The following is a 55,116-nucleotide window of genomic DNA, read 5'->3' as shown; positions in this document are numbered from 1 at the left end:
AAGACGAGACCGAGCGCCACGGCGAGGGAGGCGCAGAGGGCTACCTGGGCCGAGTCCCACGCCCACTCGGAGCCGCCGAGCGCGAGCACGAGCAGGAGGGCCGTCGTGGTCGAGGTGAGCAGGACGGCGCCCGCATAGTCGATGCGCCGCGTGCGTAGCGGCGGCGAGTGGCGCAGCGCGCGGCCGATCACGTAAAGCGCGACGGCGCCGATCGGCAGGTTCGCGTAGAAGATCCAGTGCCACGAAAGCAGGTCGGTGATGATGCCGCCCGCGAGCGGTCCCACGACGCTGCAGACGGCATAGACCGCGCTGATCGAGCCCTGGCGGCGGCCGCGTTTTGCGGGCGGCACGAGGTCGCCGACGATGGTTTGCGTGAGCGGCAGCAGGCCGCCCGCGCCCAGACCCTGCACCGCGCGAAAGGCGATGAGCTGCGGCAGGCTGCGGGACAGGCCGCTCAACGCGGAGCCGAACAAGAAAAGCAGGATGGCCGCGTAGAGCACGGGCTTGCGTCCGTACTGGTCGCTCAGCTTGCCATAGAGCGGCATGGTGGCCGTCGAGGCGAGCACATAGGCCGAGACGACCCACGACAAATGCGTGACGCCGCCGAACTCCGCGATGATGCGCGGCAACGCCGTGGCGACGATGCTCTGGTCGAGCGCGCCGAGACCCATCACGATCATCAAGCCGGTCAGCACGGAGCGGATTTCGCGCCGCTTGGGTGCGTCGCCGGCGGAGGGTGCGGCTGGCGCCGCCTGCGCGCGCCCGCTGTCCGCGTTCATGCCACGACCCGGCCGAGCGGTTCGACGGCCTCCCGGATGGCCCGGCGATCGGCCGGCGAAAGCGCGGCGAGCTGGCGCGCCAGCCAGTCCGTGCGGTTGCGCTTGATCGCCTTGATCGCGTCGCGTCCCTTCTTCGTGGCGACGAGGCCCACGCGCCTGCGGTCGTCGGGATCGTTCGCCTCGCGCTCGACTAGGCCTGCGCTCTCCATCGCCTTGGCATGCCCGCTGATGGTCGGCCCACGCACGTTCTCGAGCGCGGCGAGGTCGGTCACGCCGATGCCGGGATGCTTGACGATGGAGGCGAGCAGCAGCGCCTGGAGCGGCGAGACCTCGGGATGCTGGCTTTCGCGCCGCAGCTCGCGCAGCAGGCGATGCAGCACCGGGCGCAGTGCCTCGGCGATTTCAAGGGCGGAAGCGAGAGCGTCGGGTGGGGCGGGCTGATTCATGGGGCCGGCGGCGCGCAGCGGCGAATCTGGATTGATAGGCTACCTATGTTATTCGGCGTGCGCAGGAATGTCACCTGGGGTAAGCGTGCAGGGCGATCGGAGGGCCTTCGAAGGGGGATGAACGGGATTGCCGGGAGTGCGATCGCCGCGGATCGTTCCGGCCGTCCGCGGCGATTGACGGCGTCACGTCGTGGTTAGTGCTGCGGCGCGCCTTGCCAGGCCGGCAGCGTCGCGCCGTGGTAGACGGCGAGGATCTCGTGTGCCACGTTGGGCTGCTGATAGCTTTCCACGAGTGCTCTGACCCACGGAGCGTTTTCATCTTTCGCGTTGACCGCGATGAAATTGCGGTACGGATTGCCGCCCACGGCTTCCTGCGCAATGCGCTGGTCGGGAATGCGGATGCCGGACTTGATGGCCCAGTCGGTATTGATCACGGCGGCGTCGAGGTCGCGGATCGCGCGCCCGACGATGCCGGCGTCGAGCTCCTTGATCTTGATGTCCTTCGGATTTTTCTCGATGTCGCGAGCCGTGGGCAGGAGGCCCAGGTCGCCGCGCAGCGTGATGAGCCCCTGCGCCTGCAGCAGCAACAGCGCGCGGCCTTCGTTGCTGGGATCGTTGGGCACGCCGATGACGGCGCCTTGCGGCAGGTCGGCCACCGACTTCACTTTGACCGAATAGAGCCCGATCGGTTGAACGTAGGTGTAGCCCATGGGCACGATGGCATAGTTGTGGGCCTTGATCTGTGCATCCAGATACGGCTTGTGCTGGAATGAATTGGCGTCGAGGTCGCGTTCGGACAGCGCTTCGTTCGACTGCGTGTAGTCGTTGAACGTCGTCACCTTCACGGCCAGCCCGTGTTTCGCGGCATTGGCCGCCACGACGCGCCACACATCTTCGTCTTCGCCGGACATGATGCCCACGCGCACCGTCTGGTCTGCCGCGAGCGCCACGTGCGCGCCGCCAGCCCCCGCGGCGAGCACGCCCGATGCGACCAGGCTTGCGAGCCATTTTCTATTGTTGCGATTCATTCGATACGCCCTACGACGGGTTGAAGATCGGGAAATGCTAGCGAGTGGCCGCATCTCGCGACAACCAATTTTGTGCGCTTTATATATGCCCGCGGCGTTGATATGCACTGCGCTCGCGCGTAGAAGCACCGCGCGGCGCGGCGGAGAAAATGCTTGTTCCTGAAACTGATAAAGCGCCGGATCTGTGCATAGGCACATAACGAGTGGGGATTCTGCGCAGTTCGGAGAACCGGCGTATGGTAGGGCCTTCCATTTCGAACGGCCGGAACCGTACCATGACCCGCACCCGTCAGTTGCACCTTGGCGCGTTCATGCGCCCCGTTAGCCTGCATACCGGGGCGTGGCGCTATCCCGGTGCCTGGCCGGACGCGAATTTCAATTTCGCTCATCTCAAGCGCCTCGCGCAGACGCTGGAAGCGGCGCGTTTCGACGCGTTCTTCATGGCCGATCACCTCGCCGTGCTGAACATGCCCATTCAGGCGCTGCGCCGCAGCCACACCGCGACGTCGTTCGAACCCTTCACGCTGCTTTCCGCGCTCGCGGCCGTGACGGAGAAGATCGGCCTCGTCGCGACCGCGTCAACCACGTTCGACGCGCCGTATCACGTCGCGCGCCGCTTTGCGTCGCTCGATCATCTGAGCGGCGGACGCGCGGGCTGGAATCTCGTGACCACCTCGAACCCGGATGCCGCGCTGAATTTCGGTCTGGAAGATCATGTGGAGCACGACGAGCGCTACCGGCGCGCCCGCGAATTCTTCGACGTGGTGACGGGCCTGTGGGATAGCTGGGACGACGACGCCTTCGTCCGCGACGTCGAGAGCGGGGACTATTTCGATCCCGCGAAGCTTCACGTGCTCGCGCATCGCGGCGAGCATCTTTCGGTGCGCGGACCGCTGAATATCGCGCGGCCGCCGCAAGGCTGGCCCGTGGTGGTGCAGGCGGGTTCCTCGGAGGCCGGGCGGCAACTCGCGGCCGAAACGGCCGAGGCCGTGTTCACGGCGCAGCCTAGTCTCGCGGCGGGCAAGCGCTTTTATGCGGACGTCAAGGCACGTCTAGAACCGTTGGGCCGCGCGCGCGATCACCTCAAGATCCTGCCCGGCGTATTCGTCGTGCTGGGCGAGTCGGTCGAGGAAGCGCGCGAAAAACGCGCGCTATTGGATACGTTCGTGCACTACGACAGCGGCATCGCTTCGCTGTCGATCGCGCTGGGCCATGACGTCTCGGGCTTCGATCCCGACGGGCCGCTGCCCGACATTCCCGAGACCAATGCGAGTCGTTCGGCGCGGCAGCGCATCGTGGACTGGGCGCGCGAAGACGGTCTCACGATCCGTCAACTCGCACAGCGTGTAGGCGGCTATTCAGGACTGGAAATGGTGGGCACGGCGAAGTCGATCGCGGACGAAATGGAGCGGTGGCTCGTGGAGGAGGGCAGCGACGGCTTCAATGTCATGTTCCCGTTTCTGCCGCAGGGCCTCGACGATTTCACTTCGCGGGTCGTGCCGGAATTGCAGCGGCGCGGCATTTTTCGCCGCGAATACACCGGTTCCACCTTGCGCGAGCATCTTGGCTTGCCACGGCCGGAAAACCGGTTTTTCCGCAAGGAGGCGCCGCCACGCAGCGCGTGACGGCGGCTCGAGCCGTTTGGCTCTCCGGCCGATCAGGTTCCCAGCATGTCGGGCGTGATCGCCACCGTCCCGCCGGTTTGCGCCGAGCGCGTTGCCGCTTCTGCGCAGGCAAGGGCGGCAACGCCATCAGCGATACCCACGGGCACGCAGGTTCCGGTCTTGATGGCCTCGACGAAAGCGCTCCACTCCGCCTCGTAGGCGCGCATGTAACGCTCGAGGAAGAAGTAGACGGGCTTGGCCGAGCGCGCGCCTGTGCTCGTGATGCTTTCGACCGTGTTTTCGAGCACGTTCTTCGCAGCGAGCAGACCACCGGAGCCGAGCAGTTCGATGCGCTGATCGTAGCCGTAGCCGGCGCGCCGCGAGTTCTTGATGACGGCGATGCGGCCATCGTGCCAGGTCAGCGTCACGACGGCCGTATCGATGTCGCCGGCCCTGCCGATCTCGGGGTCGACGATCGAGGAGCCTGCCGCAGTGACCTTCGCGGGCGCGCCGCCCATGATCCAGCAAGCGATGTCGAAGTCGTGAATCGTCATGTCGCGGAACAGCCCGCCCGATACCTTGATATAGGAAACGGGGGGCGGGGCCGGGTCGAAGGAGGTGATGGACAGCAACTCGGCGCGGCCGATGTCTCCGGCGTCGGCGGCTGCCTTGAGGGCGGCGAAGTTCGGGTCGAAGCGGCGGTTGAAGCCGATCATGACCGGCTTGCCTGTTTCGTTGACCCTCGCCTGGCATTTCAGCGCGCGCTCCAGTGTCAGGTCCACCGGTTTTTCGCAGAGCACGGCTTTGCCGGCTTGCGTGGCGCGTTCTATCAGGTCGGCGTGGGTGTCGGTGGACGTGGCGATCAGCACGGCGTCGATGGTGGAGTCGGCGAGAATCTCGCTGACGGAGCGTACCTCGGCGCCATGCTGGGCGGCGAGCTTCGAGGCGGCATCCGCCGCGACGTCCGCGACGGCGGCGAGCTTGCAGTCCGGATTGGCACGGATCGATCGGGCGTGGACCTGGCCGATCCGGCCAGCACCTAGCAGGGCAATATTCAGCATTTGAGCTTTTTTCCGTTTCAGGTTGTTCGAAATCAGGGGCATGCCCGTGTTTCGATGAAATTGTTTCGTACTGCGATTCGTTGAGGATAAAAACCTCGAATACCCGCCTCGCGCTGCTTGCCGCGAGCTAGACGGCGAACGCATCCCGGAACTGCTGCAACGCCGCTTCGTCGTCGCCGCTCGCCCATGCTTCAAGGCCGATCGTGCCGCGGTAGCCAGCTTGCGCCAGGGCCCGGGCGATGGCCGGGTAATGGATCTCTCCGGTACCGGGCTGGCAGCGCCCCGGAACATCGGCAACCTGAATTTCCCCGATCCAGGGCAGCGCCCGGCGGACCAGCTCGATCAGATTGCCCTCGCCGATCTGTGCGTGGTACAGATCGAGATTGAGGCGCAGATGCGGACTGTCCACGGCCTTCACGAGTGCGAGCGTATCCGCGGCGCGCGCGAAGGGCACGCCGGGGTGATCCACTTCCGTGTTGAGATTTTCGAGGCAGAAGACCACGCTGGCGCGCCGTCCGAGTTCCGCCACTTGCGCCAGCGTATGCCGTGCTGCGAGCCACATCGCGCCCGTGACGACGGGCGTGGGTTGGACCGGCATGCCGTTGCCGTCGAGCCCCGTGCCGTGCAGATTCAGGCGCGGGCAATGGAGTCGTTTTGCGGCCTCGATGGATTGTTCGGCGGTTTGCAGAAGCGACCTGGCGCCGCTTTCGGTGATCAGGTCTCCTTCGATATACCCTGTCATCGAGGAAAACGAGGTGCCGCTGGCCGCGAGTTCGGCGATATCGTGCTTCGTCCAGTCCCAGATTTCCACGTGGAATCCGAGATCGGCGATTCGTTTGACGCGCTCGATGAACGGAAGCTGGCGAAAGACCATTTCCGCGCATACCGCAAGTTGAAACATGATGGATCCTCTATCGGGAAGGAACGTAAATTTCAGGAGTGCATGGTAGTGAAGACGGGTATCAGCGATACTGGCCCGCGTACTTTTCGACGAGCGCGACGTTGCTGCGCGTCACGAAGCCGGGCCCGGTGTCGATGCCGTTGGCCGAGAAGCGCGGCGCGAGACCGTAAGTGCGAACGCGTTGCTGAAACTGCGGATTGGCCTGCAGGGCCGCGATGGCCTTGCCGATATCGTGGGTATGGTTCTGTTTCATGATGGCGAGCAGCGCGACCGGAATGTAGCCCTGCAGGTAGGGCTGCTGATCGATCGCGAACTCCACGGTGCCCGCCTCGATGCCCTTGTCGATTTCCGGCGTGAGGTCGAACGTGGCGAAGTAAATCTTCGACGACAATCCGAGCTTGCTGACGGCCCGAAGAGCGGGGACGGCCGAGGTCGGGCCGAGTGCGAGCACGGCCTGGGTGTCGGGCCGCTTGTGCAGCGCTGCAAAGACCTTGTTCTGCACTTCGTTGGGATCGTTGCCGCTATCGAGCGTGGACGTCTTGAAGTCGGCGCCGATCGCTTCGGCGAAGCCGCGGCAGCGTTCGAACGACTCGGGATTGGTCACATTGTTGTTCACGCAGAGAAAGCTTTTGACGCCGGCGGCTTTCGCGCGTTCACCCGCTTCCTTGCCTGCTTCGTACTCCGGTTGGCCTACGTGAAGCAGGGCGCCGAGTTCCGCGTTTTGCTTTGCGGTCCCGGAGTTGAACGTGATCACCGGAATGCCCTTCGAAATAATGGTCTTGACCGGGCCGCTCACGACATCGTAGTCGGCGATCGTCGTCGCCACGCCGTCGTAGTTGCGGGCGGCGGCCTGCTCCAGCAGATGAACCATGTCGGCGAGATCGCCATTGGGCGGGTTGCGATAGTCGACCGTGACGCCGAAGTCCTTCGACGCATCGGCGATGCCGTTCTTGACGACGTTCCAGAACGGATCGGCGTCGGGCGCATGCGAGATCACGGCGAATCTCGCGCCCTCCGCCGTGGCGCTTAGGCTGAACACCGCCATGGCCAGTGCCGCGATCAGGCGTGCTGCTCTCTTCATGCTCGTCTCCTGGTTGATCTTGTCGACGCCCCGTCGTGCGGGTGGCGTATGGCTGCATCCTATGACGCGGTGACCGGCACGCCCGCGGGAGAAATGTCCATTCTGGTTATTTCTCGTCGTATCATAGGCTTACCTTACTTATGGCAACACGGCGTCAGCGCTTTTCGGCGTCGTTTCTCCCCGGGAGACTCATGCACGCACGCGACCGGTTGGCCGCCATCGCCGTCATCGACCGGCTGGCCGAAATACTGCGCGCCGAACTTGGCGACGACGCGCAGGCGATCTGGCCAGTCCTTGGCGCGCTCTTGCAGAATCATCTGAACGACCGGCCCACGACCATCACAGCGCTCGCCGATCTCTCCGGGTTGCCGCGCACGACCGCGCGCCGGGTGGTGTTCGCGCTGAAGGCCGGCGGCCTGCTGGAGTTCCGCTCCGTGTCGGGTTCGGGCAGCCGCGCCATCGTGCGTCCCTCCGCTTCGCTACTCGACCGCGTGGACAGGATTACCGAACAGACGGTCAGGCTGATCGTGGGAGCCAGCGACACCGACTCCTTCGATCGTTTCCAGGCCGAAGGTTTGACGGGGACGCCAGGCATTGCATGGCCACGGCCCGCGCCGGACGGTTTCAACGGCGCGATCGAGTTGACGCTCGTGGCCTACGAAGACCCCGTATTCGACATACTCAAGCGCAACCGCTCCGACATCGAGCGCTTCGTGGGCCATCGCTTGAGGATCCTGACCTGGCCTCAGGACACCTACCGGGATGCGCTCGACAAGGCGCTCGATGACGCATCGCGCGCGGGAGCCGCGGCGCCGGTGCTGGTGGCGATTCCCTTCCCGTGGCTCGCAGAACTCGCCGAAGACGGGCATTTGCTCGAGTTGCAGGCCTTGCAGGCTGCCAGCAGTTTTTCCGGCGCGGACTTTTACGATGCGGCATGGCAGGCCGGCTGGCACGGCAAAGCACTCTACGCCATTCCCGTGCAGCCGACGGTGGACTTCCTGTGGTATCGGCAGGATCTGTTCGAGGCCGAGGGGCTCGATCCGCCTTCGAGTTTCGAAGACGTGATTCGCTGCGCCTCCCGATTGCACCGGCCGAGGCAGGATCGGGCGGGCATCACCTGGAACGCGGCACCGGGTCTGCCGCTTGCCGAATCGTTCCTGCAGATGCTGGGCGCGCAGGGCGGCGTGAGGTTCGACGACGGCGTCCTGCAGGTCGATACCGAACGCGGCAGACAGGTGATCGAGTATCTTCGCGCGCTGCTTCCGTGGTCGTCCACGCAGTTGCGCAGCGCGCACTGGACGCGCAATGCCCAGATTTTCGGCTCGGGGAAATCGGCCATGTGCTATCACTGGTCGAACCGTTACGGCATGCTGGACAGCCATGCGCTGCTGCAGAAAGGCGGTCGCATCGGGCTGCAGTTGCATCCCACGTTCGAGCGGGGCGTGACGCCGATCTCACCTCTCGGCGGCGCGCTGCTGGCGATACCCTCGGGTAATGGTACGGAGGCGGCGCAATGGGCGTGGCGGACGATCGAGACGCTGACCTCGCCGGAACTGATGAAATACTTCGTACTCCATGGGGCGGCAGGCAGCGCCCGCCATTCCGTCGCCGAAGACCGCTACGTGCTGCAACGCAATCGCGTCATCGCCGTCATGGATCAACTGGCGAAAAACCGGCAGATCAGCGCGTTTCCGTTTCCGGCCGTCGCGGGCTATCGCCGCCTGACCCAGACGTTGAGCGATCATCTCGAGTCGCTATTGTTCGACGGCGCGCAGGACGTTCGCAAGGGGCTCGGCAAGCTTCAGGGCGCTCTGGCGCGGGCGCGGCGCGCGCCGGGACCCGCTACCCGGCGAGGCCGGCGCGGGTGATCGGCGACCGGGAGCCCCGCACAGGAGCTTCGCTCCTCGTCACTTCTGCGTATCGAGCGCCGAAAGAATTGCATACGCTGCCGCCACGCGATCTTCGATCGGGTAGTTCTTGTTGGCGAGCAGGACGATACCCAGATGCCGCTGCGGAATGAACGCGATATAGGTCGCGAAACCGTTGGTCGAGCCGGTCTTGTTGATCCACACGTCGTCGCGCGGTGGCTCGGGCGGCGTGATGCGCGTGGCCGGCGTCGCGTCGAGGATCATCGCAGACGAGTTGCCGGCCTGCAGCGTCTTCAAATCGACGGGCCAGGGGTACTGTTCCCAGATCAGATCCTGCGTGAGCGGGCCCGAACGGAAGTAGCCCGTATGCGTCGCCGTGATCGCCTGCTGCAGCTTCGGGGCCAGCCGCACTTCGCCCATGTTGGCTTCGATAAAGCGCGTCATGTCGGCGGCGTTCGAGCGGATGCCGTACGCTTCCTCGCCAAGGACGCCCGGTTTCATGCGCACGGGCTGGTTCTGCTTCGTGTAGCCCTGAGCGTAATCGGCCGCCCTGCCTGACGGTACGTCGAGATACGAGCTGGAGAGGCCGAGGGCGGGCAAGAGATGCCGCGTCATCGCGGCGTCGAAGCTCTGGCCCATGCGCTTTGCCGTGACGAACCCGAGCATGCCGATGCCCATGTTCGAGTACGTGCGGTAGGTGCCGGGGGCGTAGAGCGGCTTCCACGCGCGGAAATACTGCATGAGTCGGGCTTCGTCGGTAACGTCGTCGGGGACCTGCAAGGGCAGGCCGCCGGGCGTATGCGTGCCCAGTTCCAGCAGGCTTACCTTGCCGAACGGGCTCGACTGCAACGCGGGCACATACTGGCCGGCGGGCGCGGCGAGCGAGAGTTCACCGTTGACGGCGGCATACGAGGCGAGCGTGGCCGTCAACGTTTTGGATACCGAACCAAGTTCGAACAGCGTGTTGCGTGTGACAGGCTGGCGGCCCTCTTTCGACGCCACGCCGTAATCGAACACCCAGGGCCGGCCGTCCACCGTGACGCCGACAGCCATGCCCGGTACGTCGTCTTTCGCCATCAGCGGCACGATAGCGGCATCCACGGCCTGTTTGATCCGGGTCTGCTGGTCGTCTGCCGCATGGGCGGCCGTGGCGCCCGCGCAAAGGGCGAGGCAGACCGAGGCGAGCAGAAGGCGCTGCGTTTCCAGTTTCATCCGTATTCGATCGTGCCGTTCAGAGAGAGGCTTTGGGCAGCACGTTCCAGTGCCGTATCGCGCGGAACTCGCGATCGAAGCCGAGAACGCTGATGGAGGCCGTGTCGAGATAGAAGTGTGCGCCAAGGGCGGCGCCGCCGATCCAGCAGCCTGCCAGCGCGCGTAGAAAATGGGCGTGCGAGAAGACCGCCACGCGTCCGCTCGACGCGAGCAGGCGCGCCACCACGCTTTCGGCGCGGGCCTGTACCTGCGCGAGGTTCTCGCCTTCCGGAACCGGCGAGTGCCACACACTCCAGTCCGGCGCGCTCGCGCGGATGTCGGGCGTGGTGCGCCCTTCGTAGATACCGTAGTCCCATTCGTGCAACTCGGGCACGATGACGCGTCTGGCACCCAGGCCCGCCAGTTCGCACGTTTCGATGGCTCGTGCCTTCGGGCTCGACCAGACCGCGTCGAAGGTCTGCGCGGCCAGCCGCGGCGCCAGCGCGCGGGCCTGATCGCGGCCGCGCTCCGTGAGCGGAATATCGGTGCGGCCCGTATGCTGACCCGAACGGCTCCACTCGGTCTCGCCGTGGCGGATCAGCCAGACTTCATGCAGCGCGCCGGGCGCGTTTGCGGGGATCGATGACATGAGGGGACTCCGGAAGACGGGACCCCGCTTACGCTGGCGGCGTATCGAGCAGCGATCCGAAGCGGCTCAAGCGCGGCGCGTAGTAGTGGTCGGGGTCGAGCGAGAAAGCCACGCGGCGCGCGCGGCCCATGATCTCGTTACGCGGGAAGAAACCGAAATAGCGCGAGTCCGCGCTGTCGTCGCGATTGTCGCCGAGCATCAGGTATTCGCCGCGCGGCACGACGACAGGGCCGAACGAACTGCGCGGGCTGGGCGCATAGGGCGAGAAGCGCACGGTGTGCGTCACGCCGTCGAAGCGTTCCGCGAAATAATCGCCGGGTTCGCTGGCGTCGCTCGCGAGCAGATTCATGCCTTCGGGCCGGTAGGTCGCGCGTACGCCGTTCACATAGAGCACGTTGTCGCGCAGGGCGATGCGGTCGCCGGGCACGCCGATCACGCGCTTGACGAGCAGTTCGTGCGCGGAGGACGAATCGATGGTCACGATGTCGCCGCGCTGCGGGTCGGCCAGGTGCGCAATGCGGATGTGCGTGAGCGGCACGCGCAGATCGTAGGCCAGCTTGTCGACGAGAATGCGGTCGCCGATGCAGATGGTGGGCAGCATCGAGCCGCTCGGCACGACGTTCCAGTCCGCGACGGCGCTACGGAAGACCGTCATGAGCAGCAGGAATGCGATAAGGCCTTTGTTCTCTTTCCAGAGCCGGGTGATCATCTTCATTCGGTCAGTCAGTCGCTTGGAATGGCAGACTATAACCCCAAGGCGGCCCGTTTGCGCAAAGGCGGCGAAGAGAAATAAAAAAAGCACCTCGTGCCGCCCGTTGCCGGACGAAAGCGAGGTGCCGTTTGCGCGGCGTGGCCGCTTAGAAAGCGTGACGCATGCCCACGGTGACTGCCACTTGCGTATCGGTCGCCGACGGCGAGAGCGTGTTGATCATCGCGTGCGAGAGCACCGAGTCGGCCGGCGCGCCATGCACGTTCTGATACACGCCTTCGAGGTAGAAGTCCGTGCGCTTGCTGACCGCGTAGTCCGTCTGCAGCATCGCCGTGTTCCAGCCCGGCGCCGAGCCGTTGTACGCGCCATGCGTGTACGTATAGGCGCCCGAAACGGTCAAGGCCTGCGTCAGCGCGTACTTGACGTTCACCTCGTAGTTGTCGAGTCGCAGCGAGCCGGTGAGCGAGCCGGCCGAAGCGTCGTTCGAGCCGAGGTACGTGCCCGTGCCGAACGAGTACACGCCGCCGACGTTGTCGAGCTGCGTGTGGCTCCAGACGAGACCGACCGTGGCCGGGCCGAACGTGTAGTTGCCGCCGAGCGACCAGACGCGCTGACGCTCCGCGAGGAAGTTCGCGCTGGTGTCGCTCGTGGTGACGGCGCCGCTGCCGCTGCCGGCGTTGTTGAGCTGCAGGTAGCCGGCCGCGAGGTTGAGCGGGCCTTGCGTGTAGGCAAGCGCGAAGCCGTACGAACGGTTGTTCGCGAATTCGCTGCTGTTGCTGAACGAGTACATCGTTTCGCCCGTGATGCCGTGCCAGGTCGGGCTTGTGTACTTGACCGAGTTGTTGATGACGACCGAATCGGCGGCGAGATTGTCGTTCTCGAACGGGTGGGCGGCCATGTTGCCGCCCCAGGTGTTCGATTCCGCCGTGAGCGGGCCGACCAGGTCGTTCATCACGTCGAACTGGCGGCCGAACGTGAGCGTGCCGTACTGGTCGCTTTGCAGGCCGACCCAGGCTTGCGAGCCGAAGATGTCGCCGGAGAACGCTTCGGCGCCGTTATTGAGCACGAAACCCTGTTCCAGCTTGAAGACCGCATGCAGGCCGCCGCCGAGGTCTTCCGTGCCTTTCAGGCCGAACACCGTGTTCTGCGTCGAGCTGCTGTTCAGTTGCCAGTTGCTGTGGCCGCCCTGGTTGTTCGTGTAGACGAGGCCCGTGTCGATCAGGCCGTAGAGGGTGACGCTGCTTTGTGCATGTGCGGAAATTGCGAAGACACTACCGAGTGCGAGGGCGACAAGACTTTTTTTCATGCTTTTCTCCGAGTACAGCTATGGATTGGCGTTAATGGCTAATTCGTCCTTCTATTTTCTGCAATAAAGAAGGCGTAATCAGGCCGAAAGATTTTTATGTAACCTTCAATAATGAAAGTTAATCCCTTTTGATTATTGCTGGCGCCGCAAGCTCCGCCGCTTTTGGGCGGCGATTATTGCGAAGCGGCCGCATGGACAGGTCGTGTCCGGAGCAGCGAAATACGACGGGCCATCATAGGACGGCGAAAATAAAAATCGCGTTGAAATTGGCCGCGGCGTGGTGTCAAAAAAACACTTGTTTTCGGGTACTCGACTAACGCCAGGGATTGTGCATTGCAGCGTGAACGTGGAGTTTTTCCGTCTCCGAAGGGCTCCCTGACTGACAGGAGGCAGGGGCCGCTGCGTTACGCTACAACTATCGGTGTGAGCGATATTTCTGCTTTATACCTGTGGCTGATATTGTCAAACTATCACCGACAGGCATAAAATTGCTTTATGCGTGACAGGAATATCTCATGAAGATCATCGTCCATACGCCGGCTGCACTCGGCGAGATTCTGCAGTCGGCCAGAAAGGCCCGGGGGATGACCCAGGCGCAGGCGGCCGCGCGTATCGGCATTGGTCAGCCGCGGCTTTCCGCGCTTGAGACCACGGGTACGGCCAGCCTCTCGTTCGACCAGATGATGGCGCTTTTCGCGCTTTACGGTCTTGAGCTGTGCGTGCAGTCGCGCGATACCGGGGCGCCCGGCGCCGCTGGCCAGCCGGAGTGGTGAGCGATGGGCCGCAAATCGCATTCGCGCGCGCTCTCCGTATGGGCCAATGGTGAACGGGTAGGCATCTGGGCCGCGCTGCCCGGCGGCGATATGGAGTTGCACTACGAACCGGCCTGGAAGCTTTCGGCCGTGGGGCGGCCGCTCTCGCTCTCGTTGCCGTTCGGCGTTGGCGAACGGCCGCTGCGCGGCGAGCGCGTTCATAACTACTTCGACAACCTGCTGCCGGACAGTCCGCAGATCCGCCGGCGCATCGCGGCCCGCTTCAGCACCGAAACGGTTGAAGCATTCGATTTGCTGAAAGCGGTCGGACGCGATTGCGTGGGCGCGGTGCAATTGCTGGGCGAGGACGAGGAGCCCGAGGACGTCGAGTCGATCGACGGTACGCCGCTCTCCGAAGCCGCGATCGAGCGGTTGCTGCTCGAAACCGCGGGCGCGCTGCCGGGCGAGGGCGCGGGGGACGAAATGGGCAGCGAGCTGCGCATCTCGCTCGCAGGCGCGCAGGAAAAGACGGCGCTGTTGCATCACGACGGCCAGTGGTATTTGCCGCGCGGCGCCACACCCACCACGCACATCCTCAAGCTGCCGCTCGGCCTGATCGGCCATCGCAAGGTGGACTTCCAGACCTCCGTCGAAAACGAGTGGCTCTGCCTCGCCGTGCTGAAAGCGTACGGGTTACCCGTTGCCGGTGCGCGCATCGAAACCTTCGGCTCGCAGAAGGTGTTGTGCGTGGAGCGCTTCGACCGGGCCTGGTCGCAGGGCGGCGCGTTGCTGCGTCTACCCCAGGAGGATTTTTGCCAGGCGCTGGGCATGCCGCCGCATCGCAAGTACGAATCGCAGGGTGGCCCAGGCGTGCGCGAAATCGCCGACATCCTGCGGCAGTCGCGGCGCGCAGAGGACGACCTCGAAACATTGCTTGGCGCGCAGATCGCGTTCTGGTTGCTCGCGGCGCCCGACGGCCATGCGAAGAACTTCAGCATTCGCCTGCTGCCGGGCGGCCGTTTTCAGTTGGCGCCGCTTTACGATGTGATGTCGATCTGGCCGGTTGAAGGCGACGGCGGCAATCAATGGTCGTGGCACAAGGCGACGCTTGCGATGGCCATGTGGGGCAAGGGGCGCCACTACCGCATGCGCGACGTGAAGCGCGCCCATTTCGATGCCACCGCGCAGCTTTGCCACTACGGGGGCGATGCGGAGGCGCTTGTGGCTCGCTTCGTCGAGCGCACCCCCGCGGTGATCGAGCAGGTGGCGGCGGCGCTGCCCGCAGGTTTTCCCGAGCGTGTTGCGGCGCGGTTGTTCTATGGGTTGAAGTGGTCGGCGGAGCGGCTCGAGGCCGCTGTCTGAGGGGACGGGGGACGGGGGACGCGCTCGCCTTGGGTGTCGACCGGAAAAAACGGTTCTCCGCAGATTTCCGGGCTTTATCAACGCAGACGACAGTCGTCTAACGAAGAAGCAACCCGGTATCGTCATGTCGGCTGAATGCCAAGCAGCTTTTCGCTGAGCGTCCATAGCCCATCGGCATTCGTGTGATCGACGGCATACGGCGCCACGCCGACGAGCCGCATGGCATCGGCCATATCGGCGATTTCGGGCTGCGCCGCCATCAGCGGAGCCACGTCGACGTTTTCGCAGTACACGCCGCCCCGGCCATCGAGCTGAGGGCTCGTCGCGCACCAGACCTGGGTGGCCGCACCTTGCCCAATCGTTTTGAGCTGCCGCGCCGGATCGCGTATCGGCTTGCCTTGTTCGTCGAGAACGCCCGCGGAGATCAACTGCTCGCGCGTCACGTATTTCCCCAGACCCGTATCGACGATGGCACCCGGATGCAGCGAAAACGCGCGGATGCCGTGGCGCTTCTCCCGTTCGTCGAGCGCGACGGCAAAGAGAATGTTGGCCGTCTTCGACTGCCCATATCCGGTCCAGGGGTCGTACGGGCGCCGGTCGTAATGCGGGTCGTCGAGAAACACCGGCGAATAACGATGACCGACCGACGAAACCGAGACCACGCGCGCGCCGTTCGCCCGGCGCAGCGCGGGCAAGAGTCGCAGCACAAGTTGAAAGTGGCCGAGGTGGTTCGTTGCAAACTGGGACTCATAGCCGCGCGCGTCCCGCGTCAATTCTGGCAGGGCCATGATGGCAGCGTTGTCGACCAGTATGTGCAACGCACGCGTCGATTCGAGAAACGACGCCGCAAAGGCATCGATCGAAGCGGGATCGAGCAAGTCCATCGGGGCAATTTCCACATCGATGCCAGTCAATGCCGCACTCGCCCGATTCATGTCGCGCGCGGGGACGACGACACGAGCGCCGGCGGCGCGCAGCACGCGCGCAGTCTCGCGCCCGAGGCCCGAATAGCCGCCGGTCACGATCGCGACCTTGCCGGAAAGGTCGATGCCGGCAATGGCTTCGTCGGCGGTGGTGGCGGCTCCGAAATTCGAACCGATTGGTTTTTGCAGCGTCTGCATGAAGTCCTCCTGGGCGAACAATGTTGGGTACAGTGTGAGCCCGACTTCCGGTACGATGAATAATCAAAAAGCCGGAATACTGTCGCATGAGTTCAGAAATGGAAGGTGACCCCCTATCAGACATGCTTCGGCTGCTCGACGCGCAACCGGTCGTGGCCGGCGGCTTCTCCGCGGGCGGCAGGTGGGCGATCCGCTTTCCGCAGCCGAACAAGATCAAGTTCTTCGCGCTGGTGAAGGGCAGTTGCTGGCTTGGCTTCGGGCCTCGGAGCGAACCGGTCGCTGTCGGCGAAGGCGACGTTTTTTTGTTGAATGGCGAACGCTCATTCATTCTCGCAAGCGACCCGGACACCGAACCCGTCGAGGCGACGAGCCTGTTCTCCGGCAGTGGGAGGCGGGCCGTGCAGATCGGCGACGGCAGCGGCTGCACGCAGATCGGCGGGCACGTGAGACTCGCACCATCCAACGATGCGCTGCTAACCGACGTTTTGCCGCCGCTCATTCATATCCGCGCAAACTGCGAGCAGGCGGGTGTTCTGCAGTGGCTGCTCGCACGGCTAGTGAAGGAGTTCGAGGCCGAGAGGCCAGGCGCCAGTCTGGCTTCGGCCTACCTCGTGCAATTGATGTTTGTCGAGATGCTACGCGTTCATCTCGACACGGGCGCGGACGTCCCCAGAGGATGGTTGCGTGTCATCGGCGACCCGCGGCTTGGTCCTGCGTTGCGGTTGATGCACGGCGACCCAGGCAGGTCGTGGCGGCTCGACGAGCTTGCAGCGGCGGCGGCGATGTCGCGCACTGCGTTTGCCACCCGTTTCAAGTCGGCCGCAGGCATGGCACCGCTTACGTGGTTGACGCACTGGCGCATGCGTATGGCAAGGCGCGCACTGATCCAGGAGGCAACGCCGATTGCCGTCCTCGCGGCCAGGCTGGGATATGCGTCGGAAAGCGCGTTCAGCAGCGCGTTCAAGCGCGTGTGCGGCGTGGCGCCGAGGGACTATCGGCGTACGGGCGTTGGATCTTGATGCGGAGTTGGATGTTTGAGCGTCCCGTCATAATAACGCTCATGGAGAATTACGCAGCATATCCGGCTACCGGCGGATGCGGTGGGCCGTAGCCGACCCGGAGCGGACTTTCATTTTTTCCAGGAGCGGCCATTCAATCGACGATTGATTTTCTTTTACGAGGCGTACAGTTTTCCACCCTCGCCGACCCAAATGACACCTGGGATCATGAAAAAATAGACTATTAGTTCTGGATCGTTTGCATCAGACACGTGCATTGGCCATTGGGCGGCGAGCTGGCGAACAATTTCTTCGGGCGTCTCATGCCACTGGGCATCTCGATCGTAAATAGTGTATCGAGGATGAGGATTTTCCGGAGATGTATAGCAGTCAGCTCCCGGTGCGATGAACATGATCTTGCCGTCATCCAGCAATTGCCTTACGACGTCAAAGAACGCAGCCTTATATTCATCCAATGAGAAGGTCGGATTCCAGCGCCTAATCGAATCAAAGAGACCCGTGATCCAAAGACCGAACGAATATCGAATGATCTCTTCCATGTGCTCTATTTGCGCCATAGCCGAAGACCAACCTCCACAAAATTGAACTGCTAGATATCTGCCGTCCGCTCGCGGCCGCACTGCGTCCGACTCTAGTCGTGCATGTGTTTGGCGATTCGTGCGCGGTAAGCGGCGCCCCCTCAATATCTGGCTCCGCAGCTAAGACGAACATCAGGATCTAAGTCGGCGCAATCGTCTCCCCGAGGTCCCGACATACTGGTCTGCCGTCTTCTTTCCCTCTATATTTTCGACCGTGACCGAAAAGTGTCGACCGTATACCTGATCCGTTCCATATCGAGCGGTCAGCGTTTTGATGGTTGAAAACGCGATGCGATGCTTGTCACAAAGAGTCGGGAGCGCATCACGATAAAGATGAATTGCGCGCTGCAACGTCACAGAAATCGGACCACCAGACGTCGTTCCGTCAAGAAAGTTGACGGTGATAAAACCTTGGGCGCTTGCTGAAGCCTCTGCAAATATATCGAAGTCGTACATGCCAATCATTAAGCCGATTCCGCTAGCCAGCGAATCGGCGATATTGTGGCCAAGCGACCTCAGCTCACCGGGTTTCATTGGGCTCTTCCATGATTCTGAGAAAACGGTCGACCTCGACAGATTGTCGCCGATTGGTGGGGGTAGTCGAACGGTAGCTCATGGTCGAACTCACCCTTTCTCACGCCTCGGCGGTTCCGGCTCTTGCTCGTCTTGGGAGAGAAGATCCGATAGTTCAGACGGGGAGAGGCGCTTCATTTTTTTTTCGAGCTTGCGATCGTACTGCCTGTCGTTGGGCTCTGATGCTTGAACCTTCCGGGCGTACTGTTGCACGAAGCGACTAAGCTCGCCAGCTAGCCGAGTTTTTGTACGGTTCGTCGTCATGTGTCGATCTTGCGCTAATCCAAGTCACGCCCAGAGTCAGCCTGTGCTGATTGTCAACGAATCAGATGCTGACGTCGAGTGACCGTTCATGGCCGACTACCGCCCGACGCCCGAGCGCGAAGATCGCCTCGGGCGTTCTTCCCATGCAACGAACATAAACGACCCGTTGGCGTCGTTCGACGAAGCGTGACGTCTTCGGCAGCTTCAGGGTGTAGCGGCCATCGCTTTCTTCGAGCCCGTTGCTAGTCAGACCAGCACGCCACCGCCATCCACAATTATGGTCTGTCCCGTAGCATAGCGATTGGTCATCAAATAGACGTACGTTTGCGCGAGGTCCTCCGCCTCGCCGGCACGACCGACTGGCAATGCCACGCCACTCGCGGCGTAGAGCGCTTCGCGCTCAAATTCGGGCAAGTTATCCCACAGCGGCGTGCGCACCAAACCGGGACTCACGAGGTTGACGCGAATGGGCGCCAACTCCACCGCGAGTGCCCGTGTTAAACCTTCCATCGCGCTGCAGACGCCGGCGAGCGCCGCCCAACCCGTTTGTGGCCGCAAGCTCGCAATACCGCCGGTCAACACCACCGAGCCGCCGGGACGGAGATACGGTGCCGCATATTTGACAGCGGCAATTGCGCCGAAGACTCGCACTTCGAAAATCTGGCGGACCGTAGCGAGGTCCATGTCGGCGAGCGCTCCGGTTCGCAACGAATCCCCCGCGCTGTAGACCAGATGGTCGAAGGCGCCGACTTGCCCGAACAGTGCACGCACGGCGGACTCGTGACTCAGATCGACCGTGTACCCCTTGACCCGGTCGCCGAGTCTCGCGACGGCTTCGGCGACTCGCTCACTGCGGGATGAAACAACGCTCACTGAGGCGCCGGCTGCCAGCGCGGCCTGCGCCGTGGCAAGGCCGATTCCGGAGGTGCCGCCCAGCAGGACGACGTGTTGATGCCGAAGGTTCGTGCTTGCAATAGTCATGGTGAGTCCTCGCTGTGGATTGTGAGTGAAGCCATGACCCGAGTATTATTCTTTAGCCAGACTTGATAAACCCAGTATCTCTTCGAACACTCCTTAATAAGACTTGCGAATGGATCGATTCAACAGCATGGCGATATTTGCACGCGTGGTCGAGCGCGGCAGCTTTACCGCCGCGGCCGAAGGCAGCGGTATGACGCCCACGATGGTCGGCAACCATATCCGCGAGTTGGAGCGACGGCTCGAAGGCCGGCTGCTGAATCGCACCACGCGGCGTCAAAGCCTGACCGAACTCGGCAAGCGCTATCACTCGCGATGCCTCGAAATTCTGGCGCTGGTGGACTCCGCCGAACTGGACGCGCGAGAAATGCAGAGCAACCCGCGTGGCCGATTGCGGGTGAGTTGCCCGGTTATCTATGGCACGCGTGTGCTCGTACCGGCGCTTGCCGCGTACCTCGACCGCTACCCCGAGGTTCAGGTCGAGCTGTCCCTTAACGATCGTTTCGTCGATCTGGCGGAAGAAGGTTTCGACGCTGCGATCCGAACAGGGGTACTGCCGGACTCGGGCTTGATTGCGCGGCCGTTGACCCATTCGCCGCGTATTGCCTGCGCATCACCGGCCTATCTGGCGCGCCACGGGCAGCCTCAGGTGCCCGCCGATCTGGCGCAGCACAACTGCCTCGCTTTTATAGTCGCGACCGGACCCGAACGTGAATGGCGTTTCCCACGTCCCGGCGGCAATGGCGTGGAGCGCATCGCGGTGCGTGGCCGTCTCGATGTCAATGGCGGCCTCGCGCTTCGCGAAGCTGCGCTCGCGGGACTGGGGGTGATTTTTCAACCTCAGGTAATGCTGCAGGAAGATCTGGATGCGGGTCGGCTCGTTCGTCTTTTTCCCGACTGGCCGGCGCAGACGTGGCCAATCCATGTGGTGCATTTGCCCGATGCGCGTATGCCACGGAAGCTGGCAAGTTTTATCGCCTTCCTCCAGGAAACGTTGGGGCACGACAGCGAACGGTAGACTGGCCGTGTTGTGGGAAAGCGGCCTGTAGCGACTCAGCAGTGAGTTTCTGTGACGGTGTTCATGGCGGTCACCCATGCGATGTTTCAGTATGACCGCTTTGGGCCGTCACTACGGACGTTCATTGCCGGTTTATCTGCATCGCCTCGAACGTGAATGATTGGTCGCTGGCCCAAAGCGTTTAACTGTTACGTCCGGTCTTAAGCCGTGGATTTGTATAGCGCGCAATAGAGTTGGGTGCAGCGCTTGGACCCATTGCGGCCAGGTCCATATTAGTCAGCTGTCAGCGCCGTACGCGCGGCGTTTTCCAGTTCGACTCGCGCGCGAACTCGACGAATGAATTCAGGTAATCGACGACGGCATCGTCCTCGCGCGTGCCCAGAAAAATCTGCTTGGCGATGCCCTGTTTGCCGAGCTTGACGATGGCGAGCGGCATGCGGTCAGCGTATTCTTCCGCGAGCCATTTGGGCAGCGCCGCCACGCCACGGTGGCTCGCGACCATCTGCAGCATGATGTCCGTCGTTTCGATCGTTTTGTGCCGCCGCGGAATGATGCCGGCGGGGCGCAGAAACTGGTTGTAGATGTCGAGCCGGTCGGTTTCCACGGGATAGGTAATGAGCGTTTCGTCGACCAGTTGTTCCGGTTTCACATAACGCTCGCCTGTCAGCCGATGATTTTCCGCGACCACCAGCACCTGCTCGTAGTCGAACACCGGTTCGAAGCGCAGGCCGGGGCGGTTGAGCGGATCGGGCGTCACCAGCACGTCGATGTCGTAGCCGATCAGCGCGCCGATCCCGCCAAACTGGAAGCGCTGCTTCACATCCACGTCCACATCGGGAAATCGCGCGAGATACGGTGAAACGACCTTGAGCAGCCACTGATAGCACGGCGCGCATTCCATGCCGATGCGCAGGGTCCCGCGCTCGCCCGCTGCGTACTGCTTCATGCGCTCCTCGGCTAGCTCGAACTGGGGCAGAAGCCGCTCGGCGAGCGAGAGTAGATACTGGCCGGCCTGCGTAGGGCGCAGGCTGCGTCCCTCCCGGTGCCAGATCGGGGTGCCGAGTTGCTGTTCGATCTTCTTGACCGTGTGGCTCAACGCCGATTGCGTGAGGAAAAGCGATTCCGCGGCTGCGGTGAGTGAGCCCTGTCGGGCCACTTCACGAACGATGACGAGATGAACGCGCTCGAGCATGGAAATGGACAACCAAAAAATGAAGAAATCTAATGGATGGATGAAATAATGCCATTTTTCTTCATCGAAGATAAGCCCTCTACGTACCCGCAATTTCTTTATGCCGCCCGATCCTTAACGTACGCGAACGCAGTGTGAGGCCAGCGACCGGATTTTCGGATGAACGAAACTAATGGATGTATGAAGAATAATCCATGGTCGAATACAAGGCGGTCCAGGATAATTACGGGCTACCCCGGCAATCTTGGCGTTTCCCGCTTTAAAGCATGACTTTTCGGATCGACGAGGCCGCTAGTGATGCACCGCTGGAACAACTGGCGTTCTAGCCAAAGCGCGGCTTCGCGAGCACTGTCCACGCAATGATTTTGCGTAGCGGCGCAACGCGACAAGCTCAAACTCGTACTCGATACACCACGTGAAATCTGGCGCGAGGCTTGAAGATAACCGTCGCTGCGTAAGCATGCCGGTCTTGTATCAGCCTGCGTGACGTTTCAGCGAAAGGAGATGTTATGACATCAACCCATGACCGTAAGCCTCTCCCACTGCCCGGCGGCCAGAGCAAGGTGCTGCTGCATTCGTGCTGCGCGCCGTGTTCCGGGGAAGTCATGGAAGCCATGGTAGCGTCGGGCATCGACTTCACGATCTTTTTCTATAACCCGAATATTCATCCGCGCAAGGAATACGATCTCCGCAAAGACGAGAACATTCGCTTTGCCGAAAAGTTTGGCATTCCCTTCGTCGATGCCGATTACGACCGCGATAACTGGTTCGAACGCGCACGCGGGATGGAAAACGAACCGGAACGCGGTGTGCGCTGCACGATGTGCTTCGACATGCGTTTCGAGCGGACCGCGCTTTACGCGCACGAAAATGGCTTCCCGGTGATCACGAGTTCGCTGGGCATCTCGCGCTGGAAGAACATGCAGCAGATCAACGAGAGCGGAGCAATCGTCAATAGTGGTGTACGGGCGGGACGGCATGATCAGGCGGCCAGCGCTTGAGGAGCCGGTGTGCTTTCAATCACCGGGTTTCCGTCTTTGAACGGAACGCCCTTCAGAAGCTGATCAATTTTCTCGGCGCTGCGAATCTTCCTCCAGGTCTGCCCGGCCGCTTCAATCAGCTTGAACGCCATCGCCAGGAAGGTCGCGCGCGACAGACAGTTGCGCGTGCGGCTCGTGCGATGGCGTACCGTCGCAAACGTCGATTCGATCGGATTCGTGGTCCGCACATGCTGCCAGTGCTCCGCAGGGACATCGTAGAACGTGAGCAGTGCGTCTCGATCCTTCGTGAGCTTCTCGACAGCCTTCGGGTACTTGGCCGCGTACACGTCGACGAACTGATTGAACGCAACAATCGCATCGGCGCGCGTCGCGGCATTCCAGATCTCTGCGAGCGCCGCCTTGGCCTTGCCGTGCTGCGATTTGGGCATCGCGTTGAGGATATTTCCGACCTTATGAAACCAGCAGCGCTGATGTCGCGTTTGCGGGAACACCTCATCGAGTGCCGCCCATAGTCCCATCGCGCCGTCACCAACCGCGAGCAGTGGCGGCGCCTGCAGGCCGCGCGCTTTCAGATCGAGCAGCAGTTCAATCCACGACTGTTTCGACTCGCGGTAACCGTCGCTGAGCGCAACGCGCTCCTTGCCGCCGTCCGGTTTCACGCCGATGATCACGAGCAGGCACTGCCCGTCCGAATCCTCTGTGCGGGCTTGAGTATGGATGCCGTCGGCCCACCAGTAGACCCAGCGCGAGGCGGACAGGTCGCGCTTGTTCCACTTCTCGTACTCTTCTGACCATGCGGCCTTCAGGCGGCTCACGACGCTCGCTGACAGCCCTTTAGCCTGCTCGCCGAGCAGCTCGGACAGTGCGTCGCCCATGTCGCCGGTTGAGACGCCTCGCAGGTACAGCCACGGCAGCGACGATGACACGCGCGGCGACTTGCGCACATAGGGCGGCACGATCGTCGAATTGAACTTGATGCCGGAGCTCGAGCGGTCGCGAACCTTCGGTACCTTGACCGGCACCGGGCCTACCGCCGTGACGATCTCGCGCTCTGGCAGGTAGCCGTTGCGCACGACCGCGCGCCGGCCGTCCATCGTCTTCACATTCGAATATTGCTCGAGCATCGCCGCCAGTTCCGCCTCGATTGCCTGCTGGATGATCCGCCGCGCCCCTTGCTGGATCAGATCGTCCAGGCCGGGTGCGCCCTCAAATTGCGGTTCTGCTGTTTGACTGCTGCTCGTTTCCTGCGTATGTTTCGCCATGGTGGTGGAGTTCGATTGAGGAAGTGTTACCGTGGAAAGCAACATTCTCCATCAATCGCCACCGCCTTCTCCTGCCTCCTCCCTACGCCGCATACACCACTTCCGACGATAACTCACGAGAGCGGCGTGCGCGCGGCTTCGCATTACCCCGATCTGATGTACTGGGAATACAACTGGCGCAAGGCAGGCGGATCAGCCCGCATGATCGAGATTAGCAAGCGCGAAAACTTCTACCAGCAGGAATATTGCGGCTGCGTCTACTCGCTACGCGACACCAATCGGCATCGCCTGGAAAGCGGCCGGGAACGTATTCAGTTGGGCGTGAAATTCTACGGCGACGACGACTTCGCAATTGAATCTTGAACTCGCTATCTGTATCCAGATAAACAAGCTGAACGGCTTGAGGACACCGTATCGGGCAAAACTCCGATCACGCTGCGTACCGTCCGAGGCATGCCACAGATCGCCGTGGCGTAGGCTTAGGCATGCCCCACAGTTCGTTGCTGGATTCGATTCGAAGCAGGCATGAAAATAGCTAATGGTTACATGAAATCAAATCATTTTTATTCATGAATGGCATGGCATAAAATTCTGAAAATGCAAGAAATAAATGCAGCTTCTACATCAGAATTCAGGTTGCCAGATCAAAATGAGTAAAGATTTTGCGTTCGCTATCAAGAGTATTTGCTTCGACGAAGACTATCGCCCTTCAGACAATACGCGTATCACGACCAACTTTGCTAACCTGGCAAGGGGAACGAGTCGCCAAGAGAACTTGCGTAACACTTTCAGGATGATTGACAATCGTTTCAATGCCCTGGCACATTGGGACAACCCTGAAGGCGATCGTTATACTGTCAAGCTTGAAATCATTTCCGTTGAGATGAATATTGAGGGTGAAAGCAGTGGTAACGCGCTTCCTTTGATCGAAATATTGAAAACGAATATTGTTGATCGGAAGACGGGCGAGCGCATTGAAGGCATTGCAGGGAATAATTTCTCCTCTTACGTGCGAGATTATGACTTTAGCGTGCTATTGCTGGAGCACAACAAGAGCCAGTCGAATTTCAGCACTCCGGAAAATTTTGGAGACCTGCATGGAAAGCTGTTCAAGTGCTTCGTGAATTCAAGCGCTTACAAGGATAATTTCAAGAAGCCGCCCGTCATCTGCCTCAGCGTTTCGAGCAGCAAGACCTATCGTCGGACTGAAAATCAGCATCCTGTATTGGGCGTTGAATACGAGCAGGATGAGTATTCGTTGACTGACGAATATTTCAAAAAAATGGGGCTGAAGGTTCGCTATTTCATGCCTCCGAATAGCGCTGCACCTTTGGCTTTTTATTTTTCCGGCGATTTGCTGGGTGACTACACCAATCTTGAGATTATCGGCACCATCAGCACGATGGATACCTTCCAGAAAATTTACCGGCCCGAGATTTACAATGCGAACTCGGCAGCAGGAAAATCCTATCAGCCTAGTTTGAAGCACGAGGATTTTTCGCTAACCCGAATTGTTTATGATCGAGAAGAACGTAGCCGGCTGGCTATTGAGCAGGGAAGGTTTGTTGAAGAGCAGTTTATCAAACCCTATCAGGCTGTTCTTGAGCAGTGGTCTGCTAACTACGCCCTTTGACTAACCAAAACGCAAGGTCATCTATTGTGAAAAAATTGCTACCCACTTCAACTGCTGGCAGCCTGCCTAAACCCTCATGGCTCGCAGAACCCGAGAAACTTTGGTCACCGTGGAAATTGCAGGATGAGGGGTTGATTGAGGGTAAACAGGATGCCTTGCGTTTATCGCTGCAAGAACAACAACACGCAGGCATCGATATCGTCAGCGATGGCGAACAAACGCGTCAGCATTTTGTGACCACGTTTATCGAGCACCTGGACGGCGTCGATTTCGAGAACCGCAAGACCGTCAGAATTCGTGATCGCTATGATGCAAGCGTACCGACGGTCGTTGGTGCTGTTGCCCGCAGGAAGCCGGTCTTTGTCGAAGATGCCAGGTTCTTGCGTCAGCAAACGAAGCAACCCATCAAATGGGCGCTGCCCGGCCCGATGACGATGATCGATACGCTGTATGACGATCACTATAAAAGCCGCGAAAAGCTGGCCTGGGAATTCGCCAAAATCCTGAATCAGGAAGCCAGGGAGCTGGAAGCGGCCGGGGTCGATATTATTCAGTTTGATGAACCCGCATTCAATGTGTTTTTCGATGAGGTGAACGAGTGGGGCGTTGCCACGCTGGAAAGGGCCATCGAAGGGCTTAAGTGCGAAACGGCTGTCCATATTTGCTATGGCTATGGCATCAAGGCCAATACGGACTGGAAAAAGACGCTGGGGTCGGAGTGGCGGCAGTATGAAGAGGCTTTCCCCAAGCTGCAAAAGTCCAGTATTGGCATGGTCTCGCTGGAATGCCACAACTCTCACGTTCCGATGGAGCTCATCGAGCTTATTCGCGGCAAGAAAGTGATGGTGGGGGCCATTGACGTGGCTAGCAATACCATTGAAACGCCCGAGGAAGTTGCCAATACCCTGCGAAAAGCACTCCAGTTTGTCGATGCCGACAAGCTCTATCCTTGCACCAACTGCGGCATGGCTCCCTTGTCTCGTGCAATAGCGAAAGGCAAGCTGGAAGCCTTGAGTGCAGGCGCGGAAATCGTCCGCGGAGAACTCTCGGTCTGATTTCGGGGCGGAAATGGCCGTCGTGAACGGCTCGCGATGGCCAAACGCGGAGAATCGAGCGGGCGATTGGGTCGGTTTTGACCGATGGCTCGCTTTCAACATTGGCAAAGGCCGATGTCAGCCAGCATTACCGGCCTGCTTCAGGCCTTCCTTGACCCTTTCGAGCTGGATCCAGTTCTAGTCCCTACTATGTCACTCCCTGGTACTGCTATCGAGCCGTTGAGCTTTCGGGAAGCGCTCGGGCACTACGCATCCGGTATCACGGTAATCACATCACACATTGATGGCGAGCCGATTGGCTTCACCTGCCAGTCGTTCTATAGCGTGTCGATGAGCCCTCCGCTGGTGTCATTCAGCGTAATGTCCAGTTCGGCCAGCCTCCCTAAAATTCGCCAGGCAGGTCGATTCGCAGTCAATATCCTGTCAGATGAGCAAGTCAAGATTTCGAACCAGTTTGCTCGGCGAGGCACGGACAAGTGGCACGGAGTCGAATGGCAGGAATCGCCACTGGGTAATCCGATCATTGCCGGCAGCCTTCACTGGCTTGATTGCGAAATTTACGCCGAACATGCCGCAGGTGATCACCTGATCGTGATTGGTGAAGTGAAAGCGTTAAACCTGCAAGAAGCTGCTGCTACGCAGCCATTGCTGTATTTCAAAGGGCAATATCGCAACATCGCCGAGCATGGCGCGGTTTGAGCGCTTACCTCCGCTGAGCGCCCGCGCAATTGTTCTTCTCCTATGTCGCCAGCCTGCTGCTGGCTATCATCGCAGTCGTTGCTCTGCACTATCACCAGGAGGCTGCGGCAACGACGCCCCTCTGATTTACACAGTATCGAGCTGTCTTGAGTTCATTGAAACAGGCGCTGAACGAAGGACGCTTCGTCTGCGTGCTTGAGGTCGTTCCTCAACAGTCCCCTTCGCGCCTGGCCGCGCTCGAGCAAATCGTGCAACGCGGGCATCTGGCAGGCTGGACGTTACTGCTAGCCTTCGCCGATCGTGTCGGCCTGCACTCGGACTTGAGCCCCCTGGAAGGGGCTGGGGCATTGGGAAATCCGGCGTCATCCCTGCTGCACTTTTCAGGCAAGGATCGCGAGCGCGCAGACTTGCTGCTCCAGATGGAGTCCATGAAGGCCCGTGGTCTGGAGCAATTGCTGCTGCTCAGTGGTGATCGCTTGCCAGGCCACGATCCTGGTCAGGCACCCGTGCGCTATCTGGAGTCGGTGCCTGCGCTGCAGATTGCCCGTGAGCATTGTCCGGACTGGCTGTTGGGCGCTGCGTTGAACCCGTTCAAATACCGCGAAGAAGAAGGCGGCGCGCAGTATCTGAAGGCGCAGAAAAAGCTTCTGGCTGGCGCCGATTTCCTTACCCTGCAACTGGGTTTTGATGCCGCCAAGCATATTGAAGCCCAGACCTGGATGCGCGCTCAGGTCCGCAGGAAACCCATGCTGGCCTGTGTGATGAAGCTGACCGACAAGCGGGCGGTGGTTCTGCAGGACGTGCCCGGGGTCGTTATCACCGAATCCATGCGCGAGCTGTTGGGCAGGGAGCAGCAGATATCGCACGCCTACGCCAGCGCACGAAGCCTTGAGCGCCTGGCGCTGCAGATAGTGGGTCTGCAGTTGATGGGCTATGCCGGTGCTCACGTGTCCGGAGTGCATACGCTGGACGAACTGCTTTCGTTGGAGCAGGCGATCACCGGGCAGCGGGACAGAATCACCTCACTGACCGATTGGGCCGATCGATGGCATGCAAGTTGGCAGATGCCCGGGGCGCCCGCAGTATGCTTCGCCCCCGAAATCGGCGCCTGGGAAATGGGGCAATCCGATGTTGCCGCCACCCGCGGGGAGCGCCTGCGACACACGCTGCTCTCTTCGGTGCATGGCCAGTTCTTCAGTCGCACGGGCTGGCTCAGCAGAGCCTTTGGCTGGAGCGTGACGCGGCCGATCTGGAAGGTCGGCGTTGCTGCGAATGCCCTGCACGCTGTCGAACGGACGGTGAAACGGCCGCTGGTCGGCTGTGATACCTGTGGCCGCTGCCGCTTGCAGGACACGCTCTACATTTGCCCCGAGACATGCCCTAAGAGACGGTTTCATAAAGGCTGTTGAGTTCGCTGAAGAGTGTTCCAGCAGATCAGGCAACAACCGAGTTTGAGGAACGCGTCGTGAATGTCCGCACGGCGTTCGAAGCGAATACGCAAACGGCGGAAGTTATGCAACCAGGCATGGGTACGTTCGACGACCCAACGAACTTTTCCAAGGCCGCTACCGTGCGGGTGACCGCGCCGTGCGATGCGGGTGGGGATGTTGCGCACGTGCAGGAGGCGCCGGTACTTGTCATGATCGTAACCACGATCGGCGTAGACACGGCCAGGACGACTCAGCGGCCTGCCGCGCACCCCGCTAATCGGCACGATGGCCTCGATCAACGGGATCAGCTGGGTAACGTCGTGACGATTGGCGCCGGTCAGGATTGCCGCGATCGGCGTGCCGTTAGCGTCGGTGGCGATGTGGTGTTTGGAACCAGGTCGTGCTCGATCGGTGGGGTTCGGGCCAGTTTTTCGCCCGCCCCAACCGCGCGAATCGACGATGAGTCGACGACGACGCGGGAGAAGTCGATCTTCCCGGCCGCTCGCAGTTTCGCCAGCAGCAGTGCGTGCAGTCGATCCCACACGCCGGCTTGCTGCCAATCGCGCAGCCTGCGCCAGCAACTGACGCCGGAGCCGCATCCCATCTCCGCTGGCAGATCTCGCCAGCGGATGCCGGTCTTCAGCACAAACAAGATGCCGGTCAGCGCAGCCCGATCCGGTACCGGCTTGCGACCCGGATACTTGAAGCGGCGTGGCTTCGCTGGTGGTAGCAGTGGCTCGATCAGTGCCCACAGTTCGTCGTCGATGATTGGTTTGCCCATCTCCTCGATCCTGTTGTCACAACAATCGAGGTTAACAGGTTGCGTTACGGGTTAACAGCCCCTACGAACTCTTTTTGAAACCGTTTCTAAAGGCCTGGCGAACGGCCCCTGTGGCGGGACCCGGCTCAATCGTTGCGAATTTGACGACCGGGAGTGCGTGCACAGTGTCAAATACCGGATTGCCAAATCTGCCAATCAGTTACCTGTGCTGGCGCAGACGTTGATTCCTTGCGTCGAAGCAGAAAGCAGGCACCGCAGCTCCTGGCCTGAATGGTTTGAGGCAGAAGATGCGACGTCAAAGCGCTAAATCGAACCCCGGAGAATGATGGCTGGCCAGACGACCTTCGCGATGCCGAAAGTGATCAGCGGCCGAAAGCGCTTCTCGAACGGTCATCCAATCTGCTTTTTTGAGTGGCTGTTGGTGGCCGACTACTGCGCGACACAGTGCGGACGGCGACCCGAACTGGCCACGTAGTTTAGCGACATGGCGCGCCGCGCTCAGAGGAAGTTCCTGATCAGCATCGTCACCCACCGCCAGGCACCGCCGCAGCCGGCGGCCCGGCAGCGTGCATCGGGATCCGCCAGAAGGCGGCCATTGGCGTCGCTCACCGAACTCGAGTTGCGCAGGAAGTACGCCACGCTGTCTTGCAAGGGATCGAGCCCGTCTTCAGGGATATCTATCCACAGGCCGTTTTCGGTATTCAAGTGAGCCGACAGCGAATCGAAATTGAAACTGCCGAGATAATATCGATGGCCGTCGATGAGGACCAGCTTGGCGTGCATCATGCGGTTGTCCCGGTCGGAATATTCGCGCACCTCGATCCCGGCATTCACCAGGCCGGGCAGATCGTCGGCATAGGCGCGCCCGACTGCGGGGAATTCCTGCGTGATGCTCGCCAGCGAAGCGCTCACCAGGATCACGTGGACACCTTCGCGCTGCTTGCGCTCAAGCGTCTCGCGCAATTCCGGCACCAGGATCACGTAGGGGTTGATGATCAGGATCTCGTGCTGTGCCGTATCGAACGCTTGTAGCATGTCCTGCAACGTGCCTGGCGAGCGCTTGTCGGGCCAGTCGTGGACATAGTGCAGGCGCTCGCAGGCGATCGGCATCCAGGCGGGATCGAAAGCCGCCCCGGGAGCGGGCGGAGCGTCGGGATCGTTGGGCGTATCGGAGGCAGTGGGTGTATCGATAGCGGCCGGGTCTGGCGCCTCGGCTTCAGCATCGAGCGGAGCCAGCAGCCATTCGCGCCAATAATGGATGCGCGCCGGGTCCAGCGTCGCATAACCCTGTGAGTCGCGATAAGGACTTTCGACTTTGAGGAATTTTTCCGGCTCGGGACGAACCACTTCCGGGCTATTCCAGAACAGGGCGAAATGCTGGTACATGGCGTGCAGGGAGGAAGCGTCCTGGCCGGGGTCGCCCGACACCATCAGATCGCGCTCGCTAAGCCAGTTGCGGAAGCTCGCATCCCAGATCGAGGTACTGCCGATCACGGCCGTGTCGCCAACCAGGAACAGCTTGTCGTGCATGCGATGCGAAATCTCGACGAGATCGGATCGTGGATGGAAGATTCGGAGTTCGATGCCGGGAGCCACCTCGTGCAGGGCGACGATGAGCTCGTCCTCGAACGGGTAGTGCGGCTCGGGGCCGATGCCGTCGATCAGCAGCTTGACCGGCACGCCTCGGCGCGCGGCCTCGACCAGATGACGCAACAGCAGGCCGCCGGTCTGATCGATTTCGAAGATGTAGGCGAGGATGCGGATCTGCTCGGTAGGCGTGGCACGGTCGACCAGCGCAATCCGCGACTGCATCAACTGACCGTCGTCAAGACTGGCGACCAGGTCGACACATTGCGCGTGGCCTGGCTGAGAAGAGGCAAATACGCATGCCAGAATGAGCGCGAGGCTTCTTGTTGTGGTCATGATGTGGCGAACTGATTCGATGTGTCTCCGGCCCTACGTCCTTGAAGGTCTGGAAGGCTTTGTCGCGTTAGCGCGGTGAAGTAGCCCGCTGTTTGAAGAGAAGGTGAACAGAACGGCGAGCCCGAGATAGTTACCGTGGACAAGAGCGGCGCGAATCTGGCTGCACATTGAGCACTCAGTGGACAGGACATCGGCGCAGTTGAAAGCATGGCTTTCCAGAATGTCCGATTGTCGCCGATCTATGAGCACTGTTCCAACGACCGCTCTGGGCCAAACTCAGAAGTCAGCACACGGCGTACGATTTCCTGTTACTTCGCGACTCCCCTCAAGTTAATTTTCAACCAGTTCGGAATCGCTGGTGGAAGATGTGCACCCGCGTCACATGCGCTCGAATAGTTTGTGCCGGGCGGAAAACCGATCTCATTTATTTCGGTTAGTTCACCATCTTCCTTGAGCCCCCGCGCCAGCATCCACTGGACGTACAGATCACCGATGCGCGTCGCAGGACCGATAATCCCCCGAGCCTGCAACCAGGTCGTCATTCGTTGTGCTTCTCCCGGCGCTGCATTAAGCGATATCGCGGGATCAACGAAATAAATATGGTTATCGCTCATCAGGTTGTATTGGCTCTGATCGCCTGAAGCTCATTTTCATCTCAGGCGATTGGTTATCGGGTTGAGGTTCTGTCGGTTTTTCGCCTGTTGATGGGCTGGATTGTTAGCAATTCAGATGGTTATGTCGAATGTCGCTTGTTGGCGCCGACTACAACCTGTCCGCAATCGTTCCCCTCAGAAATCCGCAAAGAGCCTAAAAAAACGGGGCGCACCGCAGTGCGCCCCGTATCGTTCTTGCCAGGTTCTTGCCCGACCCAGGCAGTGCTTATGCCTTCTTGCCCGCTTCCACCTTCCAGACCCAGTTCGCCGGATCCGCGACCTTGCCGCGCTGGATGCCGGTCAACAGCGTGCGGATGCGGCGCGTGACTTCGCCTTCGCCGCCGTCGCCAATGGTGAACTCGCCGCCCGCGTGACGCACCTGGCCGATGGCCGTGACCACGGCCGCCGTGCCGCACGCGAAGCTTTCCTTCACCCGGCCGCTGGCAGCGCCTTCACGCCACGCATCGAACGCGACCGGCGCTTCCTTGACCTCGATACCTTCCTTGCGGGCCAGCTCGATGATCGAAGCGCGCGTGATCCCCGGCAGAATCGTGCCCGAGAGCGGCGGCGTGACGAGCGAGCCGTCGTCCATCGCGAAGAACACGTTCATGCCGCCCAGTTCTTCGATCCAGCGGTGCTCGGCCGCGTCGAGGAAGACCACCTGGTCGCAGCCCTTGGCCGTTGCCTCGGTCTGCGCGATCAGGCTGGCCGCGTAGTTGCCGCCGCACTTGGCCGCACCCGTGCCGCCGGGCGCCGCGCGCGTGTACTGATCCGACACCCACACGGTCACTGCCGACTTGCCCGACTTGAAGTACGGGCCGACCGGACACGCGATCACGCAGAAGATGTATTCCGACGAGGCGCGCACGCCGAGGAAGCTCTCGTTCGCGAACATGAACGGGCGGATGTAGAGGCTGCCGTCGCCGCCGGGCACCCAGGCCTGGTCGATGCCGACCAGCGCGTCGATGGCCTGCATGAAAAGCTCCTCAGGCAGTTCCGCCATCGACATGCGGGCGGCCGAGGCGCGGAAGCGCTTCGCGTTTTCCTGCGGGCGGAACAGGGCGATCGAGCCGTCTTCGCGGCGATACGCCTTCATGCCTTCGAAGATTTCCTGGGCGTAATGGAGCACGGCGCAGGCCGGGTCGATCTGGAACGGGCGGCGCGCCTCGACCTTGGCGTCGTGCCAGCCTTGCCCTTCGCTCCAGCGGATCGTGACCATGTGGTCGGTGAAGACCCGGCCGAACACCGGGCTTTCGAGGCGCGCGGCGATCTGGTCGGCGGGCGTGGGGTTGGGATGCTGTTCGACGGCGAATTGCAGGCGACTGCTAGTGCTCATGTTTCTCGGTCTCGCGGTTGTTGATTGCGGTTGTCTGCGTATTTTCGGTCTTTTTTCGGGTTTGGTGCAGATTTTCCGGCAGGCGGGCGCTCGGCCATCTCACGGCGGCGTGCAAGTCCGAAAAAGTATGGTGACGTGGGGTTTCTTCATACATGCCGGTCATAGCATACCTTTAAGGTATTAAAAGCAGCTAGCAAAAGTATTGGACGCTGTCAAGGCCGGCGCGTATAAAACCACTCCATGAACTTCACACACGCAGTTTCCGCCATGACTTCAGTGACGATTGAACGTATCGAAACCTGTCTCGTCGATCTGCCGACGATCCGCCCCCACAAGCTTTCGGTCGCCACGATGCATGGGCAAACCCTGATGCTCGTGAAGGTGTATTGCAGCGATGGCGTCGTCGGCATCGGCGAGGGCACCACGATCGCAGGTCTCGCCTACGGTCCGGAAAGCCCCGAATCGATGAAGCTCGCGATCGACGCCTACTTCGCGCCGGCCATGATCGGCGAGGACGCCACCCGTATCCAGGCGTTGATGGCGCACCTCGGCAAGCTCGTAAAGGTCAACCACTTCGCGAAGAGCGCGCTCGAAACCGCGCTGCTCGACGCGCAAGGCAAGCGCCTTGGCGTGCCGGTGAGCGAATTGCTGGGCGGGCGCCGCCGCGAGCGTCTGCCGGTGGCCTGGACGCTGGCTTCGGGCGACACGTCCCAAGACATCGCCGAAGCCGAAGCGATGCTCGAAGCGCGGCGGCACAACGTCTTCAAGCTGAAGATCGGCGCGAAGGAACTCAAGACCGACATTCGCCACGTTGCCGAAATCAAGAAGGCGGTTGGCGAGCGCGCCGCGGTGCGCGTGGACGTCAACATGGCCTGGAGCGAGACGCAGGCAGCATGGGCCATTCCGGCGCTGGCCGAGGCCGGCTGCGAACTGGTCGAACAGCCGGTGGCCTCCGCGGCGGCGCTGGCGCGACTGACAGGCCGCTTCCCGGTCGCGCTGATGGCCGACGAAATCCTGCAGGGCCCGGAAAGCGCCTTCGAGATTGCGAAGAACCACGGCGCCGACGTGTTCGCGATCAAGATCGAACAAAACGGCGGGCTTTTTGCCGCGCAGCGCGTGGCCGCGATTGCCGATGCGGCAGGTATCGAACTCTATGGCGGCACGATGCTCGAAGGCGCGTTCAGCACGATTGCCTCGGCGCATCTGTTCGCCAGTTTCGCCAACCTGCAGTGGGGCACCGAATTGTTCGGACCGCTACTGATTACCGAACAGATCCTGACCCGCCCGCTGGATTACCGCGACTTCGAACTGACCGTGCCGAACGGGCCGGGTCTCGGCATCGAACTGGACGAAGCCCGGGTCAAGCGTTTCACCCGCGACGGGCTCATCAAGGTTACCCGGTAATACCGGCAACAAAAAAAGGAAGTTGACGATGCTTTACCACGTACGAATGGATGTGCATCTCCCGAACGACCTCTCCGCGGATGCCGCAGACGAGATCAAGGTGCGCGAGAAGGCCTATTCGCAGGCGCTGCAAAAGAGCGGCAAGTGGCGCCATATCTGGCGCCTCGCGGGCGAGTACGCCAACTACAGCATTTTCGACGTGGAGAGCAACGCCGAACTGCACGACATCCTGACGGGTTTGCCGCTGTTCCCGTACATGAAGATTTTGGTGACGCCGCTGTGTCGTCATCCGTCGTCGATTCGTGACGACGACGTTTGAACCCGAGAGCCGTGTGCTTTCGGGAGCAAGTGCGTCCCGAGTCGTTTTTCCCCCGAGAACTATGTGGAGACAGTAATCATGAACGCCAAAGTATTCGACACCCAGGAAGTGCAGGACCTGCTGAAGGCCGCGACCAACGTCGACGGCAAGGATGGCAACGCACGCTTCAAGCAGATTCTCAATCGCCTGCTGAACGATCTGTTCAAGGCGATCGATGACCTCGACATCACGCCCGACGAAGTCTGGGCCGGTGTGAACTATCTGAACAAGCTCGGCCAGGACGGGGAAGCGGCGCTGCTCGCCGCCGGCCTCGGTCTGGAAAAGTACCTCGACATTCGCATGGACGCCGCGGACAAGGCGGCCGGTCTCGACGGCGGCACGCCGCGCACGATCGAAGGCCCGCTCTATGTGGCCGGTGCCACGGTGCGCGACGGCGTAGCGAAGATCGACATTAATCCCGACGCCGATGCCGGCCCGCTCGTGATTCACGGCACGGTCACCGGCACGGACGGCAAGCCCGTTGCCGGCGCCGTGGTGGAATGCTGGCACGCCAATTCGAAGGGCTTTTATTCGCACTTCGACCCGACCGGCGCGCAAAGCGATTTCAACCTGCGCGGCGCAGTCAAGACCGACGCGAACGGCAAGTACGAGTTCCGCACGCTCATGCCGGTGGGCTACGGCTGCCCCCCGCAGGGCTCGACCCAGCGGCTGCTGAACGAGATCGCCCGCCACGGCAACCGTCCGGCGCACGTGCACTTCTTCGTGACGAGCGACGATCACCGCAAGCTGACCACGCAGTTCAACATCGAAGGCGATCCACTGATTTGGGACGACTTCGCCTACGCCACCCGCGAGGAACTGATTCCGCCCGTTACCGAGAAGACGGGTGGCGCGGCGCTGGGCCTCAAGGGCGACATCTATAAGGACATCGAATTCAACTTCGCCCTGACGCCGCTGGTCCAGGGCAAGGACAACCAGATCGTCCATCGCCTGCGCGCCGAAGCCACGGCGTAACAGTCCGACACGGCGGCGGTGCGGGGTCGCACCGCCGCCTGTCAAATCCCCCAAGACCCGTTCGACACCGATGCAGGCCATGCCTGCAGGGGCCGGTGCGCGCATAGGGAGAGGAACCATGTCCGTCATTCACGACCAAGCCAACGAACTCGATCATCTGCTCGCCACGGCGGTGCAGGACGACAAAGAGGCCGGTGTATTCCGTTGCCGTCGCGATATCTTCACCAACACCGATTTGTTCGAACTGGAGATGAAACACATCTTCGAGAGCAACTGGGTGTACCTGGCGCACGAAAGCCAGATTCCGAACAACAACGACTACTACACCACGTGGATCGGTCGCCAGCCGGTGGTCATCACGCGCGACAAGAACGGCGAGCTGCACGCGGTCATCAATGCTTGCGCGCACAAGGGGGCGATGTTGTGCCGGCGCAAGCACGGCAACAAGGGCAGCTTCACCTGCCCGTTCCACGGCTGGACCTTCTCCAACACCGGCAAGCTGCTCAAGGTGAAGGACGAGAATACGACCGAGTATCCCGTGCAGTTCAACACGCATGGCTCGCACGACCTGAAAAAGGTCGCCCGCTTCGAGAACTATCGCGGCTTTCTGTTCGGCTGTCTCAATGCGGACGCCGCGCCGCTGGAAGACTACCTGGGCGAAGCGCGGGTGATCATCGACCAGATCGTCGACCAGGCGCCGAACGGGCTGGAAGTGCTGCGCGGCAACTCCTCGTACGTGTATGACGGCAACTGGAAGATGCAGATGGAGAACGGCTGCGACGGCTACCACGTCAGTACCGTGCACTGGAATTACGCCGCGACGATGGGCCGGCGCAAGGAAGACGGCACGCAGGCCGTGGACGCGAACAGTTGGAGCAAGTCGGTGGCGGGCGTCTACGGTTTCGACCACGGGCACATTCTGTTGTGGACGCAAACGATGAATCCGGAGGTGCGTCCGGTGTATCGGCAGCGCGACGAAATTCGGGCTCGCGTGGGCGAAGTGAAGGCGGATTTCATCGTCAACCAGACGCGCAACCTCTGTGTGTATCCGAACGTGTTCCTGATGGATCAGTTCAGCACGCAGATTCGCGTGGTGCGGCCGATCAGCGTGGACAAGACCGAAGTCACCATCTTCTGCTTCGCCCCGAAGGGCGAGAGTGCCGACGATCGCGCGATTCGCGTGCGCCAGTACGAGGACTTCTTCAACGTTTCGGGCATGGGCACTGCCGACGACCTGGAAGAGTTCCGCGCCTGCCAGTCCGGTTATGCCGGCATCACGGCGATGTGGAACGATCTGTCGCGCGGCGCGCCGTTGTGGGTGGAAGGCGCGGACGCCAACGCGCAGAAGATGGGCCTCAAGCCGCTCATTTCGGGCGAGCGCAGCGAGGACGAAGGGCTCTTCGTGTGCCAGCACGAATACTGGGTGCGCACGATGCGCGAGGCGCTGAAGAAGGACCGCGAGGAGGTGGTGGCATGAGCTTCGATTATCCAACCATCTGCGCGGCGCTGTACCGCGAAGCGCGCCTGCTCGACGATCGCCAGTGGGACGAATGGCTGGCCTGCTACGCCCAGGACGTCACGTACTGGATGCCGGCATGGGACGACGACGACCAGTTGACCGACGATCACGAGAGCCAGATCTCGCTGATGTACTACCCCGACCGGGGCGGGCTGGAAGATCGCGTTTTTCGCATCAAGACCGAGCGCAGCGGCGCGTCGACGCCCGAGCCGCGCACGAGCCACAACGTCACGAACGTGGAAGTGCTGGCCGAACGCGGCGACGAAGTGGATGTGCGCTACAACTTCCATACGCTCAGCCACCGCTACCGGACGAACGATCACTTCTTCGGAACGATGTTCGTCACGTTGCGCCGGGCCGGCGACGATTTGCTGATTGCCTGCAAGAAGATCGTGCTGAAGAACGACTATATCCGGCAGGTACTCGACGTCTATCACGTTTGACGTCGAACGTTATATCCCTGAAGGGAGTTGGAGGAGGTTCCATGTCCAGTTACAAGATTGCGCTGAACTTCGAGGACGGCGTAACGCGTTTCATCGAATGCAAGGCAGGCGAGAAGGTTCTCGACGCCGCATTTCGTGCCCGGATCAATTTGCCGATGGATTGCTCCGACGGCGTGTGCGGCACCTGCAAGTGCCGCGCCGAAAGCGGGCGTTACGACCTGGGCGACGACTATATCGAAGACGCGTTGACCGAGGACGAGAAGGACAGCGGCCTCGTGCTGACGTGCCAGATGGTGCCGCAGAGCGACTGCGTGATTGCCGTGCCGGCGGCTTCCGCCGTGTGCAAGACCGGACAGAGCAAGTTCGGCGCGAGCGTGGCGAAAGTCGAGCCGCACAACGACGCGGCCATCGTGCTCGAACTGGATGTGAAGGCGAATGCGCCGGTCTTTCTGCCGGGTCAGTACGTCAATATCGACGTACCGGGCAGCGGCCAGCATCGTTCGTATTCCTTCTCTTCTGCGCCGGGCGAATCGCGGGTCAGCTTTCTGATCAAGAAGATTCCTGGTGGCGTGATGAGCGGCTGGCTCGAATCGGCGCAGCCGGGCGACAAGCTCGATCTGACCGGGCCGCTCGGCAGTTTCTATCTGCGCGACGTGCAGCGGCCGCTGCTGTTTCTCGCGGGCGGCACGGGGCTTGCCCCGTTCCTTTCGATGCTCGAGGTGCTGGCGCGCGACGGCTCGCAGCAGAAGGTGCATCTGATCTACGGCGTGACGCGCGACCTCGATCTCGTGCAGGTCGAGGCGATCGAGGCGTACATGGCGAAGCTGCCGGGTTTCAGCTACGCCACCGTGGTGGCCGACGCGGCTTCGAGCCATCCGCGCAAGGGCTGGGTGACGCAGCACATTCCGGCCGATGCCCTGAACGACGGCGACGTCGACGTTTATCTGTGCGGGCCGCCGCCCATGGTCGACGCCGTGCGCAAGCATTTCGACGACGAAGGCGTGAAGCCCAACAGCTTCCACTACGAGAAGTTCACCCCCAACGTTGCACCGAAGGCGGCATGACCATGCAACGATTCTCAGGCAAGGTCATGGTCGTCACCGGCGCGGCCCAGGGCATCGGTCGCGGCGTGGCGCTGCGCGCGGCGGCGGAAGGCGCCAGAGTGCTGCTGGTCGATCGCGCCGATTTCGTCTCCGAAGTGGCGGCCGAGGCGGGAAGCATGGAAACGGCGGCGGATACGGCGGCGAATGCGGCGAGTTTCGTTGCCGACCTCGAAACCTACGAAGGCGCGGCAGCGGCGATGGCGTTCGCCGTGCAGCGATTCGGCGGTATCGATATCCTGATCAACGGCGTGGGCGGGGCGATACGCATGCGTCCCTTTGCGGCGTTCGAGCCGGCCCAGATCGACGCCGAAATCCGCCGTTCGCTGATGCCCACGCTTTACACGTGCCATGCCGTGCTGCCGCATCTGCTGGCGCGCGGGGGCGGAACCATCGTCAATATTTCGTCGAACGCCACGCGCGGCATTCGTCGCGTGCCGTACTCGGCGGCCAAGGGCGGCGTCAATGCGCTCACGCAGTCGCTGGCGATGGAATACGCGGAGCACAATATTCGCGTGGTTGCCACCGCGCCGGGCGGCACCAGCGCCCCCCCGCGGCGCGTGCCGCGCAATGCGGCCGGCGACAGCGAGCAGGAGAAGGCCTGGATGGGCGAAGCGGTGCAGCAGGTCACCGAATCGACCTTTTTCAAGCGCTATGGCAGCATCGACGAACAGGTCGCACCCATCCTGTTCCTCGCGTCGGACGAGGCCGGCTATATCACCGGGTCGGTATTGCCGGTGGCAGGCGGCGACACGGGTTGATTCGCGATCGAGTGTTGAGGAGCCGAGACTTGTCTAAAGAAATGCGTAGCGAAGCGGCACGTGAAGTCGTTTCCATGTTGCCGAACCGCGCCCGTGATCTGGCGCGGCTGCAGACCCTGGCCGGTCGCGCCGAACCTACGGTGACCGTGATCGGCAAATACAATCACGGCAAGAGCCGTCTGCTCAACGAACTGATCGGGCGTGACACGTTCGCCGTGGCCGACAGGCGCGAGACGATGCAACTGGCCGGCAGCGTGCACCAGGGCGTGCGCTGGCTGGATGCGCCGGGGCTGGACGCGGACGTCGGTAGCGGCGACGATCGGCACGCCTTGCAGGCGGCGTGGCTGGAGTCGGATATCCGCCTTTTCGTGCATGCCGCGAAGGAGGGCGAACTGGACACGCGGGAGCTGTCGCTGCTGAAAGCGCTGCACGTGGACAGCGCGCGGACGCAGCGACAAACCTTGTTCGTGCTTTCGCAGGCCGACCAGTTGGCCGACGACGTCGAACTGGCCAAGGTGGGCGACGCCATTGGCGCACAAGTGCCGGGCTTGACGCTGAACGTCGTGTCCTCTACGCGCCATCGCAAGGGGCTGGAAGGCAACAGGAAATTACTGCTGGAAAAGAGCGGCATTCCGGATTTACGCGTGGCACTGGCGGCGGCGCTTGCCAGCGTGCCGAACGCGCGTGCGCATGAAACCGCGTTGCTGTTCGGCGAGATTCGCGCAGAACTGCAAGCGCTTCGTGCCGGGCGGGAAGCTGCGCTTGAGGCTTTGTGCCGGACACAGCGAGAGCAACGGCAGGATTTCGATCAGGGTCTCGATGCTGTCGTCGAAAAGGTAGGCGGCACCATTGGCGCAATGCTCGATGCGCTTGGCACGGATCATGCCGCCGTACCGGATTCCGCAAGGGACGCCTATGCGATCACGGCGGGTAAGCTCGAACGCGCGCAGATCCAGATTGTCTACTCGCGTGCCTGCATCGAGATCGACGCCTTTCTGGCCGGGCACGGGGTCGTCGGCCTGCCGCAGGCGCAGCAAACGGCGGCGCGCAGCCTGAACTCGGTGATGGTTGCCGTCATGGGCGTGTCCGTGAAGTTCCGCAAGGACTTGCGCAGGATGTTCTGCGAAGCATCGGGGCGGCAACGCATGCAGCGCGAGTTCACCCAGTATTTCGAAGTGTCGGCGGACAGACAGACCCTGGCCACACGGATCGTGGATATCGAGTCGATCATTGCCGCCCTGGACAAGGCTTTGGCCGCATTGGCAACGCTGGAGGCGGTTGCATGAAAACCGACGTGAGCCACGAACAGCGCTTGATCGACGAGATCGATTCGTTCGAGTTCATTGCAAAGGATGTCGAAGGAATCCTGCAATCGCTGAACGATTGGCTCGCGCGGCTGAATGCGGATCTTCATGGCAGTCTGCTGACGTGCTCGGGTTTCAAGGAGCAGGGCGTGCTGGCGCGTCAAGCCGGGGCCATCAACGCCGTGGTGCGGAACGCCATGCAGGTGTGGTCGCGACAACGGGCCAGCATGGAAGCGGTGCACGCGCTCGCCGATACCTTCGACGACAAAGTCTTGCTGCTGGTGTTCGGCAAATTCAATGCCGGCAAGAGCTCGTTCTGCAATTTGCTTGCCGATCGTTTCGCGGCGCACGGCAGGACTGTCGAGTATTTCCACGTCGAAGCCGGGCGTATCGTGGAGACGCCCAAACGCTTCAGGAAAGGCGCGACCGAAACCACAGCGCGGCTGCAAGGCGTGCGTCTGGGCGAAAAGCTCGTGCTGCTGGACACGCCGGGTCTGCATTCGGTGACGCCGGAAAACGCGGCGCTGACGCAGCGCTTTACCGAAAGTGCGGACGGCGTGCTCTGGCTGACCAGTTCCACCTCGCCCGGGCAGGTCCAGGAACTGGACGAACTGGGCCGCGAACTGCATCGGAACAAGCCGCTGCTGCCGGTCGTGACTCGCAGCGACCTGTACGAGGAAGACGAGGTGGACGGCGAGATACGTAAAGACTTGCGCAACAAGACCGCGCAGAATCGGGCCGAACAGGAAGCGGACATCAAGACCCGGGCGGAACAGAAACTGCTGGCAATGGGCGTGGATGCCGCGCTGCTGGGCGCGCCGGTTTCGATTTCCGCGCTCATGGCACGCCAGCAGGGGCAAACGCCGGCGGCGATGAACGAGGCTGGGTTCGAGAGGCTCTATGCCGCGCTGCTCGCCATCGCCGAGCCCACGCTGGTCTACAAGCGGCGCAAGGTGGCCGAAGTCGTGCTGCACCATCTGGAAGAGCAGGTGCTGGGTAGGTTGCACCATGAGGTGCTGCCTTTGCTGGCGGACTTGAAGGTAGCATTGCGGGACGCACTCGAATGGATCGAGCGACAACGGGAGCCGATTGCCGCCGCCGTGTGGCGCGGCGTGATGCCGGCGCTGCCCGGGTTGCTGGAAAAGCATTCGGTCACGCGCGATGTGGGCGCGATCCGTAACAGCTTGTCGCAAGCGATCCTCCAGACGTTTTCGCGCGAAGCGAACAAACAACTGACTGATCACGCGATTGCGCCCACAGCCTCGCTTGCACAGATCGAACTGGCCGATGGCGCGGAGTTCGAGGATATCGTAATCGACTCTCCGGGAGAGGCTGGCAACCTGCGTCAGATCGTGGGTGTCGCCTACGAGCGTCTGTATGGGGCGATGGAGGTGGCGATTCGCCATAGCCTGCAGCGCCTTGGCGATGAGGCCGCCGAACAATGCCGCGTTTCGACGAGGCAGCTAGTCGATCAGGCAGGGCGCCTGGAGGACGCTTTGGCGCTCCACGAACGAGACCTCTTCGATCTCAAGGGCGATTTGCGGCGCGAGTCCGCATGAGTCCACACGGTCCCGCAGGCGTGGCGAGAGGTTCGGTCGATAAAGCAATGAGTTAAACTATTTTTCCGAACCGGACCTGATACCAGGACGAGAAGCAGGACGAAATCTCACCGTCATGAACATCGAACTGCGACACCTGCGCTACTTCGTGGCGGTAGCCGAAGAGCGCAACTTCACGCGTGCCGCCCAGCGCCTGCATATTGCCCAGCCGCCGCTCTCGCGCCAGATCCAGCAGCTCGAAGAGGTGCTCGGGGTGCAGCTCTTCGAGCGCAATTCGCGACCGCTCAAGCTTACCGATACGGGCCGCTTCTTCTATTCGCACGCCATCCAGTTGCTCGCGCAGAGCGCCGAGCTCGAATCGATGACGCGGCGCGTGGGCCAGATTGAGCGCAATCTTTCTATCGGCTATGTCGGCTCGACGCTCTACGGCATGCTGCCGAAGATCATCCGCCGCTTTCGTCAGGAGAACCGCGCCGTCGAGATGAGCTTGCACGAAATGACCACGATGGAGCAGATCAAGGCGCTCAAGGAAGGCCGCATCGACGTGGGCTTCGGGCGACTCCGGCTGGAAGACCCCAGCATCCGTCGCGTCGTGCTGCGCGAGGAGCGCATGATCGTGGCGCTGCCGCTGGGGCATCCGCTCATCGAAGCCAAACCGGTGCTCTCGCTTACCGACCTCCTCGGCGAAACGCTCATCATCTTCCCGAAGGCGCCGCGCCCGAGCTACGCGGACCAGGTGCTGGCCGCCTTTCACGACCGCTCGCTCAAGCCACATCGCATCTACGAAACGCGCGAACTGCAGATCGCGCTCGGACTCGTCGCGGCGGGCGAAGGCATTTCGATCGTGCCGAGCAGCGTGCACGGCCTCAAGCGCGACGACATCTTCTACAAGGAACTGGACGATCCCAGGCTCGTTTCGCTGATCATCATGAGCATGCGGCTGCTCGACGAGTCCGAGGACGTCACGCGCATGCTCCACCTCATCTACGAACTCTACGACGAAGAGGGGATGGCCTACATGGCCTCCGCGGAGCCCGGCGGGCAGGCAGCCGGACCGGATTGCGCCGACCCAGGTAGTTGAAATTTTCAACTACTTTGACTATAGTGCCCAGCATCGCCGGTTCAGCCCGCCGCGCAACGGGAGCTTGCGCTTGTCCACCGCCTCGTACGCCGATTTCCTCACCTTCCGGCTCGACCTCACGAGCGCGCTCCTGTGCGAGCGCGCTAACGCCGTTTACCGCGAGCGCTGGGACCTCGACGTGCGCGCGCTGCGCGTGCTGCGCATCGTTTGCGGCGAACCCGGCATCTCGCCCAAGGCCGTCTCGCAACAGGCGCTGATCGAAAAGACGCTGCTGTCGAAAACGCTTGCCGAGCTGGAGGCGCGTGGATTGATTGGCCGCGACACGCATCACGAGGACCGCCGCCGCGTCGCGATTCGTGCGACGCCCAAGGGTGCCAGAATAGCGCGAGACTCGGCGCAGGCCGGGGCCGAGCTCGAAGCCGAACTGGCCGTGGCGCTCACCGTGACGGAACGCAGGACGCTCGACCGTTTGCTCGAAAAGCTGTCGGGCAGCCTGCTCGGCGGCAAGGCGCAGGCGTAGCCGGGTTCCCCCGTTCCAGCCCGGTATGCGCACGCCCGAATCGTCATTACGTCAGCATGTATGCCTGCATTTGAGCGGGCATCGAAAGGAGTCTCCCATGTCCTCTCAAATCGAAACCCGGCTGCCGGAAACCGCCGCGCCCGCCATCGACGCACTTTTGCCCGAGCCCGAAGCGATCTGCAAAGAGCGGGGTCATGCCGGCGAGGCCGCCGCGTGAACGCAGACCTGAGCGCGCACGTGAGCGCGCACGTGAGCGCGCATATGAACGCTCACACGGCATACACGGCGCTCGATCTGATCGGCACGTTCGCCTTCGCCATCTCGGGCGCCGTGGCCGCGCGGCAGCGCCGCCTCGACCTGTTCGGCATCATCGTCGTGACCTTCATGGTGGCCTGCGGCGGCGGTATCCTGCGCGACGTCTGCATTGGAGCGATTCCGCCCGCGGGGCTCTCGAACTGGGCTTATCTCGGCGTAACGCTGCTGGCGGCGGTGCTGACCATCGCGGCCTATCCGCAAGTGCGGCGCTTGCGCCACCCGGTGCTGTTCTTCGATGCGATCGGGCTCGGTCTTTTCGCGGTGGCCGGCGCGCAGAAAACGTGGATCTGGACCGACAGCGCGGAAACCGCCATTGCGCTCGGCATGGTGAGCGCGGTGGGCGGCGGCGTGCTGCGCGATATTCTGCTTTCGCGCGTGCCTGCGATTCTCGAACGCGAAATCTATGCGTCGGCCGCGCTGCTCGGCGCGTCGTTGCAGGTAGGGCTCACGTACCTTGGCTGGTCGTCGTTCTGGACGCCGTGGGTGGCCACCATCGCATGCGTGCTGCTACGCCTCGCCTCGCTGCATTACGGCTGGCGTTTGCCCGTGTTCCATCTGCGCGAATCCGCGAAGCCGCGCGGGGCGCCCGCAGTGCCTGCGGCGTCGACCCGATCCGCCACGGACGAGCGGCGCGACGCGTCGCGGTGAGGCGCGGTGGGGCGCGGGTGAGCCGCCAGGTCTCCTGCCCGTGTACGATGGCGCTTTCTGTTCAGGAGACGGCAAACGATGAACAAAATTGGGCATCTCGAAGTCCCGGGCTTTCCCGGTTCGGCGGCGCGGCGCGTGTGGCTCAAAGGCGTGAGCGCCATGGCGGCAGCGTCGGCCATGGGCACCTTTGCGGGTACGCAGCCGGCACGCGCGGCCAGTCAGTCCGCCGCGCCCACGCAGGCGGCGCAGGACGGCAACGCGCTCTTCGCCTATGTGGGCACGTACACGCCACATGGGCTCGGCATCCATCGCTTTCGCGTGGACCGCGCGACGGGCAAGCTCGAAGCGCTGCCGGCCGTGCAGGGTATCGAGAACCCGAGTGCGCTCGCCATCGACCCGCAACAACGCTTTCTCTTCAGCGTGAGCGAGGTGAAGAACTACAACGGCACGACGAACGGCTCGGTCAGCTCATATGCTATCGAACCGGGCACGGGCGAGCTGCGCCTGATCAGCACCGTCAACTCGCAGGGTGCCGGGCCGGTCTATCTGAGCCTGCATCCCAACGGCCGCTTCCTGCTGGTGGCGAACTACGTGAGCGGCAGCGTGGCCGTGCTCCCGTTGGGCGGTGACGGCGCGCTGGGCGACGCGGTTTCCATACAGGCCCCGCAGGCGCCGGCGGGCGCGGAGCATGCGGCCGAAGGCGTGCCGGGCAGCTTTGCGATCAGCGATCACGATGGCCCGCATGCGCACACCATCGTGTCCTCGCCGGATGGCCGTTTCGCGATCTCGACCGACCTTGGCGTCGATCGTACCTATGTCTGGAAGTTCGACGAGGCGAGCGGTGCGCTCACGCCGAACGATCCGCCGTTCGTCGCGGCGTCGGCCGGCGCGGGGCCGCGGCACGTCGCGTTTCATCCGAACGGGCGCTTCATGTACGAAGTCACGGAAGAGGCGTCTACGCTCGTCTGCTACGGCTACGATGCGGCGCACGGCACGCTCACGCAGCTTCAGTCGGTGTCGACGCTGCCGGCGGGCTACGAGGGTACGAGTTTCGCATCGGAAATCGTGCTCTCGCACGACGCCCGCTTCATCTATGTCGCCAACCGGCTGCACGACACGATCGCGCAGTTCGGCATCGGCGCGGACGGGCACGTGCACTGGATCGGCGAGATCCCTACGGGCGGCGACTATCCGCGCGTGATCCGCTTCGACCCGTCAGGGCGTTTCCTTTATTCGCTGAACCAGCGCAGCGACCACATTGCGATCTTCGCGGCCGACAAGGCGAGCGGCAAACTGCACTTCACCGGCAACTACGTGGCGGTTGGCAGTCCTTCGGATATCGCGTTCGCATCGGCGTGAGCGGATCCGCGGCTTTGCCGCGGACGAAAAAAACCGCACACGTGAAAAGCGTGTGCGGCTCGTGTCTGGTGCGACAGATCCGGCGCCTGGCCGCACCGCGTCATCAGAAGATGTTGCGCAGACCGATTGCGACGGCGGTCTGGTTGTTGCGACCCGGGTAGTCGATCGTGTAGGCGCCCGTGCCGTGCGTGAAGTCGACGGTGCCGTAGACTTCGGTGCGCTTGGAGAGCGAGTACTCGGCGAGCAGCGTGGCCGAGTAGTTGATACCTACGCCGAGCGTCGTGTCGCCGGGCATGACCGCGTTGCGGGCGTGGCCGTAGTAGCCGGCGGCCGTGAGCGCCAGCGGCGCCGTGACCTGCCATTGCGTGCCGACGTAGAAGTTGTCGTCGATACGGTTCGGGCTGAGGAGGCTCGACGTCGACGAGAGAACCTGCGAGGTGGCGAGGCCGCTCTGCTGCTCGTAGATGTCGGTGCCGCCGGTCTGATCCTGATAGTGCAGCCAGCCTGCCAGCAGCTTCATCGACGGGAGCACCGCGTAGACGGCGCCCACGTTCAGGGCGTTGAACTTCTTGCCGTTCACGTCGTTCTGCTGGAAGCCCACGAGCGTCTGCAGCGCGCCGACGTCGTACTCTGCCGTGAACGCGTACATCTCGTTCGTGCCGACGCTGCCCGCTACGCCGCCAAAGCCATACATGGCTTCGATCTGCAGGCCGCCGATCGTGTTCTTGTACTTGACCGAGTTGCTCTGGAACAGGTACGGGCCGATCGGGTTGTACGCCCAACTGTCCTGCCAGTAGTCGGCAACGGTGAGCGGGTCGAACGTGTTGCCCATCGCCTCGAAGAACGGCGTCTGCTGGTAACCGAAGGTCACCGTACCGTAGACATTGTTCGACAGACCTACGTAAGCGTTACGCGAGAAGAGCGGGGCACCGGGGGGCAGTGCGCCGTTGAAGAGGTTGAACTGGTTCTCCAACTTGAAGATCGCCTGCGTGCCGTCGCCCAGATCCTCGGACCCCTTCAAGCCGAAGCGGCTCGGCGTTTCCACGCCCTGGACCATCGAAGTGAGGCCGTCATTCTGCGGGTTGGCGTTCGTCTGGTAACGGATGGCCGTATCGACCAGGCCGTAAAGCGTAACCGAGCTTTGCGCGAAAGCCGACTGGGCCGAGAGGGCCAGCAGAGCGGCGCCGAGCGCTGCAGTAGTCTTTTTCATGAGAGTCCCCGACATTGTTTGACCGGCGGCGCGCACAGCGGGCGCCGCTATTACAGTTCAATCAGGCCGCTGGTTAATTCCAGCGACTGAACGGTCGGGATGATATTTCCATTCATTAAATTTCAATAATGAATTTGCAACGGTGTCGCCCCGTTGCAACATGCGGTTGACTCCCGATATCGGAACCGGCCAACCCCGACGAAGCGCCCGAGGGGCGGGCTTTCAGCTTGTTTTCAATATGTTTGCGCAACCCGGCCTGGATGGATCCTGGGGAGCGTGAATGGAAGTTTGGGTAACTTTCATTTAACCAATATTTCATGAAAGTGTTGTGTAAGGTGTGCCGGTTTCACGGCAACCGGGCCTGACGTCACGAAGGCGTTGCGGCTCTGGTTTCGGCGACTTGCGGCGCGCACTGGCCGCGGGCCCACAGAACCAGATCGCGCTTGGTTCGCACGCCGAGCTTGGCGAACGCGCGCTGCACGTACGACTCGGCCGAGGTTTGCCGCACGCCCAGGATCTTCGCCGTTTCGGGCGCGGTGCGTCCCGCGATCAGGTGGCGGCAGCTTTCGTATTCCCGTTTCGAGAGCCGGATGTCTTCGCTCGCAAGGCGCGCGTCGAACAGCACGAGCGAATCGGTTTCGCTCATCGCGTTGGCGGTCCGCTTGACGGCCGCCGTGGACACATGCAGTTCCAGCAGCGGAAACAGAAAATCGCCGAGATGCCGGAAGTGATTGAGCTCGGCCAGCGAAAACTGCGGCTGGTCATCGCGGCGCACGATCGCGAGCGAGTACTGCGTGTGGCGCGTGCTTTTCGTGAGCACGCACTCCTGGGCGATATGGCTGGGCTCGAAGATCAGCTCGCGAAACTCGCCGGCGGGCAGCTTGCTCATGTCGCGGACCACGAGATGCGTGCCCGTCGTGCTGCGTATGCCGGCGCACGAAATGAGGCAGGCCGACCGATTCGATGACCTCGCCCAGCGCCTTGATCGGCACGTTCAGGTGCCGGCTGTTTTGATTGAAAGGGTCGACGTTAAGCAGCATGGTGTCCCCCGTTGCTTCGGTCACCAACCTTATCAGATCACCTTTCTGCGCAGCGACGGCTCGTACGCGAAGGCGAACGACCTGCTGGGTACGCAGTTATCTATTCGTTCTGAGTCGATGGGGGATGCAAGCGGGCCGGCCGCAACAGTTGCCGCACCCATGAGCCCGCTCACGCGGGCTCATGTCGTTGCCGTTATGCCTGCACGAATGCGAGCAGATCGGCATTCAGGACTGCTGCATTAACCGTCAGCATGCCGTGCGAAAAACCGGGGTACGTCTTCAGCGTTCCGTTTTTCAACAGCTTGATCGACTTCAGCGCCGCGTCGGCGATCGGTACGATCTGATCGTCTTCTCCATGCAGGACCAGCGTCGGGACCGTGATGGTCTGGAGATCTTCCGTCTGATCCGTTTCCGAGAAGGCCTTGATGCCCTCATAGTGCGCCTTCGCACTCCCCATCATGCCTTGCCGCCACCAGTTCTGGATCACGCCTTGATGGACCGCCGCGCCGGGACGGTTGAAGCCGTAGAAAGGGCCGGCGGGGACATCAACGAAGAACTGGGCGCGATTGTCGGCAAGCGCCTTGCGGAAACCGTCGAAGACCTCGATCGGGAGACCTTCCGGATTGGCCCCGGTCTTGAGCATGAGCGGAGGCACGGCGCTCACGAGCACGGCCTTGGCGACGCGTCCGCTGGGCTGCCCGTGTCTCGCCACATAACGAGCCACCTCGCCGCCGCCCGTTGAGTGGCCGATATGCACCGCGTTATGCAGATTGAGCGCTTCCACGACGGCAAAGGCGTCGGCAGCGTAGTGGTCCATGTCATGTCCATCCGGGACCTGCGAGGACCGGCCATGACCGCGCCGGTCATGCGCGATGACGCGATAGCCTTTCTGGACGAAAAAGAGCAACTGTGCGTCCCAATCGTCGGAAGATAGTGGCCAACCGTGATGGAAGACGATGGGCTGGGCGTCCTTCGGACCCCAGTCCTTGTAGAAGATTTCGACATTGTCCTTCGTCATAACGTACGGCATGGTCATGCTCCTTTGACGTTATCCGGGCGATCGCCGGTCAGCAGGATCCGGCGCCCGGGTGACAGAAGTTACCGCTTCGGCGAGCAGTCGCCGAAAGCGAACGGTACTGCGAACGAAACAAAGCGATGGGAAGACCAACATCGTGACGGAACGGGACGGGACCACCCGTTCGAAATCATCCTAACAGTTCAGCAAAGAAAGCTATTCGCAGCGGACACTCGCGCTTTCTCATTCCTTGCCGGCCTGCGCTGCGGCTTGCTCGATCAGCTTCGCGACTTCGGCCGGATGCGACATGTAGGCCACGTGGCTGGAGTTGATCTCGACCGTCTTGCTGCCTGCTCGCTGGGTCATGAAACGCTCCAGATCGGGGTTGATCGCGCGGTCTGCGGTTGCCACCACAGCCCAGCTAGGCTTCGTTCTCCATGCGGCGTGCGTGATCGGAACGCCGAACGATTGCGCGGCCGGGGTCACCTGCGAGATGGCCATGAAGCTCGCTTCGGCGGCGGGCAGGTCGGCGGCGAAATCCTGGTGGAAATCGGCCGGATCGATGTACAGATGGCCGTCGGCAGTCGCCTTGATGGCCTTGGTGGCGGGCGGCATCTTTTTGGCCAGTTCGAGCGGGGTTTCGCCCGTGTCGGGCTGGAACGCGGCCACGTAGACGAGACCCGCGACCTTGTCGTCGTTGCCGGCCTCGGTCACGACCGCGCCGCCGTAGCTGTGGCCGACGAGGATGCTCGGGCCGTCCTGCGCATCGATCACGCGGGTGGTTGCCTTCACGTCGTCGTCGAACGAGGTTTCCGGCTCCTGTACCACGGAGACCTTGTACCCGTCGCGCGTGAGGATCTTCGAGACGGCCTGCCAGCCCGAGCCGTCGGCGAAATATCCGTGGACGAGGACGACGTTCCTGATGGGCGCGGCCGTGGCGGCTTGCGAGCCGAGGGCGGCGGCGGAAAGGGCAACGGCGGCGGCGATGCGGGTTACGTATGAGGAAAGCTTCATTTTCATGCTCCTGGGGATGAGGTAAGGGAGACATCGGCAGGACAGTCCCTGTTCGATGAAAACATCCTACTAGTAGGATGGCTGATGCGCAAGAAAAATTTCGGAGCTGGAAATCGATCTCCGCTCCGCGTACACTGTCGATTAATCAACCGACTAGATGGTAGGCTAAATGACGGCAACGGGAGACCTTACGGCAAACAGGATCATTGCGGCTGGACGGCAACTCATCATGCGTCGCGGCTATAACGGGTTCAGTTATGCCGATGTCGCAGAGGCGATCGACATTCGCAAGGCGAGCATTCACCACCACTTTCCCGCTAAAACCGATCTCGTGATCGCGGTGCTGAACGAGTGGCAGGAAGCATTTGAGGCCGACGTGGAGGCACTTCAGGCCAGCGGCGCCGACGCTATTGCCCAACTGCGGGCTTACGTCGGCCATTGGGAACGCTGCATTGCTGACGATTCGGCTCCGTTCTGCGTGGCGGGCATGCTTGGCGCCGAACTGCCTTCATTGCCGGAGGACGTGGCGCAAGGGGTGAAAGCGTTCTTCGATAGCCTGACTGCGTGGCTCGAACAGGTGCTTGAATCGGGTGTGAAGAGCGATCTCGTCAAGCTGGATTCGTCGGTTTACACCGAGGCCGCGACGCTCGTGTCGCTGGTTTATGGTGCCATGCTGGCTGCAAGGGCTTATGGTAGCGTCGCGCTATTCAAGGATGTCACCGGGGGGGCAGTGGAAAGGCTGGTGAAGCCGCGCAAACGCGCGCGAACCGGCTGATTGCCGACGAACGGGGGGGCGTATTCGTTCTTTTCTCCTCAATCCGTCTTCAACTTCGCCCACAGGCGGTTCTGCAGCCGCGTGAGTTCCGCCGTCATCGGCTTGCTCACGAACATCTTGCGGTATTCTTCGGGCGGCGGGAACACTGCCGGGTCGGCCAGCACGTCCGGGCGCACGAGTGCCTTCGCGGCCGGTACCGCAGTCGGATACGAGGTAGTGTTCGTCAGATTGGCGGCTTCCTGATTCGAGATCACGAAGTTGATGAACTTCATCGCGTTCCCGGGATGCGGCGCATCTTTGGGAATCGCCATCATGTCGAACCACATCGCCGTGCCTTCGTCGGGAATCACGTACTTGATGTGGTAGGGTTTCTTCGCCGCTTCCGCGGCGATTCGCGCCGAGTTCACGTCGCCCGACCAGCCAGGCGCAAGGCAGATGTCGCCGCCCGCGAGGTCGTTGATATAGCTCGCGCTGTTGAACTGCGTGATGTACGGACGGATGCTCTTCAGCAGTTCGTAGGCTGCCTGGTAGTCCGCAGGATTGTTCGTGTTGGGATCTTTCTTCAGATAGACGAGCGCCATGCCGCCCGCTGCCGATCATCCAGACCGGTGTGACGCGCGTGCTCGTAGACGAACCCGGCGGAACCCCGACGAACGTCTCGACCTCCTCACGATGCTCGAAGCCTATACGATCAACGCGGCCTATGCCCTGCGTTTCGAGGACTGCACCGGATCGCTCGAACCGGGCAAGGATGCGAGCTTCACGAGACTCGACCGCAATCCGCTGCTGTACCCTGTCGAGCAGTTGACGCAGATGCGGATTGTGGAGACGTGCTTTCGCGGCGAGGTCGTCCATGCGGCGCCGGACCGGTCGAACGGCACGGCGTCGAACACGCCGACGGCCGTCGCGAACGGCTGATTCCCTGAGCGGCCCGTCGTGGCAGCTACGGACCACTCCGGGCCAGCCGCCTTCATCGCATGTCTTCGAGGAACTCGGTGATCGAGTCGCGGTTCGGGGTGAGGCCTCTCAACTGGAGCAGCGCTCCGGCATTGCCCCGGTGGTAGGTGCCGTGCAGGCATACATGCAGGATGATCTCGCCCCGGCGCAGGCGCGCCGGCTTGCCGCTCGTAAAGACGAACTCGATGGGCTCTTCGAACGCGTGCTCCGCGAGGCCGTCCACGTAGTGCGCGTACCAGTCGTCGACCTCGCGTGCGCTGTCCGCCAGGGCTTCGAGCCTGGGCATGGCTTCCGACCGCGGTGCCCGATACGCATGCGGTTGCCCTTGCAGGTGGTGCTGGAAGATTCGGTCTACTACATGGATATGGTCGAGAATGCGTAGCATGATCGAGGCATCGTCGCTGCCAAGCCGGTCGAAGTTCTGGCTGAGGGTATCGTAGAGGCCACGATCGGCCCATTGCTTGATGGCGATAAGCTGGGAATAAGGCTGACAGGACATGGAGTGGCTCCAGACAGGGTGTTCCGTTGAGATTCGCATTGCCAGATGCATAATACGAGCAACGGCTCGTCTTACCTACTCGCATTGGGAGCGCAGGGCATGGCGCGAAAACCGCTCACGAAACCGAGGAAACACGCTTCCCAGGAGCGATCGCGCGCAACGGTCGACGCGCTGGTCGAAGCAACTGCTCGCATTCTGGTGAGGGACGGCTTCGACAAGATCAGCACCAACCGTATTGCCGAACGGGCGGGCGTGAGCGTGGGCTCGCTCTACCAGTACTTCCCCGGCAAGGAGGCGCTCATTGCCGCCGTGGTGGAGCGCCACCGGCAAGACCTCATGCAGGTCGTGCGCGGCGCGCTCGCCCAGGCCGCGGCACTGCCGATGGAGCAGGCCGTGCGTGCGCTCGTTGCGGCGGCGATCGAGGCGCACCGCGTCGATCCCGCGCTGCATCGCGTGCTGGCTGAACAACTGCCGCGCACACAGAGGACCGAAAACACGGAGGTCCTGAGCGGCGAGACCTACGCCTTGTTCAGGTCTTATCTGGAAACGCATCGCGCCGAATTTCGCGCCGTCGATCTGGAACTCGCGTCGTTCGTCTGCGTGACTTCCATTGAAGCACTAACGCACACGGCGGTCATTCACCATCCCGACAGCTTGCCCGACGAGGCGTTCGACGCACTCGTCGACGAGGCCACGCGGCTCGTCGTCCGCTATCTGCAGTAGCCGGAGCGGCATGTGGCTTGCCGTTCGGCTTGACATGAATATTCCTTACGAGGTATATACTCATTATGGAATCTGCTTTTGCCATCATCGCCGAGCCTAGCCGCCGCGCCATCCTGAGCCTGCTTGCAGGCGCCGAGTGCTCGGTTGGGGATATCGAGGACGCCTTGAATCTCCCGCAGCCCTCGGTTTCGAAGCATCTGCGCGTGCTGCGCGAGGCCGGATTCGTAGAGTCGCGTGTCGACGCGCAGCGGCGGCTGTACCGGATCAAGCCGGAACCGCTGATGGAGATCGATACCTGGCTTGCCCAGTTCCGCCAGTATTGGGAGGCGCACGTCGACGCGCTCGAACGCCATCTCGACCAACTGGATCCCGCACCCCGCACGAGGAGGAAGAAACGATGAGCAACCGTGATGCGTACAGGCCGGGCCCGGCGGCCGGCGCCGAAGTCAGAAAGGATGGGGAGAAGTGGACCCTGGTGGTGGTTCGCGAACTGCGCCACGCACCGGAGAAAGTCTGGCAGGCGCTGACCGACCCGGTCAGCCTGCGCGAATGGGCGCCGTTCGATGCCAGCCGGAGTCTGGCCGCCGTCGGTCCGGTTACGCTGTCGACGGTGGGCATGCCCACGCCGCACGTTTCGGAGACCCAGGTGACGCGCGCCGAAGCGCCGCGGCTCTTGCAGTACCGCTGGGGCGACAATGACATGCGCTGGGAGCTCGAGCCGCTCGGCGACGGCACGCGGCTCACCCTCTGGCATAACATCGACCGGAATTTCATCGCCATGGGCGCGGCGGGCTGGCAGATCTGTTTCGACGTGCTGGAGCGCTTCGTTGCCGGCGAGCCGATCGGGCGCATCGTGGGTGCGGAGGCGATGAAGTTCGACTGGCCGCGCCTGAACACGGAGTACACGCAGCAGTTTGGTCAGCAGTTTGGTCTCTAGGCGCGGCGCAGACCCATCAGTCGGGAGAACTACATGAAGCAGACGAATTCCGGGGGGAGCCAGGCGGCGTCGCAATGGATCGACGAGCGGATCGCCGAGCTTGGCGACTGGCGCGGCGCCACGCTGGGCAGAATGCGCCGGCTCATCAAGGAGGCCGTCCCGGACGTCGTGGAAGAGTGGAAGTGGCGCGGCACGCCCGTCTGGTCGCACGGCGGGATTCTCTGCACCGGCGAGTCGTACAAGGCGGTCGTGAAGCTGACTTTTGCCAGGGGCGCAGCGTTGCCGGATCCGGCCGGGCTCTTCAACTCCAGTCTCGACGGCAACGTCAGACGCGCGATCGATATTCG

At 62.1% G+C, this 55,116-nt stretch carries 57 protein-coding genes and 1 pseudogene (2 of these 58 running past the window's edge); 32 read left to right on the top strand and 26 right to left on the bottom strand.

Annotation, left to right across the window (positions count from 1 at the left end; translation table 11 throughout):
- From WJ542_RS30205 to WJ542_RS30195, 3 genes are all read right to left on the bottom strand, one after another.
- Positions 1-779, bottom strand: the 5' portion of a protein-coding gene (locus tag WJ542_RS30205) for an MDR family MFS transporter (RefSeq protein ID WP_411193206.1). It extends 745 nt beyond the left edge of the window; the window shows 779 of its 1,524 coding nt (coding positions 1-779); its start codon is at positions 777-779; the stop codon falls past the left edge of the window.
- A complete protein-coding gene (locus WJ542_RS30200; protein WP_411193205.1) occupies positions 776-1,225 on the bottom strand; it encodes a MarR family winged helix-turn-helix transcriptional regulator in 450 nt (149 codons plus the stop codon). Before WJ542_RS30200 ends, WJ542_RS30205 begins: the two co-directional genes overlap by 4 nt.
- A gap of 194 nt (positions 1,226-1,419) precedes the next feature.
- A complete protein-coding gene (locus WJ542_RS30195) occupies positions 1,420-2,253 on the bottom strand; it encodes a MetQ/NlpA family lipoprotein (RefSeq protein ID WP_411193204.1) in 834 nt (277 codons plus the stop codon).
- Positions 2,254-2,528: 275 nt separating this feature from the next.
- Between WJ542_RS30195 and WJ542_RS30190 the strand changes: the two genes are divergently transcribed.
- Positions 2,529-3,878: an LLM class flavin-dependent oxidoreductase gene (locus WJ542_RS30190; RefSeq protein ID WP_411193203.1), complete on the top strand. Its 1,350-nt coding sequence runs from the start codon at positions 2,529-2,531 to the stop codon at positions 3,876-3,878.
- Between the two features lie 32 nt (positions 3,879-3,910).
- Here WJ542_RS30190 and iolG read toward each other — a convergent pair whose 3' ends face one another.
- The 3 genes from iolG to WJ542_RS30175 all read right to left on the bottom strand — a co-directional run bounded on the left by iolG (position 3,911) and on the right by WJ542_RS30175 (position 6,900).
- The gene (gene iolG, locus WJ542_RS30185) at positions 3,911-4,918 is read right to left on the bottom strand and encodes an inositol 2-dehydrogenase (protein ID WP_411193202.1); all 1,008 of its coding nucleotides are present in this window, start codon (positions 4,916-4,918) and stop codon (positions 3,911-3,913) included.
- A 127-nt stretch (positions 4,919-5,045) separates the two neighbouring features.
- Complete coding sequence (locus WJ542_RS30180) at positions 5,046-5,819, bottom strand: TIM barrel protein (protein ID WP_411193201.1); 774 nt, start codon at positions 5,817-5,819, stop codon at positions 5,046-5,048.
- Between the two features lie 61 nt (positions 5,820-5,880).
- Positions 5,881-6,900: a sugar ABC transporter substrate-binding protein gene (locus WJ542_RS30175; RefSeq protein ID WP_411193200.1), complete on the bottom strand. Its 1,020-nt coding sequence runs from the start codon at positions 6,898-6,900 to the stop codon at positions 5,881-5,883.
- A 191-nt stretch (positions 6,901-7,091) separates the two neighbouring features.
- Between WJ542_RS30175 and WJ542_RS30170 the strand changes: the two genes are divergently transcribed.
- Positions 7,092-8,768: an extracellular solute-binding protein gene (locus WJ542_RS30170; protein ID WP_411193199.1), complete on the top strand. Its 1,677-nt coding sequence runs from the start codon at positions 7,092-7,094 to the stop codon at positions 8,766-8,768.
- A gap of 39 nt (positions 8,769-8,807) precedes the next feature.
- Here the strand turns inward: WJ542_RS30170 and ampC are convergent, their stop codons facing one another.
- The 4 genes from ampC to WJ542_RS30150 all read right to left on the bottom strand — a co-directional run bounded on the left by ampC (position 8,808) and on the right by WJ542_RS30150 (position 12,623).
- On the bottom strand, positions 8,808-9,980 hold the full coding sequence (gene ampC / locus WJ542_RS30165; RefSeq protein WP_411193198.1) for a class C beta-lactamase: 1,173 nt from the start codon (positions 9,978-9,980) through the stop codon (positions 8,808-8,810).
- 19 nt (positions 9,981-9,999) lie between these two features.
- Entirely contained in the window at positions 10,000-10,608 is a 609-nt protein-coding gene (locus WJ542_RS30160) for a histidine phosphatase family protein (protein ID WP_411193197.1), read from the bottom strand.
- Between the two features lie 28 nt (positions 10,609-10,636).
- The gene (gene lepB / locus WJ542_RS30155) at positions 10,637-11,323 is read right to left on the bottom strand and encodes a signal peptidase I (protein WP_411193196.1); all 687 of its coding nucleotides are present in this window, start codon (positions 11,321-11,323) and stop codon (positions 10,637-10,639) included.
- A 142-nt stretch (positions 11,324-11,465) separates the two neighbouring features.
- Positions 11,466-12,623, bottom strand: coding sequence for a porin (locus tag WJ542_RS30150; protein ID WP_411193195.1), 1,158 nt, complete (start codon positions 12,621-12,623; stop codon positions 11,466-11,468).
- A 515-nt stretch (positions 12,624-13,138) separates the two neighbouring features.
- On the opposite strand from WJ542_RS30150, the gene WJ542_RS30145 reads away from it, so the two are divergent.
- Together WJ542_RS30145 and WJ542_RS30140 are read left to right on the top strand one after the other, a co-directional pair.
- Positions 13,139-13,396 carry a helix-turn-helix domain-containing protein gene (locus WJ542_RS30145; protein ID WP_411193194.1) on the top strand — a complete coding sequence of 86 codons (258 nt, stop codon included), beginning with the start codon at positions 13,139-13,141 and terminating at the stop codon, positions 13,394-13,396.
- 3 nt (positions 13,397-13,399) lie between these two features.
- The gene (locus WJ542_RS30140; RefSeq protein ID WP_411193193.1) at positions 13,400-14,737 is read left to right on the top strand and encodes a type II toxin-antitoxin system HipA family toxin; all 1,338 of its coding nucleotides are present in this window, start codon (positions 13,400-13,402) and stop codon (positions 14,735-14,737) included.
- A gap of 122 nt (positions 14,738-14,859) precedes the next feature.
- On the opposite strand, the gene WJ542_RS30135 is transcribed toward WJ542_RS30140, so the two are convergent.
- Positions 14,860-15,858, bottom strand: coding sequence for an SDR family NAD(P)-dependent oxidoreductase (locus WJ542_RS30135; RefSeq protein WP_411193192.1), 999 nt, complete (start codon positions 15,856-15,858; stop codon positions 14,860-14,862).
- 86 nt (positions 15,859-15,944) lie between these two features.
- Between WJ542_RS30135 and WJ542_RS30130 the strand changes: the two genes are divergently transcribed.
- Positions 15,945-16,877, top strand: a complete 933-nt coding sequence (locus WJ542_RS30130; RefSeq protein WP_411193191.1) for an AraC family transcriptional regulator — start codon at positions 15,945-15,947, stop codon at positions 16,875-16,877.
- A 155-nt stretch (positions 16,878-17,032) separates the two neighbouring features.
- On the opposite strand, the gene WJ542_RS30125 is transcribed toward WJ542_RS30130, so the two are convergent.
- The 3 genes from WJ542_RS30125 to WJ542_RS30115 all read right to left on the bottom strand — a co-directional run bounded on the left by WJ542_RS30125 (position 17,033) and on the right by WJ542_RS30115 (position 19,273).
- Positions 17,033-17,416: a hypothetical protein gene (locus WJ542_RS30125; RefSeq protein ID WP_411193190.1), complete on the bottom strand. Its 384-nt coding sequence runs from the start codon at positions 17,414-17,416 to the stop codon at positions 17,033-17,035.
- Positions 17,417-17,587: 171 nt separating this feature from the next.
- Entirely contained in the window at positions 17,588-17,989 is a 402-nt protein-coding gene (locus tag WJ542_RS30120) for a hypothetical protein (protein WP_411193189.1), read from the bottom strand.
- A 549-nt stretch (positions 17,990-18,538) separates the two neighbouring features.
- Positions 18,539-19,273 carry an SDR family oxidoreductase gene (locus WJ542_RS30115; RefSeq protein ID WP_411193188.1) on the bottom strand — a complete coding sequence of 245 codons (735 nt, stop codon included), beginning with the start codon at positions 19,271-19,273 and terminating at the stop codon, positions 18,539-18,541.
- 109 nt (positions 19,274-19,382) lie between these two features.
- Here WJ542_RS30115 and WJ542_RS30110 point away from each other — a divergent pair, with 109 nt between their 5' ends.
- Positions 19,383-20,288 (top strand): LysR family transcriptional regulator, encoded by a 906-nt coding sequence (locus tag WJ542_RS30110; protein ID WP_411193187.1) that lies wholly within the window; start codon positions 19,383-19,385, stop codon positions 20,286-20,288.
- Positions 20,289-20,571: 283 nt separating this feature from the next.
- Here the strand turns inward: WJ542_RS30110 and WJ542_RS30105 are convergent, their stop codons facing one another.
- Positions 20,572-21,480: a LysR family transcriptional regulator gene (locus WJ542_RS30105; protein WP_411193186.1), complete on the bottom strand. Its 909-nt coding sequence runs from the start codon at positions 21,478-21,480 to the stop codon at positions 20,572-20,574.
- A 509-nt stretch (positions 21,481-21,989) separates the two neighbouring features.
- Here WJ542_RS30105 and WJ542_RS30100 point away from each other — a divergent pair.
- Positions 21,990-22,424: pseudogene (locus WJ542_RS30100) on the top strand (epoxyqueuosine reductase QueH); the annotation flags it as partial.
- 38 nt (positions 22,425-22,462) lie between these two features.
- Here WJ542_RS30100 and WJ542_RS30095 read toward each other — a convergent pair.
- On the bottom strand, positions 22,463-23,743 hold the full coding sequence (locus tag WJ542_RS30095) for an IS256 family transposase (RefSeq protein ID WP_411188333.1): 1,281 nt from the start codon (positions 23,741-23,743) through the stop codon (positions 22,463-22,465).
- Here WJ542_RS30095 and WJ542_RS30090 point away from each other — a divergent pair.
- The 5 genes from WJ542_RS30090 (at position 23,732) to WJ542_RS30070 (ending at position 28,539) form a co-directional block, all read left to right on the top strand.
- Positions 23,732-24,106, top strand: coding sequence for an epoxyqueuosine reductase QueH (locus WJ542_RS30090; RefSeq protein ID WP_411193185.1), 375 nt, complete (start codon positions 23,732-23,734; stop codon positions 24,104-24,106). The genes WJ542_RS30095 and WJ542_RS30090 overlap by 12 nt on opposite strands.
- Positions 24,107-24,392: 286 nt before the next feature.
- Positions 24,393-25,376, top strand: a complete 984-nt coding sequence (locus tag WJ542_RS30085) for a DUF1852 domain-containing protein (protein ID WP_411193184.1) — start codon at positions 24,393-24,395, stop codon at positions 25,374-25,376.
- Positions 25,377-25,402: 26 nt separating this feature from the next.
- Positions 25,403-26,431: a methionine synthase gene (locus tag WJ542_RS30080; protein ID WP_411193183.1), complete on the top strand. Its 1,029-nt coding sequence runs from the start codon at positions 25,403-25,405 to the stop codon at positions 26,429-26,431.
- A 114-nt stretch (positions 26,432-26,545) separates the two neighbouring features.
- Complete coding sequence (locus WJ542_RS30075) at positions 26,546-27,130, top strand: flavin reductase family protein (protein WP_411193182.1); 585 nt, start codon at positions 26,546-26,548, stop codon at positions 27,128-27,130.
- 146 nt (positions 27,131-27,276) lie between these two features.
- Positions 27,277-28,539 carry a methylenetetrahydrofolate reductase C-terminal domain-containing protein gene (locus tag WJ542_RS30070; protein ID WP_411193181.1) on the top strand — a complete coding sequence of 421 codons (1,263 nt, stop codon included), beginning with the start codon at positions 27,277-27,279 and terminating at the stop codon, positions 28,537-28,539.
- Here WJ542_RS30070 and WJ542_RS30065 read toward each other — a convergent pair.
- Positions 28,524-29,341, bottom strand: a protein-coding gene (locus tag WJ542_RS30065; RefSeq protein WP_411186887.1) for an IS5 family transposase whose coding sequence is annotated in 2 segments (ribosomal slippage) — positions 28,524-28,993 and positions 28,993-29,341 — 819 coding nt in all. Because the reading frame shifts where the segments join, the coding sequence is not laid out codon by codon here. The genes WJ542_RS30070 and WJ542_RS30065 overlap by 16 nt on opposite strands.
- Before the next feature lie 94 nt (positions 29,342-29,435).
- Between WJ542_RS30065 and WJ542_RS30060 the strand changes: the two genes are divergently transcribed.
- Positions 29,436-29,648, top strand: a complete 213-nt coding sequence (locus WJ542_RS30060) for a methylenetetrahydrofolate reductase C-terminal domain-containing protein (protein ID WP_411193563.1) — start codon at positions 29,436-29,438, stop codon at positions 29,646-29,648.
- A gap of 191 nt (positions 29,649-29,839) precedes the next feature.
- On the opposite strand, the gene WJ542_RS30055 is transcribed toward WJ542_RS30060, so the two are convergent.
- From WJ542_RS30055 to WJ542_RS30045, 3 genes are all read right to left on the bottom strand, one after another.
- Positions 29,840-31,264, bottom strand: coding sequence for a phospholipase D-like domain-containing protein (locus tag WJ542_RS30055; RefSeq protein ID WP_411193180.1), 1,425 nt, complete (start codon positions 31,262-31,264; stop codon positions 29,840-29,842).
- Positions 31,265-31,572: 308 nt separating this feature from the next.
- Complete coding sequence (locus tag WJ542_RS30050; RefSeq protein WP_411193179.1) at positions 31,573-31,878, bottom strand: hypothetical protein; 306 nt, start codon at positions 31,876-31,878, stop codon at positions 31,573-31,575.
- A gap of 265 nt (positions 31,879-32,143) precedes the next feature.
- A complete protein-coding gene (locus tag WJ542_RS30045) occupies positions 32,144-33,253 on the bottom strand; it encodes a branched-chain amino acid aminotransferase (protein WP_411193178.1) in 1,110 nt (369 codons plus the stop codon).
- Between the two features lie 267 nt (positions 33,254-33,520).
- Between WJ542_RS30045 and WJ542_RS30040 the strand changes: the two genes are divergently transcribed.
- From WJ542_RS30040 to WJ542_RS29980, 13 genes are all read left to right on the top strand, one after another.
- The gene (locus WJ542_RS30040) at positions 33,521-34,657 is read left to right on the top strand and encodes a muconate/chloromuconate family cycloisomerase (RefSeq protein WP_411193177.1); all 1,137 of its coding nucleotides are present in this window, start codon (positions 33,521-33,523) and stop codon (positions 34,655-34,657) included.
- A 28-nt stretch (positions 34,658-34,685) separates the two neighbouring features.
- Positions 34,686-34,976, top strand: coding sequence for a muconolactone Delta-isomerase (catC, locus tag WJ542_RS30035; RefSeq protein WP_411193176.1), 291 nt, complete (start codon positions 34,686-34,688; stop codon positions 34,974-34,976).
- Between the two features lie 78 nt (positions 34,977-35,054).
- On the top strand, positions 35,055-35,990 hold the full coding sequence (catA, locus tag WJ542_RS30030) for a catechol 1,2-dioxygenase (RefSeq protein WP_411193175.1): 936 nt from the start codon (positions 35,055-35,057) through the stop codon (positions 35,988-35,990).
- Positions 35,991-36,108: 118 nt separating this feature from the next.
- Positions 36,109-37,467, top strand: a complete 1,359-nt coding sequence (locus WJ542_RS30025) for a Rieske 2Fe-2S domain-containing protein (RefSeq protein ID WP_411193174.1) — start codon at positions 36,109-36,111, stop codon at positions 37,465-37,467.
- The gene (benB, locus tag WJ542_RS30020; protein ID WP_411193173.1) at positions 37,464-37,952 is read left to right on the top strand and encodes a benzoate 1,2-dioxygenase small subunit; all 489 of its coding nucleotides are present in this window, start codon (positions 37,464-37,466) and stop codon (positions 37,950-37,952) included. The genes WJ542_RS30025 and benB overlap by 4 nt, the downstream gene beginning before the upstream one ends.
- A 41-nt stretch (positions 37,953-37,993) precedes the next feature.
- Complete coding sequence (gene benC / locus WJ542_RS30015; protein WP_411193172.1) at positions 37,994-39,016, top strand: benzoate 1,2-dioxygenase electron transfer component BenC; 1,023 nt, start codon at positions 37,994-37,996, stop codon at positions 39,014-39,016.
- Positions 39,013-39,813, top strand: coding sequence for a benzoate diol dehydrogenase BenD (gene benD, locus WJ542_RS30010; protein ID WP_411193171.1), 801 nt, complete (start codon positions 39,013-39,015; stop codon positions 39,811-39,813). Before benC ends, benD begins: the two co-directional genes overlap by 4 nt.
- Positions 39,814-39,842: 29 nt before the next feature.
- Positions 39,843-41,099, top strand: a complete 1,257-nt coding sequence (locus WJ542_RS30005) for a GTPase (RefSeq protein WP_411193170.1) — start codon at positions 39,843-39,845, stop codon at positions 41,097-41,099.
- On the top strand, positions 41,096-42,676 hold the full coding sequence (locus WJ542_RS30000; RefSeq protein ID WP_411193169.1) for a dynamin family protein: 1,581 nt from the start codon (positions 41,096-41,098) through the stop codon (positions 42,674-42,676). Before WJ542_RS30005 ends, WJ542_RS30000 begins: the two co-directional genes overlap by 4 nt.
- A gap of 121 nt (positions 42,677-42,797) precedes the next feature.
- A complete protein-coding gene (locus WJ542_RS29995) occupies positions 42,798-43,757 on the top strand; it encodes a LysR family transcriptional regulator (RefSeq protein WP_411193561.1) in 960 nt (319 codons plus the stop codon).
- A gap of 70 nt (positions 43,758-43,827) precedes the next feature.
- Positions 43,828-44,277 carry a MarR family winged helix-turn-helix transcriptional regulator gene (locus WJ542_RS29990; RefSeq protein ID WP_411193168.1) on the top strand — a complete coding sequence of 150 codons (450 nt, stop codon included), beginning with the start codon at positions 43,828-43,830 and terminating at the stop codon, positions 44,275-44,277.
- 261 nt (positions 44,278-44,538) lie between these two features.
- The gene (locus tag WJ542_RS29985; protein ID WP_411193559.1) at positions 44,539-45,240 is read left to right on the top strand and encodes a trimeric intracellular cation channel family protein; all 702 of its coding nucleotides are present in this window, start codon (positions 44,539-44,541) and stop codon (positions 45,238-45,240) included.
- A gap of 78 nt (positions 45,241-45,318) precedes the next feature.
- Positions 45,319-46,599: a lactonase family protein gene (locus tag WJ542_RS29980; protein WP_411193167.1), complete on the top strand. Its 1,281-nt coding sequence runs from the start codon at positions 45,319-45,321 to the stop codon at positions 46,597-46,599.
- A gap of 103 nt (positions 46,600-46,702) precedes the next feature.
- Here the strand turns inward: WJ542_RS29980 and WJ542_RS29975 are convergent, their stop codons facing one another.
- The 4 genes from WJ542_RS29975 to WJ542_RS29960 all read right to left on the bottom strand — a co-directional run bounded on the left by WJ542_RS29975 (position 46,703) and on the right by WJ542_RS29960 (position 50,878).
- Positions 46,703-47,809 carry a porin gene (locus WJ542_RS29975; protein WP_411193166.1) on the bottom strand — a complete coding sequence of 369 codons (1,107 nt, stop codon included), beginning with the start codon at positions 47,807-47,809 and terminating at the stop codon, positions 46,703-46,705.
- Between the two features lie 367 nt (positions 47,810-48,176).
- Entirely contained in the window at positions 48,177-48,698 is a 522-nt protein-coding gene (locus WJ542_RS29970; protein WP_411193165.1) for a response regulator transcription factor, read from the bottom strand.
- Between the two features lie 344 nt (positions 48,699-49,042).
- Positions 49,043-49,879, bottom strand: a complete 837-nt coding sequence (locus tag WJ542_RS29965) for an alpha/beta fold hydrolase (RefSeq protein ID WP_411193164.1) — start codon at positions 49,877-49,879, stop codon at positions 49,043-49,045.
- Positions 49,880-50,107: 228 nt separating this feature from the next.
- Positions 50,108-50,878 (bottom strand): alpha/beta fold hydrolase, encoded by a 771-nt coding sequence (locus WJ542_RS29960; RefSeq protein WP_411193163.1) that lies wholly within the window; start codon positions 50,876-50,878, stop codon positions 50,108-50,110.
- A gap of 169 nt (positions 50,879-51,047) precedes the next feature.
- Between WJ542_RS29960 and WJ542_RS29955 the strand changes: the two genes are divergently transcribed.
- A complete protein-coding gene (locus tag WJ542_RS29955; RefSeq protein ID WP_411193162.1) occupies positions 51,048-51,653 on the top strand; it encodes a TetR/AcrR family transcriptional regulator in 606 nt (201 codons plus the stop codon).
- Positions 51,654-51,691: 38 nt separating this feature from the next.
- Here WJ542_RS29955 and WJ542_RS29950 read toward each other — a convergent pair whose 3' ends face one another.
- A complete protein-coding gene (locus tag WJ542_RS29950; RefSeq protein ID WP_411193161.1) occupies positions 51,692-52,234 on the bottom strand; it encodes an extracellular solute-binding protein in 543 nt (180 codons plus the stop codon).
- A gap of 91 nt (positions 52,235-52,325) precedes the next feature.
- Here WJ542_RS29950 and WJ542_RS29945 point away from each other — a divergent pair, with 91 nt between their 5' ends.
- Positions 52,326-52,571 carry an amidohydrolase family protein gene (locus tag WJ542_RS29945; protein WP_411193160.1) on the top strand — a complete coding sequence of 82 codons (246 nt, stop codon included), beginning with the start codon at positions 52,326-52,328 and terminating at the stop codon, positions 52,569-52,571.
- Between the two features lie 52 nt (positions 52,572-52,623).
- Here WJ542_RS29945 and WJ542_RS29940 read toward each other — a convergent pair whose 3' ends face one another.
- Positions 52,624-53,109, bottom strand: coding sequence for a DinB family protein (locus WJ542_RS29940; protein ID WP_411193159.1), 486 nt, complete (start codon positions 53,107-53,109; stop codon positions 52,624-52,626).
- Between the two features lie 99 nt (positions 53,110-53,208).
- Between WJ542_RS29940 and WJ542_RS29935 the strand changes: the two genes are divergently transcribed.
- The 4 genes from WJ542_RS29935 to WJ542_RS29920 all read left to right on the top strand — a co-directional run.
- On the top strand, positions 53,209-53,832 hold the full coding sequence (locus WJ542_RS29935; protein ID WP_411193158.1) for a TetR/AcrR family transcriptional regulator: 624 nt from the start codon (positions 53,209-53,211) through the stop codon (positions 53,830-53,832).
- A 65-nt stretch (positions 53,833-53,897) separates the two neighbouring features.
- On the top strand, positions 53,898-54,233 hold the full coding sequence (locus WJ542_RS29930) for an ArsR/SmtB family transcription factor (protein WP_411193157.1): 336 nt from the start codon (positions 53,898-53,900) through the stop codon (positions 54,231-54,233).
- On the top strand, positions 54,230-54,769 hold the full coding sequence (locus tag WJ542_RS29925) for an SRPBCC family protein (RefSeq protein ID WP_411193156.1): 540 nt from the start codon (positions 54,230-54,232) through the stop codon (positions 54,767-54,769). Before WJ542_RS29930 ends, WJ542_RS29925 begins: the two co-directional genes overlap by 4 nt.
- 33 nt (positions 54,770-54,802) lie before the next feature.
- Positions 54,803-55,116: the 5' portion of a DUF1801 domain-containing protein gene (locus tag WJ542_RS29920; RefSeq protein WP_411193155.1), read on the top strand. Its footprint extends 103 nt past the window's final position; 314 of the gene's 417 nt are visible here — the first part of the coding sequence; the start codon lies at positions 54,803-54,805; its stop codon lies beyond the right edge, outside the window.

The sequence above is a fragment of the Paraburkholderia yinzeri genome (genome assembly GCF_046581065.1).
GTDB lineage: Bacteria > Pseudomonadota > Gammaproteobacteria > Burkholderiales > Burkholderiaceae > Paraburkholderia.
The sequence above is the reverse complement of the archived record's forward strand: the minus strand, read 5'-3'. Positions and strand labels throughout refer to the sequence as shown.

What these genes read in the sequence shown, in the direction of transcription:
- WJ542_RS30000 (WP_411193169.1), top strand. Translation starts at nt 41,096, where the DNA reads ATGAAAACCGACGTGAGCCACGAACAGCGCTTGATCGACGAGATCGAT.
- WJ542_RS29975 (WP_411193166.1), bottom strand. Translation starts at nt 47,809, where the DNA reads ATGAAAAAGACTACTGCAGCGCTCGGCGCCGCTCTGCTGGCCCTCTCG.
- WJ542_RS30040 (WP_411193177.1), top strand. Translation starts at nt 33,521, where the DNA reads ATGACTTCAGTGACGATTGAACGTATCGAAACCTGTCTCGTCGATCTG.
- WJ542_RS29930 (WP_411193157.1), top strand. Translation starts at nt 53,898, where the DNA reads ATGGAATCTGCTTTTGCCATCATCGCCGAGCCTAGCCGCCGCGCCATC.
- benD (WP_411193171.1), top strand. Translation starts at nt 39,013, where the DNA reads ATGACCATGCAACGATTCTCAGGCAAGGTCATGGTCGTCACCGGCGCG.
- WJ542_RS30090 (WP_411193185.1), top strand. Translation starts at nt 23,732, where the DNA reads ATGTTTCGCCATGGTGGTGGAGTTCGATTGAGGAAGTGTTACCGTGGA.
- WJ542_RS30145 (WP_411193194.1), top strand. Translation starts at nt 13,139, where the DNA reads ATGAAGATCATCGTCCATACGCCGGCTGCACTCGGCGAGATTCTGCAG.
- WJ542_RS30055 (WP_411193180.1), bottom strand. Translation starts at nt 31,264, where the DNA reads ATGACCACAACAAGAAGCCTCGCGCTCATTCTGGCATGCGTATTTGCC.
- WJ542_RS30160 (WP_411193197.1), bottom strand. Translation starts at nt 10,608, where the DNA reads ATGTCATCGATCCCCGCAAACGCGCCCGGCGCGCTGCATGAAGTCTGG.
- WJ542_RS29950 (WP_411193161.1), bottom strand. Translation starts at nt 52,234, where the DNA reads ATGGCGCTCGTCTATCTGAAGAAAGATCCCAACACGAACAATCCTGCG.
- WJ542_RS30110 (WP_411193187.1), top strand. Translation starts at nt 19,383, where the DNA reads ATGGATCGATTCAACAGCATGGCGATATTTGCACGCGTGGTCGAGCGC.
- WJ542_RS30085 (WP_411193184.1), top strand. Translation starts at nt 24,393, where the DNA reads ATGAGTAAAGATTTTGCGTTCGCTATCAAGAGTATTTGCTTCGACGAA.
- iolG (WP_411193202.1), bottom strand. Translation starts at nt 4,918, where the DNA reads ATGCTGAATATTGCCCTGCTAGGTGCTGGCCGGATCGGCCAGGTCCAC.
- WJ542_RS30095 (WP_411188333.1), bottom strand. Translation starts at nt 23,743, where the DNA reads ATGGCGAAACATACGCAGGAAACGAGCAGCAGTCAAACAGCAGAACCG.
- catC (WP_411193176.1), top strand. Translation starts at nt 34,686, where the DNA reads ATGCTTTACCACGTACGAATGGATGTGCATCTCCCGAACGACCTCTCC.
- WJ542_RS30120 (WP_411193189.1), bottom strand. Translation starts at nt 17,989, where the DNA reads ATGAAACCCGGTGAGCTGAGGTCGCTTGGCCACAATATCGCCGATTCG.
- benC (WP_411193172.1), top strand. Translation starts at nt 37,994, where the DNA reads ATGTCCAGTTACAAGATTGCGCTGAACTTCGAGGACGGCGTAACGCGT.
- WJ542_RS30170 (WP_411193199.1), top strand. Translation starts at nt 7,092, where the DNA reads ATGCACGCACGCGACCGGTTGGCCGCCATCGCCGTCATCGACCGGCTG.
- WJ542_RS30115 (WP_411193188.1), bottom strand. Translation starts at nt 19,273, where the DNA reads ATGACTATTGCAAGCACGAACCTTCGGCATCAACACGTCGTCCTGCTG.
- WJ542_RS30075 (WP_411193182.1), top strand. Translation starts at nt 26,546, where the DNA reads ATGTCAGCCAGCATTACCGGCCTGCTTCAGGCCTTCCTTGACCCTTTC.
- WJ542_RS30180 (WP_411193201.1), bottom strand. Translation starts at nt 5,819, where the DNA reads ATGTTTCAACTTGCGGTATGCGCGGAAATGGTCTTTCGCCAGCTTCCG.
- WJ542_RS30135 (WP_411193192.1), bottom strand. Translation starts at nt 15,858, where the DNA reads ATGCAGACGCTGCAAAAACCAATCGGTTCGAATTTCGGAGCCGCCACC.
- WJ542_RS30190 (WP_411193203.1), top strand. Translation starts at nt 2,529, where the DNA reads ATGACCCGCACCCGTCAGTTGCACCTTGGCGCGTTCATGCGCCCCGTT.
- WJ542_RS29940 (WP_411193159.1), bottom strand. Translation starts at nt 53,109, where the DNA reads ATGTCCTGTCAGCCTTATTCCCAGCTTATCGCCATCAAGCAATGGGCC.
- WJ542_RS29925 (WP_411193156.1), top strand. Translation starts at nt 54,230, where the DNA reads ATGAGCAACCGTGATGCGTACAGGCCGGGCCCGGCGGCCGGCGCCGAA.
- WJ542_RS29955 (WP_411193162.1), top strand. Translation starts at nt 51,048, where the DNA reads ATGACGGCAACGGGAGACCTTACGGCAAACAGGATCATTGCGGCTGGA.
- WJ542_RS29960 (WP_411193163.1), bottom strand. Translation starts at nt 50,878, where the DNA reads ATGAAGCTTTCCTCATACGTAACCCGCATCGCCGCCGCCGTTGCCCTT.
- WJ542_RS30140 (WP_411193193.1), top strand. Translation starts at nt 13,400, where the DNA reads ATGGGCCGCAAATCGCATTCGCGCGCGCTCTCCGTATGGGCCAATGGT.
- ampC (WP_411193198.1), bottom strand. Translation starts at nt 9,980, where the DNA reads ATGAAACTGGAAACGCAGCGCCTTCTGCTCGCCTCGGTCTGCCTCGCC.
- WJ542_RS30125 (WP_411193190.1), bottom strand. Translation starts at nt 17,416, where the DNA reads ATGGAAGAGATCATTCGATATTCGTTCGGTCTTTGGATCACGGGTCTC.
- catA (WP_411193175.1), top strand. Translation starts at nt 35,055, where the DNA reads ATGAACGCCAAAGTATTCGACACCCAGGAAGTGCAGGACCTGCTGAAG.
- WJ542_RS29935 (WP_411193158.1), top strand. Translation starts at nt 53,209, where the DNA reads ATGGCGCGAAAACCGCTCACGAAACCGAGGAAACACGCTTCCCAGGAG.
- WJ542_RS29970 (WP_411193165.1), bottom strand. Translation starts at nt 48,698, where the DNA reads ATGAGCAAGCTGCCCGCCGGCGAGTTTCGCGAGCTGATCTTCGAGCCC.
- WJ542_RS30050 (WP_411193179.1), bottom strand. Translation starts at nt 31,878, where the DNA reads ATGAGCGATAACCATATTTATTTCGTTGATCCCGCGATATCGCTTAAT.
- lepB (WP_411193196.1), bottom strand. Translation starts at nt 11,323, where the DNA reads ATGAAGATGATCACCCGGCTCTGGAAAGAGAACAAAGGCCTTATCGCA.
- WJ542_RS29965 (WP_411193164.1), bottom strand. Translation starts at nt 49,879, where the DNA reads ATGCCGTACGTTATGACGAAGGACAATGTCGAAATCTTCTACAAGGAC.
- WJ542_RS30150 (WP_411193195.1), bottom strand. Translation starts at nt 12,623, where the DNA reads ATGAAAAAAAGTCTTGTCGCCCTCGCACTCGGTAGTGTCTTCGCAATT.
- WJ542_RS30130 (WP_411193191.1), top strand. Translation starts at nt 15,945, where the DNA reads ATGAGTTCAGAAATGGAAGGTGACCCCCTATCAGACATGCTTCGGCTG.
- WJ542_RS30195 (WP_411193204.1), bottom strand. Translation starts at nt 2,253, where the DNA reads ATGAATCGCAACAATAGAAAATGGCTCGCAAGCCTGGTCGCATCGGGC.
- WJ542_RS30045 (WP_411193178.1), bottom strand. Translation starts at nt 33,253, where the DNA reads ATGAGCACTAGCAGTCGCCTGCAATTCGCCGTCGAACAGCATCCCAAC.
- WJ542_RS30025 (WP_411193174.1), top strand. Translation starts at nt 36,109, where the DNA reads ATGTCCGTCATTCACGACCAAGCCAACGAACTCGATCATCTGCTCGCC.
- WJ542_RS30105 (WP_411193186.1), bottom strand. Translation starts at nt 21,480, where the DNA reads ATGCTCGAGCGCGTTCATCTCGTCATCGTTCGTGAAGTGGCCCGACAG.
- WJ542_RS29945 (WP_411193160.1), top strand. Translation starts at nt 52,326, where the DNA reads ATGCTCGAAGCCTATACGATCAACGCGGCCTATGCCCTGCGTTTCGAG.
- WJ542_RS29980 (WP_411193167.1), top strand. Translation starts at nt 45,319, where the DNA reads ATGAACAAAATTGGGCATCTCGAAGTCCCGGGCTTTCCCGGTTCGGCG.
- WJ542_RS30175 (WP_411193200.1), bottom strand. Translation starts at nt 6,900, where the DNA reads ATGAAGAGAGCAGCACGCCTGATCGCGGCACTGGCCATGGCGGTGTTC.
- benB (WP_411193173.1), top strand. Translation starts at nt 37,464, where the DNA reads ATGAGCTTCGATTATCCAACCATCTGCGCGGCGCTGTACCGCGAAGCG.
- WJ542_RS30200 (WP_411193205.1), bottom strand. Translation starts at nt 1,225, where the DNA reads ATGAATCAGCCCGCCCCACCCGACGCTCTCGCTTCCGCCCTTGAAATC.
- WJ542_RS29985 (WP_411193559.1), top strand. Translation starts at nt 44,539, where the DNA reads ATGAACGCTCACACGGCATACACGGCGCTCGATCTGATCGGCACGTTC.